Origin of the sequence: Methylobacter sp. (assembly GCF_023227905.1) — a bacterium.
Classification (GTDB): Bacteria; Pseudomonadota; Gammaproteobacteria; order Methylococcales; family Methylomonadaceae; genus Methylobacter_A.
Map to the genome: position 1 here is coordinate 1 of NZ_JALOCF010000035.1, position 48,861 is coordinate 48,861.

Annotated in this window: 47 protein-coding genes and 1 tRNA gene; 19 read left to right on the plus strand and 29 right to left on the minus strand. The window is 46.7% G+C overall.

Translation table 11 applies throughout. The features are described 5' to 3' along the window. Positions 1-62: 62 nt before the first annotated feature. From M0R47_RS13915 to M0R47_RS13930, 4 genes are all read right to left on the minus strand, one after another. Positions 63-263: a zf-HC2 domain-containing protein gene (locus M0R47_RS13915; protein ID WP_292555860.1), complete on the minus strand. Its 201-nt coding sequence runs from the start codon at positions 261-263 to the stop codon at positions 63-65. After that, a complete protein-coding gene (locus M0R47_RS13920; protein ID WP_292555862.1) occupies positions 256-837 on the minus strand; it encodes a sigma-70 family RNA polymerase sigma factor in 582 nt (193 codons plus the stop codon). Before M0R47_RS13920 ends, M0R47_RS13915 begins: the two co-directional genes overlap by 8 nt. A 29-nt stretch (positions 838-866) precedes the next feature. Next, complete coding sequence (locus M0R47_RS13925; protein ID WP_292555864.1) at positions 867-1,895, minus strand: methyltransferase domain-containing protein; 1,029 nt, start codon at positions 1,893-1,895, stop codon at positions 867-869. A gap of 233 nt (positions 1,896-2,128) precedes the next feature. Further along, positions 2,129-3,034, minus strand: coding sequence for a LysR family transcriptional regulator (locus M0R47_RS13930; protein WP_292555865.1), 906 nt, complete (start codon positions 3,032-3,034; stop codon positions 2,129-2,131). A 688-nt stretch (positions 3,035-3,722) separates the two neighbouring features. Between M0R47_RS13930 and M0R47_RS13935 the strand changes: the two genes are divergently transcribed. From M0R47_RS13935 to M0R47_RS13945, 3 genes are read left to right on the plus strand one after another with little or no spacing between them, the layout of a single operon-like run. Beyond that, positions 3,723-5,429: a multicopper oxidase domain-containing protein gene (locus M0R47_RS13935; protein WP_292555867.1), complete on the plus strand. Its 1,707-nt coding sequence runs from the start codon at positions 3,723-3,725 to the stop codon at positions 5,427-5,429. Between the two features lie 18 nt (positions 5,430-5,447). Continuing rightward, positions 5,448-6,092, plus strand: a complete 645-nt coding sequence (locus M0R47_RS13940) for an SCO family protein (RefSeq protein ID WP_292555869.1) — start codon at positions 5,448-5,450, stop codon at positions 6,090-6,092. Positions 6,093-6,111: 19 nt separating this feature from the next. Then, the gene (locus M0R47_RS13945; RefSeq protein WP_292555871.1) at positions 6,112-7,902 is read left to right on the plus strand and encodes a hypothetical protein; all 1,791 of its coding nucleotides are present in this window, start codon (positions 6,112-6,114) and stop codon (positions 7,900-7,902) included. A 141-nt stretch (positions 7,903-8,043) separates the two neighbouring features. Here M0R47_RS13945 and M0R47_RS13950 read toward each other — a convergent pair whose 3' ends face one another. The 5 genes from M0R47_RS13950 to lpdA form a co-directional block, all read right to left on the minus strand. Beyond that, the gene (locus M0R47_RS13950) at positions 8,044-8,901 is read right to left on the minus strand and encodes a phosphate ABC transporter ATP-binding protein (RefSeq protein ID WP_292555873.1); all 858 of its coding nucleotides are present in this window, start codon (positions 8,899-8,901) and stop codon (positions 8,044-8,046) included. Next, a complete protein-coding gene (gene pstA, locus M0R47_RS13955; protein WP_292555875.1) occupies positions 8,894-9,733 on the minus strand; it encodes a phosphate ABC transporter permease PstA in 840 nt (279 codons plus the stop codon). Before pstA ends, M0R47_RS13950 begins: the two co-directional genes overlap by 8 nt. Beyond that, complete coding sequence (gene pstC / locus M0R47_RS13960; protein WP_292555877.1) at positions 9,726-10,580, minus strand: phosphate ABC transporter permease subunit PstC; 855 nt, start codon at positions 10,578-10,580, stop codon at positions 9,726-9,728. The genes pstA and pstC overlap by 8 nt, the downstream gene beginning before the upstream one ends. Further along, entirely contained in the window at positions 10,561-11,391 is an 831-nt protein-coding gene (locus M0R47_RS13965) for a phosphate ABC transporter substrate-binding protein (RefSeq protein WP_292555879.1), read from the minus strand. Before M0R47_RS13965 ends, pstC begins: the two co-directional genes overlap by 20 nt. Positions 11,392-11,498: 107 nt before the next feature. Beyond that, positions 11,499-13,646 carry a dihydrolipoyl dehydrogenase gene (lpdA, locus tag M0R47_RS13970; RefSeq protein WP_292555881.1) on the minus strand — a complete coding sequence of 716 codons (2,148 nt, stop codon included), beginning with the start codon at positions 13,644-13,646 and terminating at the stop codon, positions 11,499-11,501. Positions 13,647-13,932: 286 nt separating this feature from the next. On the opposite strand from lpdA, the gene M0R47_RS13975 reads away from it, so the two are divergent. After that, on the plus strand, positions 13,933-14,694 hold the full coding sequence (locus M0R47_RS13975) for a DUF547 domain-containing protein (RefSeq protein ID WP_292555883.1): 762 nt from the start codon (positions 13,933-13,935) through the stop codon (positions 14,692-14,694). 14 nt (positions 14,695-14,708) lie between these two features. Here M0R47_RS13975 and M0R47_RS13980 read toward each other — a convergent pair whose 3' ends face one another. From M0R47_RS13980 to M0R47_RS13995, 4 genes are read right to left on the minus strand one after another with little or no spacing between them, the layout of a single operon-like run. Then, positions 14,709-14,930: an integrase core domain-containing protein gene (locus M0R47_RS13980; RefSeq protein WP_292555885.1), complete on the minus strand. Its 222-nt coding sequence runs from the start codon at positions 14,928-14,930 to the stop codon at positions 14,709-14,711. A 17-nt stretch (positions 14,931-14,947) separates the two neighbouring features. Continuing rightward, the gene (locus tag M0R47_RS13985) at positions 14,948-15,079 is read right to left on the minus strand and encodes a hypothetical protein (RefSeq protein WP_292555887.1); all 132 of its coding nucleotides are present in this window, start codon (positions 15,077-15,079) and stop codon (positions 14,948-14,950) included. Between the two features lie 43 nt (positions 15,080-15,122). Further along, positions 15,123-15,557 carry an IS3 family transposase gene (locus M0R47_RS13990; RefSeq protein ID WP_292555888.1) on the minus strand — a complete coding sequence of 145 codons (435 nt, stop codon included), beginning with the start codon at positions 15,555-15,557 and terminating at the stop codon, positions 15,123-15,125. A 22-nt stretch (positions 15,558-15,579) separates the two neighbouring features. Beyond that, a complete protein-coding gene (locus tag M0R47_RS13995) occupies positions 15,580-15,750 on the minus strand; it encodes a hypothetical protein (protein ID WP_292555890.1) in 171 nt (56 codons plus the stop codon). Between the two features lie 391 nt (positions 15,751-16,141). Here M0R47_RS13995 and M0R47_RS14000 point away from each other — a divergent pair, with 391 nt between their 5' ends. Then, entirely contained in the window at positions 16,142-16,585 is a 444-nt protein-coding gene (locus tag M0R47_RS14000; RefSeq protein WP_292555892.1) for a hypothetical protein, read from the plus strand. Between the two features lie 135 nt (positions 16,586-16,720). Here M0R47_RS14000 and M0R47_RS14005 read toward each other — a convergent pair. The 6 genes from M0R47_RS14005 to recA form a co-directional block, all read right to left on the minus strand. Beyond that, positions 16,721-16,812, minus strand: a tRNA-Ser gene (locus M0R47_RS14005). A 214-nt stretch (positions 16,813-17,026) separates the two neighbouring features. Then, positions 17,027-17,227, minus strand: a complete 201-nt coding sequence (gene csrA, locus M0R47_RS14010) for a carbon storage regulator CsrA (RefSeq protein WP_292555894.1) — start codon at positions 17,225-17,227, stop codon at positions 17,027-17,029. Between the two features lie 92 nt (positions 17,228-17,319). Continuing rightward, on the minus strand, positions 17,320-18,546 hold the full coding sequence (locus tag M0R47_RS14015; RefSeq protein WP_292555896.1) for an aspartate kinase: 1,227 nt from the start codon (positions 18,544-18,546) through the stop codon (positions 17,320-17,322). 13 nt (positions 18,547-18,559) lie between these two features. Continuing rightward, a complete protein-coding gene (alaS, locus tag M0R47_RS14020; RefSeq protein ID WP_292555898.1) occupies positions 18,560-21,172 on the minus strand; it encodes an alanine--tRNA ligase in 2,613 nt (870 codons plus the stop codon). A 47-nt stretch (positions 21,173-21,219) separates the two neighbouring features. Then, positions 21,220-21,705: a regulatory protein RecX gene (locus tag M0R47_RS14025; protein WP_292555900.1), complete on the minus strand. Its 486-nt coding sequence runs from the start codon at positions 21,703-21,705 to the stop codon at positions 21,220-21,222. A 6-nt stretch (positions 21,706-21,711) separates the two neighbouring features. Then, the gene (gene recA / locus M0R47_RS14030; protein WP_292555901.1) at positions 21,712-22,749 is read right to left on the minus strand and encodes a recombinase RecA; all 1,038 of its coding nucleotides are present in this window, start codon (positions 22,747-22,749) and stop codon (positions 21,712-21,714) included. A gap of 417 nt (positions 22,750-23,166) precedes the next feature. Between recA and cyoE the strand changes: the two genes are divergently transcribed. From cyoE to M0R47_RS14050, 4 genes are all read left to right on the plus strand, one after another. Further along, a complete protein-coding gene (gene cyoE / locus M0R47_RS14035) occupies positions 23,167-24,054 on the plus strand; it encodes a heme o synthase (RefSeq protein ID WP_292555903.1) in 888 nt (295 codons plus the stop codon). After that, positions 24,051-25,076 (plus strand): glycosyl transferase family protein, encoded by a 1,026-nt coding sequence (locus tag M0R47_RS14040; RefSeq protein ID WP_292555905.1) that lies wholly within the window; start codon positions 24,051-24,053, stop codon positions 25,074-25,076. The genes cyoE and M0R47_RS14040 overlap by 4 nt, the downstream gene beginning before the upstream one ends. A 75-nt stretch (positions 25,077-25,151) precedes the next feature. Next, positions 25,152-25,958: a methyltransferase domain-containing protein gene (locus M0R47_RS14045; RefSeq protein ID WP_292555907.1), complete on the plus strand. Its 807-nt coding sequence runs from the start codon at positions 25,152-25,154 to the stop codon at positions 25,956-25,958. A 145-nt stretch (positions 25,959-26,103) separates the two neighbouring features. Continuing rightward, positions 26,104-26,922 (plus strand): alpha/beta hydrolase, encoded by an 819-nt coding sequence (locus M0R47_RS14050; RefSeq protein ID WP_292555909.1) that lies wholly within the window; start codon positions 26,104-26,106, stop codon positions 26,920-26,922. Here the strand turns inward: M0R47_RS14050 and M0R47_RS14055 are convergent. Next, positions 26,894-27,505 (minus strand): PilZ domain-containing protein, encoded by a 612-nt coding sequence (locus M0R47_RS14055; RefSeq protein ID WP_292555911.1) that lies wholly within the window; start codon positions 27,503-27,505, stop codon positions 26,894-26,896. The genes M0R47_RS14050 and M0R47_RS14055 overlap by 29 nt on opposite strands. Positions 27,506-27,661: 156 nt before the next feature. Here M0R47_RS14055 and M0R47_RS14060 point away from each other — a divergent pair, with 156 nt between their 5' ends. From M0R47_RS14060 to M0R47_RS14075, 4 genes are all read left to right on the plus strand, one after another. Further along, positions 27,662-28,258 (plus strand): hypothetical protein, encoded by a 597-nt coding sequence (locus M0R47_RS14060; RefSeq protein ID WP_292555913.1) that lies wholly within the window; start codon positions 27,662-27,664, stop codon positions 28,256-28,258. A gap of 98 nt (positions 28,259-28,356) precedes the next feature. Beyond that, positions 28,357-28,779 carry an FKBP-type peptidyl-prolyl cis-trans isomerase gene (locus tag M0R47_RS14065; protein WP_366513224.1) on the plus strand — a complete coding sequence of 141 codons (423 nt, stop codon included), beginning with the start codon at positions 28,357-28,359 and terminating at the stop codon, positions 28,777-28,779. A gap of 176 nt (positions 28,780-28,955) precedes the next feature. Beyond that, a complete protein-coding gene (rlmKL, locus tag M0R47_RS14070) occupies positions 28,956-31,250 on the plus strand; it encodes a bifunctional 23S rRNA (guanine(2069)-N(7))-methyltransferase RlmK/23S rRNA (guanine(2445)-N(2))-methyltransferase RlmL (RefSeq protein WP_292555917.1) in 2,295 nt (764 codons plus the stop codon). After that, a complete protein-coding gene (locus tag M0R47_RS14075; RefSeq protein WP_292555949.1) occupies positions 31,250-31,519 on the plus strand; it encodes an acylphosphatase in 270 nt (89 codons plus the stop codon). The genes rlmKL and M0R47_RS14075 overlap by 1 nt, the downstream gene beginning before the upstream one ends. 46 nt (positions 31,520-31,565) lie before the next feature. On the opposite strand, the gene M0R47_RS14080 is transcribed toward M0R47_RS14075, so the two are convergent. Next, positions 31,566-32,177, minus strand: coding sequence for a protein-methionine-sulfoxide reductase heme-binding subunit MsrQ (locus M0R47_RS14080; protein ID WP_292555919.1), 612 nt, complete (start codon positions 32,175-32,177; stop codon positions 31,566-31,568). Beyond that, the gene (gene msrP / locus M0R47_RS14085) at positions 32,177-33,103 is read right to left on the minus strand and encodes a protein-methionine-sulfoxide reductase catalytic subunit MsrP (protein WP_292555921.1); all 927 of its coding nucleotides are present in this window, start codon (positions 33,101-33,103) and stop codon (positions 32,177-32,179) included. The genes M0R47_RS14080 and msrP overlap by 1 nt, the downstream gene beginning before the upstream one ends. Positions 33,104-33,417: 314 nt before the next feature. Between msrP and M0R47_RS14090 the strand changes: the two genes are divergently transcribed. From M0R47_RS14090 to M0R47_RS14100, 3 genes are all read left to right on the plus strand, one after another. Further along, positions 33,418-34,365, plus strand: coding sequence for an NAD-dependent epimerase/dehydratase family protein (locus M0R47_RS14090; protein ID WP_292555923.1), 948 nt, complete (start codon positions 33,418-33,420; stop codon positions 34,363-34,365). Positions 34,366-34,377: 12 nt separating this feature from the next. Beyond that, positions 34,378-35,601, plus strand: coding sequence for an aminotransferase class I/II-fold pyridoxal phosphate-dependent enzyme (locus M0R47_RS14095; protein ID WP_292555925.1), 1,224 nt, complete (start codon positions 34,378-34,380; stop codon positions 35,599-35,601). Between the two features lie 270 nt (positions 35,602-35,871). After that, a complete protein-coding gene (locus tag M0R47_RS14100) occupies positions 35,872-36,546 on the plus strand; it encodes a hemolysin III family protein (RefSeq protein WP_292555927.1) in 675 nt (224 codons plus the stop codon). A 159-nt stretch (positions 36,547-36,705) separates the two neighbouring features. Here M0R47_RS14100 and M0R47_RS14105 read toward each other — a convergent pair whose 3' ends face one another. After that, the gene (locus M0R47_RS14105) at positions 36,706-37,524 is read right to left on the minus strand and encodes a methyltransferase domain-containing protein (RefSeq protein WP_292555929.1); all 819 of its coding nucleotides are present in this window, start codon (positions 37,522-37,524) and stop codon (positions 36,706-36,708) included. Between the two features lie 493 nt (positions 37,525-38,017). Here M0R47_RS14105 and M0R47_RS14110 point away from each other — a divergent pair, with 493 nt between their 5' ends. Beyond that, positions 38,018-40,588 (plus strand): sulfatase-like hydrolase/transferase, encoded by a 2,571-nt coding sequence (locus M0R47_RS14110; protein WP_292555931.1) that lies wholly within the window; start codon positions 38,018-38,020, stop codon positions 40,586-40,588. Positions 40,589-40,707: 119 nt separating this feature from the next. Here M0R47_RS14110 and M0R47_RS14115 read toward each other — a convergent pair whose 3' ends face one another. Next, entirely contained in the window at positions 40,708-41,280 is a 573-nt protein-coding gene (locus M0R47_RS14115) for a CAP domain-containing protein (RefSeq protein WP_292555933.1), read from the minus strand. A gap of 410 nt (positions 41,281-41,690) precedes the next feature. Here M0R47_RS14115 and M0R47_RS14120 point away from each other — a divergent pair, with 410 nt between their 5' ends. Together M0R47_RS14120 and M0R47_RS14125 are read left to right on the plus strand one after the other, a co-directional pair. Further along, a complete protein-coding gene (locus M0R47_RS14120) occupies positions 41,691-41,891 on the plus strand; it encodes a CsbD family protein (protein WP_292555935.1) in 201 nt (66 codons plus the stop codon). Positions 41,892-42,630: 739 nt separating this feature from the next. Then, positions 42,631-43,017, plus strand: a complete 387-nt coding sequence (locus M0R47_RS14125; protein WP_292555937.1) for a hypothetical protein — start codon at positions 42,631-42,633, stop codon at positions 43,015-43,017. 687 nt (positions 43,018-43,704) lie between these two features. Here the strand turns inward: M0R47_RS14125 and M0R47_RS14130 are convergent. The 5 genes from M0R47_RS14130 to hrpA all read right to left on the minus strand — a co-directional run. Continuing rightward, the gene (locus M0R47_RS14130; protein WP_292555939.1) at positions 43,705-43,896 is read right to left on the minus strand and encodes a type II toxin-antitoxin system RelE/ParE family toxin; all 192 of its coding nucleotides are present in this window, start codon (positions 43,894-43,896) and stop codon (positions 43,705-43,707) included. A 92-nt stretch (positions 43,897-43,988) separates the two neighbouring features. Next, positions 43,989-44,279 (minus strand): hypothetical protein, encoded by a 291-nt coding sequence (locus M0R47_RS14135; RefSeq protein WP_292555941.1) that lies wholly within the window; start codon positions 44,277-44,279, stop codon positions 43,989-43,991. 169 nt (positions 44,280-44,448) lie between these two features. Further along, the gene (locus M0R47_RS14140) at positions 44,449-45,279 is read right to left on the minus strand and encodes a tetratricopeptide repeat protein (protein WP_292555943.1); all 831 of its coding nucleotides are present in this window, start codon (positions 45,277-45,279) and stop codon (positions 44,449-44,451) included. A 12-nt stretch (positions 45,280-45,291) separates the two neighbouring features. Next, positions 45,292-45,615 carry a hypothetical protein gene (locus M0R47_RS14145; RefSeq protein ID WP_292555945.1) on the minus strand — a complete coding sequence of 108 codons (324 nt, stop codon included), beginning with the start codon at positions 45,613-45,615 and terminating at the stop codon, positions 45,292-45,294. Positions 45,616-45,987: 372 nt separating this feature from the next. Beyond that, a partial coding sequence (gene hrpA / locus M0R47_RS14150; protein WP_292555947.1) for an ATP-dependent RNA helicase HrpA occupies positions 45,988-48,861 on the minus strand: 2,874 nt, incomplete at its 5' end.

Sequence of the window (48,861 nt, forward strand, 5' to 3'; positions counted from 1 at the left end):
AAGGGAGCTGGCTGCAACGCTTACAACGCTGATTGTGACGCATTGATAAATTGATCCCCGATTCAAGATTTCCTATCCAGTCTGCTTTGCAGATTGTCGGTGTAATGACGCGCCGCCTTGCGGATGAACTGAGACTGGGTTCTGAAATTGCGGCAACGGATACACATCATCACATGCAGCCACACAGCAAAACGCTCGCCTAAGCTCAATTTTTTATCCAGTCCCTGGGAGATCAGGGCGGAAATATCTCGACAGCTACGCATGGTGTTTCTCCTTTTTTGTAGTATTGAACCAGTGGATTTCCAGGCATTCGCGCAATCTGAGTCGCGCGCGGTGCATGATCACCCAGTAATTAGCTTCACTGAGCCCTGTTTCCCGACACACTTCGACAGCTTCCAGACCAACCAGTTCGCGCAGCATAAACACCTTGGCCATTTTTGGCGGCAGATTGGTTTGGCAGGTCTCGTATATTGTCCAGAATTCCTGCTGTTTAAGAGCCGCTTCCGGATCGGACCAAGCCTTTGGTCCGTGGTTCCAGTGACCGCTACTCATAAAAAAATCGTCTTGCTCCGTTTCTCCCTCGTCCTCATCAGTCAGAGTAAACTTCGAGACAGTGTTTTCACGGGCGCTACGGCGCCAGTGATCGGCAATTTTGTATTTAAGAATGCCGATTAGCCATGTACGCAACTCCGACTTGCCCTCGAAACTCGATGCTGATTGCAAGGCAGCCAACAGTGTCTCCTGCACAACATCGTCGGCCAAATCACTGTCACGTAATTGCAGCAGCGCGTAGCGAAATAATATCGGCCGTTGTGCAGACAGGTTTTTCTCGGTCAATAGTGTTCCTGTTATCACTGCTGTGTTGCTCAGCAACACAAACCGTTGCTAGTACCGGATTCGGTTTGCGATCCCGGTGTACAGTCGAATAATCCGAAGTGTCGGGATTTTTCACCCAGCACTTGGAAATGCTGGGCATAGCGACTTGCAGACAGCATATCGGCGGTATTGCCGCAGACCCGTAATGGCCGGCCGGTTTCAAAGTGATGATGGTCGTCCAGATCGAAAGCATGCAGATGCTCGGGGATGGTGCCGAGGTAGCAGGCCACCTGCCCATAATCCTCACAACGGTCTTCCAGCGGAAGCTTGAAAGCGCTGACGGTGACCATGCCGATTTTAGCGGCAACCTCAGGATCGTCGAGACTGATGGAATTTTGTTTGACGACGCGCACATCGGGGCATCCCAGCTCGTGCAAGATCCGCCGGAAGTCTTCCCAATACAAGGCGCCGCCCAGGCATTCACCCAGCAAAACGGGGTCTTGGCGCAAGGGAGCAGGAATACGGCGATCGGCGAAGACGTCGGAAAAATAGAGTTCGCCACCCGGTTTTAATACCCGGAATATTTCCGCCAGCACCCTGGGTTTTTCCGGTGACAGGTTGATCACGCAATTTGAAATCACCACGTCGATGCTGCTGTCTTCGATACCGATAGCGGCCAGATTTTCGATATGGCCGTGCAAAAACTCGACATTAGCATACCCAAAGCGCTCTGCATGCCAGTCGCGATGGCGAACGGCGACTTCTAACTGTTCCGGCGTCATATCGACGCCAATCACCCGACCCTCCGGGCCAACCAGTTTCGACAGCAAATAACAGTCGCGTCCTGAACCGCAGCCCAGATCCAATACAGTCTTGCCCCATAAAGCCGGAGGCAACGGGGAACCGCAGCCATAAAAGCGTTCCAGCACTTCGGGATGCAAGCCTTTCAGCAAAGCTTTTAAATAATCGGGCATCGCGTCAATGCTGCAACAGGCACTGGTTTTCAAATCATTGCTGGATTGCAAAACCTGACCATAATAATAGCGAACGGATTCGCTGATTTCGATGCTGGCAGTCATAGGGTTCCTCTCGTGTTTCAAATTAAAAGCCGGCCGCAAGCAATTGTTGCTTGCGCTCTGCAGACAGTGATGAATAAGTCATTTGCAATGACTGTAGTTAATCATTTTCGAATTATTAACCATAAGTCGTTATAACAATAAGAAACCTTACAGAAAAAATTCAGTGAGCCAAACAAAAAATCCGGGATTAGGACATCCGCGAGCGCAACATCAATTAATTCGCACAGCTGTTCTCAAGAATTATTAATAAATATGTTTTTAATCAATTCCCTAAGCCATTTATGACCAGAATCCTGTGTTTCAATATCTCGCCAATAAAGGTTTAGATCTATTTTTTCAACATCGGTAAGGGTATGAATTTTAATCGGCAGGTGTTTTTCAAGTGTTTTTGCATACAAAAGAGGGCTAACAGCCACTAATGTTGTAGTAGAAACAGTAAAGAACACACTCCACATAGTCGCTACAGTAAAGCGAGGAGCATGATAGTCGGGATGGTTATTAAATACAGAAAATAAAAAATCAAAATTAGTACATTCATTTTTAAAACTAATGAAATCGAGTTTTATGATGTCATTAATAGTTAAATTATCCGGCAATGGCGAATGCTGGGGACCGGTGATTAATACTAGGGAGTCACTAAATAAAAATTCTTTATGTATCCCTTTTTCGGCAGGACGATCAACAAATAAGCCTAAATCCAACTGACCATTTTGTAGAGATTGACTGAAATTATTAATTTCGAAAAACTCGCGAATGATCTTTATCTTAGGCGCATAACGCTCAAGATGAGAGACAAGTTTGGTAAACAAGGCAATTTCACCATAGTTGGTCGTTGCAATTCGAAAAGTCCGTTCGGACGTTGCAGGATCAAAGTGGCTTTGTTGTGACAGAATGAATGCTATTTTTTGAAGACAGCATTTGACTTCAACATATAAAGCGTCAGCTTGGCGAGTAGGTGCAATAAAGCGACTGTTTTTGACAAAAAGCGTCATGTTTAAAGTGCTATTTAATCGTGTAATAGCATTACTGACAGCCGGTTGTGAAAGATGAAGCTGTTTAGCGGCCAGGGTAATGCTTTTACAATCATATACAGTAACAAAGACATGTAATAGGTTGAGGTCTATGTTGCGAATATTCATGATCGACTAACCCACTGAAATTTTAATTTTCATAAATAGAACAATTGAATTGCCAATATTGTTCACTGAAATTGAAATCAGAATCTCTTCACCGAGACGCGCAACTTCAAACCGCTACTTTGTCTGTCATGACTCCTTTTATGAATTGATGTCTTGTTGTCGACTCGTATTGTGATTATGCTCACATTAATAATGCAGCGTCGTCAAAACACCCGACAGCTACGGCTGCACTGAGAATATCGCATAGAGCCCCCAACCCGCCTATTCTGTACTCCTTCAAGCTCCACTCATCCATTCATTAAATTGATGAATAGATGCTATTCATATCTAGGATTTTTTAATTATCGTTAAACATGTAATTATTGTACTACGTAAAATTACGTAGGGTTATGTTTACAAAAATTCTGGCTATTTACTCCACAACTTTTCTACAACGAGTATGCCTAAATGGGCTAATTAGTAGTTTTTATTAAGTTGAGCGAGGCATGCGCCATGTGTTGGTAATTCAGGATAGTCATTCTTGGCTCTGTTATTGAATTAATTTAGGTGACTATTACCCGTCTGTTTAAGATTTCTTCACTCGTTATAAGCTACATAAAAATCAATCAGGTATGTAGTTATTCTGAATGGTTACCATAATTTATCTATAGAAAGGCATTAACGTATGACTAATACATCAAGAAGGCACATGCTTAAACTAAGCTTGCTAACAGCAGGCGCTGGCGTGGCAACATCGCAACAAATTTTCGGTGCTGGAGCATTGGTCGGGGATTTGTGCACCTCAGGCGAGGTATCACTCGCCGAAGATGACCCCGGTTCGCACGACTTTAATCTGAGTCTTTTCGCAGACCCTCTGCCGATTATACCGGTTGCTGAGCCCATAAATTTCCCGTTAGACCCTCCGATTGATCCTGCAAGACATCAACGCTACAGTGAGTTTTTACCGCAGAAAACTTATATTCAAGTACTCCGGGAATTTGACCATCAATACCATAGTGGAATACCCTTCGCTACTAGAGTATGGGGATTCAATGGTAATGTTCCCGGTCAAACTTTTCATGCCCGCTATGGCGAGCCTGTCCTGATTCGTCGCTATAATGAGTTGCCGGCAGACCATGTTGGTTTTGCGCTGCCTTCTATTACGATCCATCTACACAATCTGCATCATGCTTCAGAAAGCGATGGCATGCCTTGGGATTGGGTTGAACCAGGTTATTTTTGGGATTATCACCATGTTAATGCGCCTGCGGGTGGCGATCCGCTGCAAAAACAGACGACTCAGTGGTATCACGACCACCGCATGGATTTTACGGCGACTAATGTGTATATGGGACTGACCGGGTTTTACTTGCTGTTCGACAATCAGGACACCGGTAATGAGAACGATACCAGCCCAAATGCATTCAGGCTGCCCAGCGGCAAGTACGATGTTCCGATGATTCTTCATGACATCAGCCTTGGCGCAGACGGCCAGCTCTATCTTAGCCAGGACACCAATGGCTTTCTGGGCAGGTACTATACGGTCAATCGCAAAATCACCCCCTTTCTGGAAGTCGAGCCACGCAAATACCGCTTCCGTTTCCTGAACGGTGGGCCATCACGTTTCTATGAGTTGGGTCTGCGTTCCGACCAGCTTTTTAAAGTGATTGCTAATGATGGCAATTTACTGCCTAAACCCGTAACAGCGGAAACGATTAAATTGTCAGTGGCTCAACGTTTCGATGTTATCGTCGATTTTTCTCAATATCAGCCCGGCGCCTCAATCGTACTTGAAAATCTGATGGAACAGATTCGAGGTGAAGGGCCGACTGGCCGCCAATTCCCCAAAGGCGAAGGTGATCCGGTGATGGAATTCAAGGTTGTACCACTGACCGGACCTGACAATAGCCGCATTCCCAGCAAACTGCGAGCGCTGCCAAAAATAAATCTGAGTGAGGTCAAGAAGGAACGCCTGTTCAAATTTGACTACTTTGGCGGCATGTGGACCGTTAATGGTCTTGGCTTTGATATGGATCGCATGGATGCATATATCGAACAGGGCAGTGCGGAAATCTGGACCATACGCAACGGCGGCACTCGCTGGGAGCATCCGGTTCATATCCATTTTGAAGAATTCCAGATTCTGGAATTCAATGGTAAGCCTTTGAAAGAAAATGATGTGAACAATTCACGCAAGGATGTTTTGACCTTGGGCCCAGGTGATGAAGTGAAGCTGTTCTTCCATTTCCGGGATTTCCTCGGCTGTCATGTCATGCATTGCCACAATGTCGTACATGAAGATCACACCATGATGATTCACTGGCACATTGAGCCGCCCAAGCATGGCCCAGCTCTAGGTGAAATAATTGAACCGCGCCCCGTGATGCGTTTAGGCACTCCGCCCGCCGGCTTTTAATTTGAACAGGAATCGATCATGAAGAGTAGAAGACAATTTTTAACCGCCAGTGCCGCCGTATTGCCAGCCTTGGCTTTATCCGCCTGTGCAAATACCGGCACCAGCAACCTGTCAGCCGCTTCAACAGAAAGTCAACGCTGTAAAAAACCCGGAGGGCCGTCAGAAAAATATTTCCCTAATATCGTTGTCATGACCCATACAGGCCGCAAGGCTTGGTTCTATGATGATTTGATTAAGGGCAAGATCGTTGGCATCAATTTCATGTCGGTAAAATCTGAAGAACAGTTCCCCGTCACCCAGAATCTTGCGAAAGTTCAAGAACTGGTCGGGGACAAGCTGGGGCGAGGAACCTTTATGGTGTCTATTACAACCGATCCCGAACACGATACCCCGGCCGTTCTGGAAGCGTTCGCTAAAAAGCATGGCGCAAAAGACGGCTGGATCTTTGTAACCGGCAAACCTTCCGATATGCAAGCACTTTACCAAAAATTAGGCGCTCACGGAGGTTACGAAGGAGCGGGCGTTAATCATCATATCTGGCGCTACGGTAACGAGCCTTATGCACGATGGGCGGCCTCACATGCCATGGCAAAACCGCATCAACTCGCCGAGCGGCTATCGTGGGTCGAAGTGAAAAAAGACCCGAATTGCAAAAAGGCCTAGTGTTCAACAGGAAAATATCATGAAAAAAACATTATTAAGCCAGACATTTTTCGGTACGCTGGCCTTACTGTCCGTCGCTAATGGCTCAGCACTTGCCGATCCTAGCCCGAATTTGCCGAATGGCCCAGGCCAGTGTGTTCCTACGCAGCAAATGTTACCCAATGGTTCATTCAGAACCATTTACGTAGGTCATCCCTGTCCAAATGCTCGCCCGGCCATGCCGAGTCAAACTACAGTGGGAGATACGACAACAGTGATTACCAGTCCGTCACTCTTTGCTGAAAAAGACCCCTTTGTCAATCCTGCTCAGGCCACCAATCTTCTACCCAACTTTGATGGCAACCTGTTCGACGGCAATGGCGTGGAAATGCCGAATACCTTGCCATCCAGCGCTGCACATCCTTACAACCTGCATGAAACACCTCAGGTTAGCAGCATTAACGAGGCCTCGCCTGAGACCGATTTAGTGCATATTTTTAAGTTACTTAAGCAAGATAAAGATGAAATAGGAGGCGGTAAGGTCAATGGCAAAGGCAGTCATATAACCGAGAAACGACTACCAGGAGAGAATGGATTAAACAGCCAACAGCTAGCTGAACGCGCTCTGGATATTCTGGAAGGTAATTCTATACCCGACCGAATTTATAGTGGCATATCAGTCTTGCATTACAAAGGCCCCGAGAAAGTGGCTAAAGTCGATAAGGACACTAAAAATGTAAACATTCATCAGATCTGGTACGGCAGCCATATCGAGGCTGATGCCGCGTTTATTGATGTCAGCGAAGTCAAAGAAGAGCCATTCACCATCACTTACACTGTAGATGTGCTTCATCGCGGCGAGGATGATTTTGCGCCCATGGTGATGTATTTTGACGATCCGGCGCTCAGTATGCCGGGAATGCCGCCTATGCCGCACACCAGCATGGATACGACATTTTTCCCAATGCTCGATGGCAAACGCTATATTTTCAAGATGAAGATGCCTCCCGGAAAATACTACAACTTGTCTTATACCTGGGGCTGGAGAGAGCATCCGCCACGGGTTCAAGTCACGGAAAATGCCGCCAAGAAACTGCCTAATGAGGCGGGCGTTCCAAGGACGTTAGTGCAGTGGGAACAGGACGTGTTCGGCATGGCGCCATCGGCGAGTGTAGAGAACAAGCTTGCGGCCATCGCTAAAATTGGCGAACTCGCACCCGAAAAAAGAATGTGGCAGGCTGCGCGCAAAGCTGCCGGATACGCTGATGACACCTCCACATTGCCGGGAGCGCCTCCTTCAGATGTTGAGATCAGAGCTCTGATGGATGAAGCGCTGGCCGCTTTTGATGACTGGGGTCATCGGACCCGTTTGCCACGCGGAGTGCAGCCTGATCCAGACGCCGATGCGACGTTGCTTTATGTCAACAATACCATTTATGGTCAAATGAAAGGAGGAGGCATTGCTGAGTTGAGCAAATGGCGACTGCGCGGAACTAACGTTAAAATCACTTTACTAAATGGCGATCATTTTTTACACAGCTATCTGAGTCCCGATTTTGGCGGCTCACGCGGCTGGGAAAATCAGTTTCAATCTACTAAAGATATCGGTGGTTCTGGCTGTTGGTTTACTTTCGGACGCTTCCAGTGGTGGATGAACGCTGGCGGGCCATTCGGCATGATTAACGTACCACCTGTTGATGGCGTTGGTCTGGATGGAATTCCTAGCGTGCACAAGCTTGATTTCACTATGAACTACGAACCGTCTACAAGGCTGAGAATGTATCAATTTGACCCAGTGCATCATGAGACTGCGATATTCTCTTTGCACTAAGTTCATCATACGGTTGCATTTAAGATCAGAACCGGCATAAAAAAGAATCCGCTACGTCCGATCATACGGGTAGCGGATTTTCTTTGTCCGCATGAAAGCAGCCAGATCGATTCATTAATGTTTGGTCATAAAGTTATGATCTCAACCGCGATTGCCATTGACATAAGCCGCTGTTAATTCATGCGCTGGGGCTTCAAAAATCTGCTTACATTGGCCAAATTCGATCAGGCATCCGGCTCGCTGATCTTTGATCCAAAAAAAACCTGCGTAATTGGCAATGCGCCTAGCTTGTGCCAAATTATGAGTCACGATCACGACGGTGTATTTTCCACGTAAACGCTGAACCAAATCTTCCACTACACCTGAAGAAATCGGGTCTAAGGCACTGCACGGTTCATCCATCAATAATACTTTCGGTTTCAATGCCAATGCCCTGGCGATACACAGACGTTGTTGCTGCCCTCCGGACAGAGCCAGCGCCGAGGATTCCAGCCGGTCTTTCACTTCATCCCATAAGCCTACATCCTGTAGAACCTGTTGCATCACCTCATTCAAATCAGCTTGTTTACTCATGCCGTGTTCGCGTAGCGGCAGTTCAATATTGCGCCGGATCGACAGCGGAAACGGTACCGGTTTTTGAAAAATCATGCCGATATCGCGGCGTAAGCCTTGTACGTCAAGGGCCGGATGACGTAAATCTCTACCCTCAAAATGCACATTGCCCGACACGCGGCAATCCGGAATCATATCGGTCATCCGGTTAAGCACTGACAGGAAACTGGTTTTACCGCAACCTGAAGGCCCGATCAACGCGGTAATACATCCTTTATAGACATCCAGTGAAACATTCTCCAACGCCGGTTTTTTTCCGTAATGCAGAGACAGGTTGTCAACCCGAATCAGCGCTTCAGGATCGCAGCACGGAGGGCCAGCCTGCAAAGGCCCCAAGGTATAAGCCGCATTCATCTGGGTTTTATCGCCCCGCTCAACTTCACTCATACGCTACAACGCTCCCGTGCAACCACTGCTTAGCCAAGCTCATGGCTACACTGTTGATGATTAATAAAAGCAAGATTAACACCAGCGCAGAGGAATAGGCATTAGTATCGCCGCCCGCCACATTCATGGACAGGTCATAAATATGTACCGATAAGGCCCTGCCGGAATCGAATAGAGAATCCGGCATGCGATCGACATAACCGCTGGTAAAAACGAGTGCGGCGGTTTCAGCAACAGCCCGCCCGATGCCTAGCATTAAACCGGCGATCAAAGCCGGGGCGGCGCTTGGCAACAGCAGATGAACCAGCGTCGCGCTACGCGACATTCCTAAAGCTGCTGCCGCTAACCGATAATCATTGGGCGCTGACTGCAAGCCTTGTTCCGCGGTACGAATCAAAATAGGTAAAACCATACAGGCCAGAGTTAGGCCGCCTGACAAGATGGAAAAGCCCAAGCCCAGATAAATACAGAAAAACGCATTGCCAAACAGCCCGAATACAATGGAGGGAACGCCCGCCAGCACATCCAGACTGCCTCGCACCAAGCGGCCAACCACACTGTCATGCTGGGTGAATTCACTCAACAAAACAGCGGTAGCCAAACTAAGAGGCGTCGCGGTTAGCATCGCAACCAGCAAAATCAATAGCGTCGATATGATAATCGGCCCTATACCGCCGGAACGCCCTGCATTTGTAGGCGCTTCAGCTAGAAACGCCCAGGATAAATGAGTCAGTCCTGGAATAAGGATGTCCGACAGTAGCCAGACGAAGACGCCACTGACCATCATCGCCGTTAACCAGATGAGCATCGTTGCCAACGCATTTTTAAACATATCGGCGCTTTCGGGATATTAATTCAGCCGTGCCCACTAAAAGCAATACCGTGAACATTAAGGCCAAGCCGGATACAAATAAAGCCGCGCGATGGTCGCCCGTTGCGTAAGCCATTTCCAAGGCAATATTCGCAGTGAGTGTACGGACCGAGTCAAACAAACTATGCGGTTGCTGCACCACATTGCCGGCTACCATCAACATCGCCATCGTTTCACCAATGGCTCTGCCTGCCGCCAGCATAACGCCAGCGGTTATGCCCGATCGAGCGGCGGGCAAAGTTATACCGCTGATCAAACCCCAACGCGATAGACCCAAGGCAGCCGCTCCGCGCAGATAAGCCGCCGGGACCGCAGCTAATGCCGAATCAGCAGTTAATGCCACGGTCGGCAAAATCATCAACGTTAATACCAGTATTCCGGTCAACAGACTGACACCGGGCGGATGCAGATGGCCGATTAACGGCGCTAACGTTGTTAATCCCCAAAAGCCGCAAACGACCGAGGGAATGCCTGCCAGTAATTCAATCAAACGACGATAACAACCTGCAAGCAATGACGGCGCATAATAACGGCTGAACAAGGCTGAAGCGATGCCCAGTGGTGTCGCCAGCAACACGGCACCCAATGTTGAATAACACGTAGCCGACAGCATCGGCGTCAGCTTATATAACCCCTCCACCGGATGCCAGGACGCATCGGTAACAAAACGTATCAAGGCGATATGCTGCAATACCGGCCAAGATTCCTTGAGCAAAAACAACAGAATCAACAGCACTAGCGCTGCCGCAAGCAGCGCACAGCCCCGTAACAGCACGGCCAGTTGCCTGTCAGCGCGCGACAGGGACAAAGTACTGCGCCTCGATCAGATCATTAATTTGTGTTGAACTGGCAAATTCGATGAAGTCTTTGACGATTCCGACAGGCTCGGTACGGGTCACCAGATTCAACGGTCTGGAAAGAGGAAAACTGCGGTTGCGCACATTTTTTACCGAAGCCGCTATGCCTTCCAAGGGTAGTAATTTAATTGCCACGCCTTGCCCTGCCCCATATTCGGCTGTCCCCACAGAAACGTAACCAATGGCATCCGGATTGCCAACCACCGTTTTAATGCCTTGCTGATTATCGCCAATAACCACATGGGGCTTGACATCGGTATTTTTCAAACCGAAATAATGCAGAAACAGTTCCAGTGTCGAACGGCCTTCTGCTTTATTGACCACGGTAATAGGGGCATCGTTGCCGCCAACCTCTTTCCAGTTGATGATTTTGCCGGTATAGATGTCGATGATTTGCTGTTTATTCAGCGATTGGACAGGATTAGCCTTATTTAAGATGACGCTGATCCCATCCAAGGCAACGGTAAAACCTAATAAATCTTTTTCATCATCCTTTAATGCTCGGGAAGCCATACCAATATCGGCAAGTCCGGCTCGGGCATCGCTGACCCCGCGAGAGGAACCGCCGGTCTGCACATCTACCCGCACATTACTGTGTAACGACTCAAAGCGTTTGCCGATTTCCGCAGCAAGCGGCGCTATGGTGCTGGAGCCGGTTAGCACCAGTTTTTCGATTTTTGCATCATTGGGTTTTGTTCTCCAAAATCCCCAGACTGCGCCTATAAGTACAATAAGCGCTACAACTATACCCAGTTTTTTCATGCTTAATTCCCTTGTTATCATCGAATAATATTGTGTATACAGTGAACCTGACAACCTTGCGATTAATATTGGTCGTCATTGCCCAACAATCCTTACCTATTATTTACTCAACCCCTGCGCCAGTCATGGAAACGTCCAACCCACCGCAACAAGCCTTCCGGCGCATGGTTGCGTTTCCAGACGCCGGCTACATATTTGTTCGCCTCGGCCATGGTTGGATAAATATGGATGGTGCCAAGCAACTTGTTCAAACCGATATTGTGTTTCATCGCCAGCACAAATTCAGCAAGCAGATCACCGGCATGTTCGCCGACGATCGTCACACCGAGTATCCGGTCTTTACCAGGTTGGGTCAGCACTTTGACAAAGCCATGCGCTTCACCGTCGGCAATGGCTCGATCCAGATCGTCAAGTTGATAAGTGCTGACTTCATAGGCAATGTTTTGCTCTTTGGCATCCTGCTCATTCAGGCCAACCCTGGCGACTTCAGGATCAATAAAGGTAGCCCAGGGAATGACTGAATAATCGGTTTTAAATTTCTTAAAACCGCCGAACAGCGCATTCACCGCCGCATACCAAGCTTGATGGGCTGCGGTATGGGTGAACTGGAACGGTCCGGATACGTCACCGCAGGCAAAAATATTCGGATAATTAGTCTGCTGGAAATCATTAACAGCAACGGTGCGTCGCGGCGATAGTTCAACGCCCAATTGTTCAAGACCATAACCTTGGGTATTGGCAATCCTGCCAATGGCTAATAATACTTGATCGAAGGGAATACGCACGTCTTGACCTTGATGCTCGGCAATCAGGATTTTTTCACCGTTTTCGATGATGAATTTTTTGGCGGTATGCTCAACAAGCACATCGATACCTTCCTGGCGGAACTTTGCCATGACTATTTCAGAAACATCACTATCTTCCCGGATCAGCAAACGCGGTGCCATTTCCACTTGGGTCACCTTGCTGCCGAAACGGGCAAAGCTTTGCGCCAGTTCGCAGCCGATAGGCCCACCACCCAGTACAACCAGACGTTTGGGCAATTCACGCAACGCCCAAATGTTATCGGAAGTTAAATAGCCGACCTCTTCTACACCTGGAATTGATGGAACAAACGGGCGCGCACCGGCGGCGATCACGACGGAACGGGTAGTAATGGTTCGGGTTTCACCGGCTGTTGTTACCTGAACTTCCCAAGGAGAAAGAATTTTAGCCTCACCTTCAACGACTTCAACGCCCAAGTCTGAATAACGCTGTACGGAATCGTGCGGTTCGACGGCTTTGATAATCGACTGCACCCGCTCCATGACATCGGCAAAATCAAATTCAGCGTCGGCTTTTTTGATGCCGAAATCTCCCGCTCTTTTAATATGGGACAGCAGTTTAGCGGAACGGATTAAGGCTTTTGACGGCACACAGCCGGTGTTCAGGCAATCACCGCCCATTTTATGTTTTTCAATCAAGGTGACTTTGGCTTTGACGGCGGCGGCAATGTAAGACGTAACCAAACCACCAGAGCCACCGCCAATGACGACGATATTATTATCAAAACGGGTAGGCTTAGGCCATTGGGCGTAGACTTTGTTCGCTTGAATAGCTTCAACAAATTTATTGGCAATCAACGGAAAAATGCCCAGTAATACAAACGAACCGATCAGACCAGGCGACAAAATACCCGACAAGGACTCCAGTTGCCCCAGCTGGGTTCCTGCGTTCACATAAACAAGGGTTCCGGCCAGCATACCTATTTGACTGACCCAATAAAAAGTCTGTGTTTTTAGATTGGTCAGGCCCATCATCAGGTTAATCACAAAAAACGGAAAAACCGGTACTAATCTCAACGTAAAGAGGTAAAGTGCGCCTTCTTTAGCCACACCTGCATCAATCGCTTGTAAGCGTTCGCCAAAGCGCGATTTAACTGCATCACGAAACAAAAAGCGCGCGGCCAAAAAGGCCAGTGTGGCGCCAATCGTAGAGGCAAACGAGACAATCAACGTCCCCCACAGTAAGCCGAACACGGCGCCACCGGCCAATGTAAGAATGGCGGCGCCTGGTAAAGATAAACCTGTCACGGCAATATAAGTCAGCGCATAAATAGCTATGGTCATAACGGGATGATTACTACGATAAGTCTCAATTGATTCTCGCTGCGTCTTCAGTGCTTCCAAGGTCAAGTAGCTTTGTAAATCGAAGATAAAAAAAGCAGCAATCAATACCGAGATAAAAGCCAATAGTGCCAAGCGAGAAGAAGTCATGTGGTTTTCCTTACATAGTGAATATCGGAAAAAAATAGCTATAAGCAGATATTGCCTATGGGAACACTGAAAAAGTGGAAGAGCCCAATGTAAATCTGCAAAAAGTAAAAATATACATAGTCAGTCGCATTCCCGAGGCAAACCTTACATGGAAATTCAATAATTGCTGAATTCAACGTTTGACATGAACTTGCCTGAAAAATAATGAAGCAGAAGATTCAAGTTTTGTAAGTTATCGTTGGTAAGAACGACTATTAGGTACGAATAATTTTTTAGGAGACAGGTAATGAAACACTTAATGATATTCACAACCCTGCTGATACTGAGCTTTAACTCGTTTGCCGCAGAACCGAACTGGAGCGCTTATGCCGAAGTGTTAAAAAGTGTCAGTCAGGCAACAAAGAACAATGTCAAACTGGCCTTGGTGGATTATCGGGCGCTTAAAGAAAACGGTAAGTTGGAAGCTGTCTACCGGCAATTATCGAATTTTCCTGTTAAAAGTCTCAGCAATAAAGAAGAAAAACTGGCCTTTTACATTAATGCTTACAATATCCTGGCGTTAAAAATGGTTCTTGACCACTGGCCAATTGACAGCATCAAGGATGTCGGTAGTCTAATCAATCCTGTGTGGGGCAAGTCCGCGGGTGATATTGATGGTAAAACTGTCTCGCTGGATGAAATAGAGAATAACATCCTGCGCCCAATGGGTGAGCCACGCATTCATTTCGCCATCGTTTGCGCCTCGGTGAGCTGCCCTGATCTTCGCAATTTGCCTTATACCGCGTCAGGCCTAAATACTCAGCTGAATGAACAGGTACAACAGTTTCTGGACAATGCCGACAAAGGCCTCAGAATTGATAATAATCGCATCCAGATTTCCAGAATATTTGACTGGTTTGAGAAGGATTTTAAATCTGTCGGCGGTGTTGAAGCATTCATTCGCCGTTACCGAGCCGATTTACCCAAGTTACCGCTCAAGGATGACATTAATTACGATTGGAACGTAAACGGCATCACTGAGACACAATCAAGTGTAATGGTCAACTAAAACAGGACACTTTTTTAAGCAGATTCCTTGTAGAATTCCCGCTCAAATTCCAGCGGGGATTGGTCGCCTAGTTTTGAGTGCGCGCGTTGACCATTATAAAAAGCCAAATAATCAAGAATGCTCAGCTTCGCTGCCTCTTTGGTTCTGAATTTTTCATAGTTCAGTTGTTTGTGTTTTAAGCTTCGGAAAAATCGCTCTGTCGGCGAATTATCCCAACAGTTGCCTTTCCGGCTCATACTTTGTTGCCTCTTCATTATCCCCAAGTGATCTCGGTATTCCTGGCTTGCGTATTGGCTGCCTCGATCAGAATGATGTGTAAGCCTAGCTCCGGTTTTCGCCGCCAAGATGCCATTTGCAAGGCATTGACGCACAGCGAAGTCCGCATGTGATCCTCAATCGACCAACCCACCACTTGCCTGGAAAATAAATCAATAACAACCGCAACATAGAACCAGTCTTCCAGCGGTCATATCAGTCGTCCAGACTTTGTTGGGCGCAGCCACATCAAATTGTCTATTCAAGTGGTTAGGAGCAATCGCGTCCTTATGATCGCTGTTTGTCGTCACTTTGAACCGTTTTGGGTAGCGTGGTTTCAAGCCCAATTTCGTCATCAATCGTCGCGCTTTAAAACGCCCGACCTGAATATCTTCTTTTGCGAAGGCTTCAGATAAACGGCGAGAACCATAAACCTGCTTATTCTCGGCAAATAGCTGAATAGCCTTCGCTTCCAGCTGTTTTTGCTGAGCTTTTTTGTCCGTCTCTTCAGGTGTTTTGGACCACGCATAAAAGGCGCTGGTACTAACCCGCATGACTTTACACAGCGCGGTAACCGGAAATGTCTTCTGTTGCTCTCGAATATCCACAGGGCACAAGTAAATCCGTATTTTATTGGAGCTCTTTCACAAAGAAGACTGCGGCCTTTTTTAAGATGTCGCGCGCCATCCGCAATTGCTCAACTTCTTTACGTAAACGCGATAATTCGTCTTGATCCGTCAAATTCAAAACCTTTTTCTTGGTCGCAGAGGACGGTGTCGTTGCCCCTTGTTCGGCTCGCACCCAACGTCCAATAGCGCTCAGAGAGATGCCTAAATTATCGGCGGCCTGCTGGTCGTATAGCCTTTTTCATTCACTGACTTGGCCGCATCTTGTTTGAATTCAAGCGTGTATTTGGGCCGTTTATGTTTATTTTGATTACTCATCTTCACCTCTGATGACATTATAATTCTGTCTTTAGAAGTGTCCTGTTTTATTAGACCATTTCACATCTACGCAGTAAGGATGCCTCTGTCTGGAAAGAACTGATTCCGATGTACAGAAGATCAGTCCTACCTTCAGAGGAAGCATTGAAAAGAGTTGGTATCCCGACCTTTAAGATGAGTAAGGATACGATCATCACTTACAGAGGTGTCACTATGTCACTTAAAGCCGCAGTTGAGGCAGGATTGTTATGACCATTGATCAATTACATCAATACTTACAGTCTGACTTGAGGTTTGTCTTGGAGAATCCGACAGACGAGTCCAAAGTTGGGCTTGTCTCGACTATAAAGGCTTATCTAAACGAAGCTGCGCTCAAATCTGAGCGTACCTCTCTGTGGTGGATGAATCAAATCATCAGCATTGTCCGGTCTTTCTCACGATTCCCAACAAAGGAAGAGTATCACCGGGTTAACAGGATGACCCGTCAGTATCACGAACTGGTAACTTCAGGAATCATTGAGCCTGTGGGCGTGACCAGAAAGAAGCAGTTCGATACTTTGACGGATTGGTTCAGCCAAGAACTTGAAGACAGAGCTAGTGCTGTGATCAATAATCCAACAGATAACTCAATGAGAACACTGAAGGAGCAACTTAAGAGATTCTGTGAGAGGTCTAGGGTAAGTCTGGATTAATAGACTTGGAGAAAATACGTGGAGATTATCGGCAGTCTTTGCGTGTTTTTTCACACAATGCCCTGTTAACAAATCTGTTAACATTTTTGAATAGCCTGAGCTATAACCACTCGAATTACAACTAAAATATCTATGTGGCGGAGAGTGAGGGATTCGAACCCTCGATGGGCGATAAAACCCATACTCCCTTAGCAGGGGAGCGCCTTCAGCCTCTCGGCCAACTCTCCAAATAGATTGTGCATATCTTTAAGCTACAGCCTTGTGCCCAAAAATAATTTTAAGAGGGAACCTCTTAAAAACTAAAATAATCCTTTTTTCCTAATGATGCCAAGATGCAAAGACTACCTTCTTCGCAAAGATATCTTTGCGAAATACTTCATTCCTTGTTCACATCGTTAGCTGGTGAGTGCCATAGGCACTCATAAAGTTCCTGCCGCGAATTTACTCTTCAGAACCAGTCAGTCCTGCCGGACCACTCTGTTCTTTTTTAATCCTTTCGTAAATTTCTTCCCTATGTACAGAAACTTCTTTGGGTGCGTTAACACCTATGCGAACCTGATTTCCTTTAACTCCGAGGACAGTGACGGTAACTTCATCACCAATCATCAAAGTCTCTCCTACCCGACGAGTCAAGATAAGCATGGCTACTCCCTATAAATGTTAAAAACGAACTGTTCTTAAACAGCATCCAACCAAGACGCGTAATTATAGCAGCTTTTTCTTATAAATAAAGCTTAAGATTCTATTTCTTGATCTAATTTAAATGCGGCATGCAATGCCCTGACTGCGAGCTCTAGATATTTTTCATCGACTACGACCGATATTTTGATCTCGGATGTTGAAATCATTCGGATATTAATACCCTCATCAGCCAATGCCTTAAACATAGTGCTGGCAATGCCTGCGTGGGAACGCATACCTACACCGACAATCGATACCTTGACGATGCTGTCATCGCCAGTGACATTTCTAGCACCCAATTCGGAGCAAGTTTTGTCCAACAAGGTTTTCGCCCGCTGATAATCATTGCGATGCACCGTAAAGGTAAAATCAGTGGTCGCATCGTCAGCGATATTCTGGATAATCATGTCAATTTCGATATTGGCATCGGCAATCGGTCCCAGAATTTTAAAGGCCACGCCCGGCAAATCAGGTACGCCGGTAATGGTTAATTTGGCCTCATCCCGATTAAACGCGATTCCTGAAACTAAAGCACTTTCCACTTGTGATTCCTCGTAGGTAATGAGCGTACCCTTACCTTCTTTAAATGATGATAATACGCGTAACGCAACGTTATATTTGCCGGCAAATTCTACCGATCTGATCTGCAATACTTTCGAGCCGAGGCTGGCCATTTCCAGCATTTCCTCAAAAGTGATTTTATCAAGCCTGCGGGCTTTCGGTTCCACTCTGGGATCGGTGGTGTAAACGCCGTCCACATCGGTATAGATATGGCATTCATCGGCCTTTAAAGCTGCCGCCAGCGCCACAGCCGTGGTATCGGAACCGCCGCGCCCCAACGTGGTGATATTGCCGTGTTCGTCGGCACCCTGAAAACCCGCAACCACCACCACTTTACCTTCATTAAGATGAGTCCGGATGCGTGCATCGTCTATATTGCGGATACGCGCCTTAGTGTGACTACTGTCGGTCAGGATTTTTACCTGACTGCCGGTATAAGAACAGGCGTCGCAGCCCAACTCATGCAAAGCCATGCTTAACAATGAAACGGTAACCTGCTCACCGGTTGACAGCAGCACGTCCATTTCCCGATCGTTTGGATGTTTTTGCATGTCTTTTGCCAATTCAACCAAGCGATTGGTCTCGCCGCTCATCGCGGAAACCACGACGACAATTTGATTGCCCTGATCGTGAGCTTTTTTAACTTTTTCGGCGACCGCTTTAATGCGCTCGACATTACCTACCGAGGTGCCGCCAAATTTGTACACATATAATGCCATTTAATAAAACCTTCTAAGCGCCAAGTTGCGTTTGGACCCAAGCCGGAACCCCAGCCAATGCGTCAGCCAAACCGGATGGGTTATTGCCTCCGGCCTGAGCCATATCGGGTCTGCCGCCGCCTTTTCCGCCGACTTGAGTGGCAACGAAATTCACCAGATCGCCGGCCTTTATATGCCCCATCTGGTCTTTAGTCACACCGGCTATCAAGCTGACCTTGTCGCCGTCAACGACTGCCAACACAATCGCGGCGCTGCCTAACTTGTTTTTTAACTGATCGACCATATCCTTTAGGGATTTAGGATCAACACCCTCCAACTTGGCCGCCAGCACTTTTACGCCGCCAACATCGACAGCCTGAGCGCCTAGTTCATTACCCGCAGAGCTGGCAAGCTTCGCATTTAAACGCTCTAACTGCTTTTCCAACAGCCGGGCTTTCTCTATCAGCTGCTCGACTTTCTCGGGCGCTTTTTCGGGTGCGCTTTTGACCAAACCGGCAATACTGGCAAGTGCCTGGTCGCGACTGAGTATCCAGTCAAAGCAAGCGCCACCGGTTACCGCTTCGATACGCCGAACGCCTGCCGCCACACCGGTTTCGTTAATGATTTTAAAGCAGCCTATGTCCCCTGCCCGCTCAACATGCGTACCGCCGCAAAGCTCGGTGGAAAATTCGCCGATTTTCAGCACCCTGACTTCATCGCCGTATTTCTCGCCGAATAGCGCCATGGCACCGGCCTTAACCGCCTCATCTTTTGCCATGATCTGCGCGTCAACAGGGTTGTTAGCCCGAATCTGCTCATTAACGATTCGCTCAACGGTGCTGATTTCAGCAGCCGTGACCGGCTCAAAATGAGAAAAGTCGAACCGCAGCCGCTCGGGGTTAACCAACGAACCTTTCTGCGCGACATGATCGCCCAAAACCTGCCTTAATGCAGCATGAAGCAAATGGGTTGCCGAATGGTTAAGCTCGGTTGCCTTTCTGTCCGCCGCGCTGACACGAGCATCGCACAACTGACCTTTAGTCAGGGTTCCGGTAAGCAATTTACCTTTATGCAGGAACAGGTTTCCGCCCTGTTTTTGGGTATCGGTGACTTCAAATACCGCGCCATCCGCTTCAATTTTGCCGCAATCGCCGACCTGGCCGCCGGACTCTGCATAGAACGGCGTTTTATCTAAAATAACAACGCCCTCTTCGCCATCTTCCAAGCTGTCTACCGGCTGGCCTTTTTTGTACAGACCGATGATATGCACTTGGTCATCAAGAAGGTTGTAACCGGTAAATTCGGTCTGTGCATCGAGCTTTATGTCCTGATCGTAATCGGCGCCAAAGCTACTGGCTGATCTCGCCCTGTCACGCTGCGCCGACATCGCCGTTTCAAATCCGGCATGATCGACAGTCAGGTTATTTTCACGGGCAAAATCGGCAGTCAAGTCGACAGGAAAACCATAGGTGTCGTAAAGCTGGAATACGGTTTCGCCGGGAATGACTGAGCCTTCCATTTTGGCGACGCAGGCTTCCAGAATTTTCATACCTTGATCCAAGGTTTCAGCAAAGCGCTCTTCTTCTTTTTTCAGCACCCGCTCAACTTGCTCTTGTGCAACTTTAAGCTCAGGGAACGCTTCGCCCATTTCCTCAACCAGCGGCGCGACCAACTTATAAAAGAACACATCACGGATACCCAAACGATAACCATGCCGGATCGCGCGGCGAATAATACGACGCACCACATAACCGCGACCCTCATTGGACGGCATCACGCCATCTGCTACCAAGAATGCACAAGAACGGATGTGATCGGCAACCACCCGTAGCGAGCTTTGCGTCAAGTCGTCGGTACCGGCAAGGGCCGCCGCCGCTTTCAACAGCTTCTGGAATAAATCGATTTCGTAGTTGCTATGCACGCCCTGCAATACTGCCGCAATGCGTTCAAGGCCCATACCGGTATCAACCGATGGCTTTGGCAACGGTGTTAACGAGCCATCAGCGGCACGGTCGTATTGCATGAATACCAGATTCCAGATTTCAATATACCTGTCACCATCTTCATCCGGCGATCCTGGAGGCCCACCGGCAATATCCGCGCCGTGATCATAGAATATTTCGGTACAAGGTCCGCAAGGCCCCACATCGCCCATCGACCAGAAGTTATCCTTGGCGCCGATTCTTGAAAACCGAGCAGCAGAAATGCCAACATCATCCAGCCAGATTTTTTCAGCTTCCGAATCTTCATCGAAAACGGTAACCCATAATTTTTCCGGCGGAATTTCCAGCTCTCGGGTTAAAAAGTCCCACGCGTAATGTATCGCTTCTTTTTTAAAATAATCGCCGAAACTAAAATTACCCAGCATTTCAAAAAAAGTATGATGCCTTGCGGTGTAGCCGACGTTTTCCAAATCGTTATGCTTGCCGCCTGCCCGGACGCAACGCTGACTGGTCGCGGCTCTATTGTAGTCGCGATGATCGCGGCCTAAAAACACATCTTTAAACTGCACCATGCCTGCATTGGTGAACAATAAGGTCGGATCATTGCCCGGAACCAGCGAGCTCGACGGCTGTATCGAATGTCCTCGCTCGCGAAAGAATTCCAGAAAGGCGGTGCGCAACTGGGCGCTAGTCATCTTTTTCATAATAAATAAATGCTTTTTAAAAAATCGGTCGCTAACTCTATGACAACTTAGAGAAATCTAATATTCAACTCATCAAATAACGCATTGATCATTGCGCCGGAGAAACCGCGATGCAATAAAAAACGGCTGCGTTTTGCCCACTCACTACGATCCAGCACAGTGTCATGGGGATATTTTTTACTGTAAACCTGTTCCAGCAGCGCTATCCAGCTACCGGCCTCTTCCCGCACGATGCTTTCAAGATCAACCGCCGCTATACCGTTTTGTTTAAGCTCCTGCTTCACGCGTATCGGTCCGTAGCCTTTCCGGATACGGAATCGGGCATAGTTTTCAGCGTACCTTAAATCATCTTGCCAGCCTTGCTCGGCCAGCTCGTCAATAACAGGCAGGGCGTCATCCTTGCTAAAACCTCTTAAAGCCAATTTGTTCAGCAATTCCTTCTGACTATGCTCTCTTCGTGCCAGTAGCCGAAGACAAATCTCTTCGACTTCTTTGGCAACGGGAGACTCATCGTCTTTGTTTGCCTCACTCAAAGCAAACTACTCGTCCTCATCAACCCCAAGCGTTTCAATGAGAGGAACGACTTTTTTGCCGAAAGCCTCAGCCGTTATTGTTGCTTCAAGTTCCTTGGCTTTTTCAGGGTGGTCTTTCAAGAATGCCTTTGCATTATCCTTGCCCTGGCCGATCTTTTCATCGCCGTAGCTGTACCAGGAACCTGACTTCTGAATAAAACCGTAGTTCACGCCAAGATCAACCAACTCGCCCAGAAAAGAAATACCTTCTCCGTATAAAATCTCAAACTCGGCCTGTCTGAACGGCGGCGCAACCTTATTCTTGACGACTTTCACGCGGGTTTCATTGCCGATAACTTCTTCGCCCTTTTTAATGGAGCCGATACGACGAATATCCAGACGCACCGAGGCATAAAACTTAAGCGCATTACCGCCGGTGGTGGTTTCCGGACTACCGAACATGACGCCGATTTTCATCCTGATCTGGTTAATAAAAATAACCAGTGTATTGGAACGCTTGATATTGCCGGTCAATTTACGTAAAGCCTGCGACATCAAACGCGCCTGCAAGCCCATATGGGAGTCACCCATGTCACCTTCAATCTCCGCTTTAGGCGTTAACGCCGCCACCGAATCGACCACAACTACATCAACCGCACCGGAACGTACCAGCATGTCGGTAATTTCCAACGCCTGTTCGCCGGTATCCGGTTGGGAAACCAGCAAGTCATCGACATTAACGCCGATTTTTTCGGCATAACTCGGATCTAAAGCATGTTCCGCATCAACAAACGCCGCAGTGCCGCCAAGTTTTTGCATTTCAGCAATTACTTGCAGCGTCAAAGTCGTTTTACCGGATGATTCAGGACCATAGATTTCAACAACACGACCGCGAGGCAAACCGCCGCAGCCCAGCGCAATATCCAAGCCTAAAGAACCTGTAGATACCACATCGATGTCACGTGAAGCGGCAACATCGCCCATGCGCATGACAGAACCCTTGCCAAACTGCTTTTCTATCTGCATCAGCGCTGCGCCTAGCGCTTTCTTTTTATTCTCATCCATTATGTAGTCCTCTTTATGCCCTGCGGCTATGTCGGTTAAAAAGAAATATCGCCAAAATCAAATCATCTATTATCACATACAGACAGGGCTTCGGATAGTGTTGTTTTTCCGCAAAAACTCAAGCGCATCAACCATTACATCGCCAGAAATAAACCCCGGGCAAAAATTTGTCTTATTTTTAAGCCGCATAGCCGCACAATCGATTGCTCATAACCCACTCTTTATGAAAACCTGTAATAAAGCCGCCAAGCTGAACTATTTCAATAATCAATAGATCACTGTATTCTATATAGTAACTAATGTTATGCAATCATCGTTCCTAATGCTCAGATAGTGCTGAGCGGATCGTCTACAACGCCATTCCCACGGTTTCCATGGGAGCCGCACCCTAAACTAAAAGTTGGAATCTATTAAATAATGACTAGCGAATCCCTCCGCCCTTCCTGGAAAAGTTATCTTGAGTTATGCAAACCCAAAGTGGTTGCCCTGATCGTTTTTACGGCTATTGCGGGAATGTTGCTGTCCGTTCCGGGAATGCCGCCCATCGACCTGTTTATCTACAGCAGCTTGGGCATTGCGCTAGCCGCTGCCTCGGCCGCCGCGATTAACCATTATATCGATCGTGAAGCCGATGCGCTGATGGATCGCAATAAGCACCGCCCTTTACCTAAAGGCGAATTAAGCTCTGCTAACGTCATCACTTTTGCGGCGGTTTTAGGCGTTGTTTCGATGGCGTTACTGATCGTCATGGTTAATGCTCTAACCGCATTGCTGACCTTTTTGTCGGCGCTGGGTTACGCGATTATTTATACGGTCTATCTTAAGCGCATGACCCCGCAAAATATCGTTATTGCCGGCGCGTTCGGAGCCACACCGCCGATGCTGGGCTGGTGCGCGATGACCGGCGAACTGCATCCTTACTCACTGCTATTATTCTTGATTATTTTCGCGTGGACGCCGCCGCATTTCTGGCCATTGTCTATCGCCAAGCGCAAAGAATTCGCCAAAGTCGGCATACCGATGCTGCCGGTCACGCACGGCGTAGAATATACCCGGCTGCACATTCTGCTGTATTCCTTTCTGCTGTTCATTGTTACCTTGTTACCCTATCTGACCGGCATGAGCGGTTTAATTTATTTATCGGCCGTGGTGCCGTTAGGCCTCGGTTTTATTTACTTCGCCGTTTTGATGATGCGCAATAAAGACGATAAAACCGCGATGCGAACTTTCTTTTATTCGCTGATGTACTTGACCGTCCTGTTTACCGCCTTGTTAGTCGACCATTATTTTAAATTTACCTTATGACATTCACTCATCACGAACAAACACCGTACCCGGAACATCCGTTCGCGGAATACATCCGTATCCTGGGCAAGGGCAAAAAAGGTTCAAGGCCATTAACTCAGGATGAAGCCTACCGCGCGATGCACATGATCCTGACCGATCAAGTGCAGCCGATCCAGCTGGGCGCTTTCCTGATGTTGATGCGCGTCAAGGAAGAAACCCCGGAAGAATTGGCCGGTTTCGCACAAGCGGCGCGGGAGTCGTTTCATATTGCCGACAATACCGTAAAAGTCGACCTGGACTGGTCGTCTTACGCCGGAAAACGTCGACATTTGCCGTGGTTTTTGCTGTCGGCTTTGTTGTTGGCTGAAAACGGCATCACCGTTTTTATGCACGGCGCCAGCGGTCATACCTCAGGTAGGCTGTATACTGAAAACATGCTGGGTTATTTAGATCTTAAATGCGCAAACTCTATTGAAGAGGCCAAACAGCAACTTGAACAGCAGCATTTTAGTTATCTGTCGCTGGAGCATTTTTGCCCCAAACTGCATGACATTATCGAACTGCGCCCGATACTGGGCTTGCGTTCGCCGGTGCACACATTGGTGCGTTTGTTAAACCCGTTTAATGCGGAGTACAGCATTCAGGGTATTTTCCATCCCGGTTACCGTCCGGTGCATCAGCAAGCAGCGGCCCTATTAAACCAGCCGCATATGGCGGTATTAAAAGGCGAAGGCGGCGAAACCGAACGCAACCCCGATATGGAATGCCTGGTGCAAAGCGTGCACAACGGCGTATTATCCGACGAAAACTGGCCTGCTTTATTTGAACGCCGCCACGTCAAACCTGAGCTGCTTGAACCGGAGCAACTGGCGTTAATCTGGCAGGGAAAGGTGGAGGACGAGTTTGCCCAAGCTTCTATTATCGGCACGGCGGCGATTGCGCTTAACTTGTTGGGCAAGGCTGATACTCAGGAGCAGGCGCAGCAATTGGCGACGGATTATTGGTTAAGCAGAAACCCACAAAAATTTGCCGCCGCCTAACACCGAGCATTTGATATTTGAGCGTAAACAGCAGGCTGTCAGTAAAAAATAAACCATAATCAGGGAAATTAATAAATGACAGAGCAGAACGAAGCAGCTCAACAATTGCGCCAGATTACATCAACGTCTCCTTTACAAGCTGCGCGCAGTTGGGATCTATCAGTTTTTGATGCGCAACGATGGCTAAAAAACACCTTTGCCAAACCACGTGCCACGCGTTACCCCATCAAGATGCTGCGTTATTGGTTTATGTACAATTTGATTCGAGAAGAGCAGATTCGACTTGGCCGGCCATTGCGCGTATGTGAGATTGGCGTTGACCAAGGACAGATGCTGCGCTTTATGCGCGATGCTGGCTTTACCGATATTGCTTGCTGGATTGCAGTGGATTGTAAATTACAGCCGGAATTAGCCGAGTCTGGTTATACCAGACAGATTGAAGCCAATGTTGACTCCCCGGACTTTTGGCTGGACGAACAGTACGATGTGATCATCGTGCTTCATTTGCTTGAACATTTATTTGAACCGGAAATGTTGGTTCATCGGTTAACAACGGCACTAATGCCAGATGGCGTTGTGCTAGGCGGTTTTCCAGCGACGCCAGAATGGCTTGAATCGTATTGGCAGAAGCGAATTCGGCTTACCGCGTTGAAATTTGGTCACGTTAGCGTATTTTCACCGCAACGCGTAAGGAATATGGCGAAAACCTGCGGACTATATCTGAATTTTATTTCAGGTGCCTTTCTCCTTCGCAAAAGCGGATCATTCCTTGAGAATCTAAAAGGTTGGTTACGATTTAATTTGTTATGGGGTGCTTTTTTTCCTGCACTAAGCGGCGAGATCTACTGGAGTATGCGTAAATCAATCGCCATAAAGAATTAAATGGTTGCATGGGCAAGCTTAGGTTTGTTAAATGAACAAAATGTATTTGTCCCGTTTTTATTGGCGCACTTAACAGACGGCTCAATCGGGAGCACGGAATGAGAAGGCTGGTCAACACAATCAAAAATACACAGGCATTTAACCTTTGACTTCCAAAACGATGCTTTCAATACTGCTGACCTATTTGCTGTTCCTGCTGATCGTTTTTCTATTTCAGCAAAAACTGATCTATTTCCCCGACACCTATTCGCTTGCAGAACAACAGCAGTTGGCCGAGCAAGCCAACCTAAAACCCTGGCCGTCAACGGACGATTACCGGGGGTTGATTTCCAAAACATCCCAATCGATCAACAAAGGCACAGTCATCGTTTTTCACGGCAATGCTGGCTCGGCAACCGACCGGACTTATTATCTGGATGCTTTGGAAAGGCTGGGTTATCGGGTGATTCTGGCCGAATATCCGGGCTATGCGGCTAGAAGCGGTGCGCTATCGGAACAGACGTTGGTTGCCGATGGTATTCAAACCGCAAAACAGGCCTTGAACGATTTTGGCGAACCTATTTATCTGTGGGGCGAGTCGCTCGGTGGAGGCGTGGTCTCTGGCATTATAGAGAATGGGCAGGTTCCGGTTAAAGGCATCGTTCTGGTCACGCCGTTTACCAGCATGGTCGATGTTGCCCAACACCATTACTGGTATTTCTTCGCTAAATGGCTGATCCGCGATAAATTCGACAACGTCAGCAATCTGCAAAATTACCGAGGGAGCACTGCGATTCTGGTCGCGCAAAAAGATGAAATCATTCCCGCCAAATACAGCTTGAAGCTCTTTGAATCACTGCGTCATCCCAAGAAACTTTGGACATTTAAAGGTGCGGGCCATAACACCCTGCCACTGGCTGAGGGTCAGCCCTGGTGGCAGGAAGTTATGCAGTTTGTCAGCGGGCGAAGCGAGGTATCCCCTTAATCTCCGTTTTTTCCATATGTACATATTGAAGACCCATCAATGTACCGGCATTGGCGGGGTGCTCAACCCATACCACTTTAATCTCGCCATCCAGGCCCAGCCTTTCAAATTCAAACACGGTTATTTCACCGGGCTTGATGTCTATGAATTCGTCCAGCTTAACCATTAACCCGTCCACCGAAACGTTAACGGTAGTAAAATCGCGATATTCGCCATTCAGCAGGATTTTACCCGGCGCCACCATGTTTTTTCTGTACACTTTTCTCTTGTACAGCTGATTATCGACATCATAGGAAACATTCCTGAATTCCAGCGCAATCGCTATATGATCTTCATGCATATCAACCCTGACCACCTCGACTTCACCGGCCAGGCGCATTTCCGGAAGATATAAATCGATTAAAGTCGATGCTGACAGTATGTTAAAAATATCTTTGGCATTTTTACCATGCGACTTTAATTCTGCAAGCACGCCGGTTAATGACAGATCTTTAATGGTGATTTCTTGCTCTTCCTCCCCCATATAAATCAGACCTTTCGACATTAATTTTTTTCGATAGGGCCGGTTTAAATCTAAATTCATCTGACTTTCCTCTTTGATTATCCATTTATCTTAGTGTTCAAATACTGTATAAGATTACCGGCCCAAGTATAGTGCCTGTGTTATATTTTGCTCTTTTACTATTGCAATTAATTTTATCGACCACATTTTAGTAGTCCCAAACCACAACATCGCATTATGAGAAAGTATTTAATCCTGCTCATGCTAATGACCCTGACGGACTGCACCGCCCTCCCGCCGAAAAACAGTGAAAATATATGCTCTACCTTCAGGGAAAAAGATGACTGGTATGACGAGGCTAAAAACTCATTCAAGAAATGGGGCGTACCTATCTATATTCAAATGGCGATCATGCATCAGGAATCGCACTTTGTCGCCGACGCCGAGCCGCCGCGCCCTTGGCTGCTGGGGTTCATCCCCCTACCCCGGGAAAGCAGCGCTTACGGCTATGCCCAAGCCAAGGATGAGACTTGGGATGATTATCTGACCAAGGCCGGCGGCTGGGGAGCGGATCGCGATGAATTCGCCGACGCCACCGATTTTATCGGCTGGTACTGTAATGTCAGCCACAACCGGCTAGGCATATCGAAACTGGACGCCAAGAATTTATACCTTGCCTACCACGAAGGACATGGCGGCTATCAACACAAAAGCTATTTACAAAAAGCAGGGCTCGTACAGATTGCCAACAAAGTAGCCAAACGGGCAAAACTGTTTCAACGCCAATTAGGCGAGTGCCAAAGCGATTTAGAAAACAAAGGCTGGTTTTTTTGATAAACTACCGGTTCTACGTTAACAATAAAGGATAAGTCGTGAGAAATATTCAAACTAAAGTTCTTTTAATCGTCACCGCTCTACTTATAGGATTTACTATGTTCTCAATGGCCAACGCCACCACCCCTGAAGAAAATAAAGCCGCAGGTACAGCCTTCCTTGCTGAAAACGCTAAAAAACCCAATATCATCACCACTGCCAGCGGCTTGCAATACGAAGTTTTAACTCCAGGAACCGGTACTGTCTCTCCTAAAGCCACAGATAACGTGACTGTGCATTACAAAGGCACAACCATTGACGGTACAGAGTTCGACAGTTCTTACAGCCGAGGCGAGCCCGCTACATTCCCGTTGAACAGAGTCATCGCCGGCTGGACCGAAGGCGTTCAACTGATGAAAGAAGGCGCCAAATACCGCTTTTTCATTCCATCAGAACTCGCGTATGGCGAACAAGGCGCAGGCCGTGCAATCGGCCCGAATGCCGCATTGATCTTTGATGTCGAGCTGATCAAGATTCAGTAGGAAAGCAGACTAAAGGCGCAAGGCGAAGGGCAAAAAACCGTTGCTTTGCGTTTTCTGCTTAGCCTTAACAGTACCCGCTCATCCGTCAAAGCCAGCTTGGATTTCCAGCGCTAAAGGAGTCCAAAGCTGGCTTTGGACATTTTGCCCTTAGCCTTTTGCCTTTTGCCTAAGCTCTTATGCCCACCTATCAACTATTTGCTACTACTCCCAAAGCGATGGAAACCATCCTGACCGATGAACTCCAGGCGCTCGGTGTAAAAAACATCAAAGCCACTATGGCTGGAGTGGCTTTTCAGGGCGATTTGGCAACGGCATATCGAGCCTGTCTGTGGTCGAGAACCGCAAACCGGATTTTACTGGTGCTGAGCTCTTTTGAAGTAAAATCCCAGGACGATCTTTATAAGGGCGTACAAAAAATCAACTGGTTCGAGCATATCAATCCTGACGACAGCTTTGCCGTGTCGTTCAGCGCGAAAAACTCGGCGGCGATTAACAATACCCATTTTGGCGCGTTAAAAGTCAAGGATGCCATCGTCGACCAGATGCGGGCAAAGTTTCAAAAACGCCCCAATATCGATACCGAACAGCCCAATATCCGCATCAATGTTTATTTGAACGGCGAAAATGCCCAGCTCAGCCTCGACCTTTCCGGCGAAAGCCTGCACCGGCGCGGTTATCGGGATGTCAGCATCAAAGCCCCGATGAAAGAAAATCTGGCGGCAGCAATGTTGCTGCGCAGCGGCTGGCCCCAAATCGCCAAGCAACAAGGCTCATTAATAGACCCGATGTGCGGTTCAGGCACTTTATTATTAGAAGGCGCAATGATTGCCGCCGATTATGCGCCGGGCTTATTACGCGATTATTTCGGCTTTACCGGCTGGAAAAAACACGATGCCGAATGCTGGAAAGCATTACGCGCGGAAGCCGAGCAACGCAAGAAAATCGGCCTGGAAAAACTGCCGGTTATCGTTGGTTTCGATCAAAATCGCCATACCGTCAACACAGCTTTAGCCCATATCGCCAATGCCGGCCTGCAAAATAAAATCCATGTCGAGCGCCGCGATATTGAAGACGCGGAACCCGCAGAAAGCTGGAAGCCCGGCCTGTTGATCTGCAACCCGCCTTACGGCGAACGCTTGGGCGATGAGCAGGAAACGGCCGAGTTGTACAAAAAGTTCGGAGAAACGCTCAAGGCGCACTTTATCGGCTGGAAGGCTGCAATGATTATCAGCAACCCGGAGCTAGGCTTTCGTTTGGGCATACGCTCGCAGAAACCGATCACCCTGTTTAACGGCGCACTGGAATGCAAGCTGTTACGAATGGATATTGAGGAAAACAATTTCTTCATCTCGAAAGCCAAAACGCAGGAAGAGCGTATTGCCCAAGTCACTGAGATCAGCAAGGCGCAGGAACAACGGATCGCCAAGGCAACCGCCACGACACCGCAGCCCGAAACGACCGGCGCCGAGTCAGTCGGGGCGGAAATGTTAGCCTACAAGGATGTAGGCGAGGGGCGTGAGCTGGGCGCGGAAATGTTCGCCAACCGGCTCAAAAAGAACCTGAAAAAACTGTCCAGCTGGGCCAAGCAAAACCGCATCACTTGCTATCGCGCCTATGACGCCGATTTGCCGGAATACGCGGTCGCCGTTGATATTTACCAAGCGGAGCAAACTTGGGTCGTGGTACAGGAATACGAACCACCCAAAAGCATCGATCAACACAAAGCCGATCAGCGGCTGGCCGGGTTATTGGCCGAAATACCGCGCGTACTCGGCATCAGTCGCGACCAGGTTTTCCTGAAAATACGTCGCAAGCAAAAAAGCACCGACCAGTACGAAAAACACGGCGATCAGGGGCGCTTTCATATCATCGAAGAAGGCGACTGCAAGTTATTGGTCAACTTTGAAGATTATCTGGACACCGGCTTGTTTCTTGACCATCGACCGATCCGGATGCTGATTCAAAAGCAGGCAAAAGATAAGCGCTTTTTAAACCTGTTTGCCTACACCGGCAGCGCGACGGTGCACGCGGCAGTGGGCGGGGCCAAGTCGACAACGACAGTCGACATGTCCAATACCTATATCAATTGGGCAAAAAAGAATATGGCATTGAACGCCAATGAAGGGACGCATGAGTTTATACAAGCCGACTGCCTGGAATGGCTAGCCACTGAAGCGCAACTGGCTAACAGGCACTACGATTTGATTTTTCTTGATCCGCCGACTTTTTCCAATTCGAAACGGATGGACGAGGTATTCGATATACAAAACGACCATGTGCAGCTGATCAATAATGCGGTTTCCTTGCTGTCGCCCGGAGGCGTCCTATACTTTTCCACTAATTTCAGGCGTTTTAAGATCGACAAGCAAGCCTTATCCAATTTAACTATAGAAGACATCAGCGCGGCAACGATTCCGGAAGATTTTGCCCGCAACCCAAAAATCCATTATTGCTGGAGAATTCAAGAATGATGCGTAAAGTTAAAATCCTGGTTTCAGGCCGAGTTCAAGGCGTTTACTTTCGACTTTTTACCCAAAATAAGGCCAAACACTTTAACATCAAAGGCAGCGCCACAAACCTCCCTGACGGCCGGGTTGAAATTATCGCCGAGTCTGACAACATGACTATTGAAAAATTCATCAAATGGTGTCACAAAGGCCCTATCACCGCCCGGGTCGATCATGTGGAAATCACCGAACTTCAACATGATGAAGCGTTAACGTCGTTTGAAATAAAGTAAAAGGCTAAAGGCTAAAGGCTAAAGGCTAAAGGCTAAAGGCTAAAGGCTAAAGGCTAAAAAGTTTAGCGGCTTTCCGGAAATAAACAACAATACGTACTGCCAATAAAATACTGACCACCCCTGCATAAATCAACGGCTCGGTATAATCCTTTTTTACCAGCCAAAAGTAATGCACCACAGCCGTCAGCCCCGCCACATAGACTAAGCGGTGCAGCTTTAACCAGCTTCGCCCCAACCATTTCTGCATCTTTTTTGTTGAAGTTACAGCCAGGGGAATTAACAGCAAATACGTCAGCAAGCCCATCAGTATATAAGGGCTTTTAGGCACCTCGTCTTTAAACGCCTCCCAGGATAACGACAAATCAAGAACGATAAAAACCAGCAAATGCAGGCTGGCGTAAAAAAAAGCATACAAGCCCATCATGCGCTTAAAGCGCAACAGCATGTTTTGTCCGGTTATGATTTTAATCGGCGTCAGCGCCAAGGTTATGCACAAAAAACGCATAGCCCAGTCGCCAAAACCGAAATGCAGCGCTTCTATTGGGTTAGCGCCAAGCCGGTCGTTGACGGCAGCATTGGTCAGCAACAAAAAAGGCAGTAAGCTCAATAAAAAAACAATAACTTTTATGGCCGGCCAGCCTTTTTTGCCGAGTGCCATCAAAAATACTTGGTTAAATCCATACCGGAATAAAGGGCTGCAACTTCCTCGCCATAACCGTTAAACTTTTCAGTATTACGTTTTGCGGTAAAAATACTGCCCCCCAGCACCCGCTCACGGCTTTGACTCCATCGGGGATGAGGCACTTCAGGGTTAACATTGGCATAAAAGCCGTATTCACGAGGAGCGACTTTATGCCATGCGGTTTCCGGCATGTTTTCTCTAAAACGTATTTTGACTATCGCTTTGATACTCTTGAAGCCGTATTTCCACGGTACAATCAAGCGTAACGGAGCGCCATTTTGATTGGGCAGCTCATCACCATACATCCCGGTGACCATCATTGTCAGCGGATGCATGGCTTCATCCATGCGCAAAGCTTCCACATAAGGCCAGTCTAAAACGCTGGAACGCTGACCGACCATGACTTCCGGGTTATAAAGCGTGGTAAATTCAACAAATTTTGCTTTTGAGGTCGGCTTAAACCGCTTCAGCATATCGCCTAACGGAAACCCAAGCCACGGCACCACCATAGACCAGGCTTCCACGCAGCGGAACCGATAAATGCGCTCCTGCACAGGATTGTCTTTTAAAATATCTTCCAGATCGTAAACGCCTGGCTTTTCCGCCTCGCCTACCACTTCTACACTCCAAGGCTTGGTTTTTAAGGCCTTGGCTAAAATAGTGGAATCATGTTTATTCGTGGAAAACTCATAGTAATTGGTATAGTTGATAACATCGGTACGATCACTGACTTGCAAGTTTGCTGAATAAGAATCGACAGGCGTCTGAGCATGTGCAGAACCCGGCAACATCACCCCCGCCGAAAGCATGGTGACCGCTTTAATGAACTCTCTTCGGGATTCAAAAACCGCCCGGTCGGTGATTTCGCCGCTTAAGATGTTAGATTTGGTTTTAATTAACATACTTAACTCCTTTGTACCCGACATTTTGTCCTAAGGAATTCAGATAATACATCAAACCTTTTTAACATCAATAATATTAACAAGCGGAAAATCGATTTTAATCAATACCCTTTAAAAAGTAGTTATCGCTATAAATCAGCCACCGTTTTAAACTGCCGGAAAAGCCTTGTTTCCGGGATAACCTTGTCTTTTTTGCTTTCATCTCCGCTTTCTTGCAGTAACATATCCTATAAGAGCCGGCTTGCCTGGTTCTATTGCATTTCATTTTTAAAGCCCAATCCGAGCATTAGTCGGCAAAAACAGCGAAGGCACAAATGAAAAAAATATTGGTGACAGGTGCAACCGGGCAAATCGGCTCGGAGTTAATCATGACCTTGCGCAATAGATATGGCGCCGGAAATGTGCTTGCTGCCGATATAAAACCAGCCTTGAACGATGAACTAACGCAACCAGGGCCATATTACCGCCTGGATGTGCGCGATCTATCGACACTCAAGCAAATCGTGACAGCCAACAACATTGACACGATTTTTCATCTTGCCTCACTGCTTTCCGCTGTTGCGGAACAAAAACCTCAGCAGGCCTGGGATGTCAACATGAACGGTTTAATGAATGTACTGGAAATTTGCAGAGAATACCGATGCGCACTGTTCTTTCCCAGTTCCATCGCTGCGTTCGGCACTGAAACGCCCTCTATGGATACGCCGCAGGACACTATCCAAAGGCCAACGACTATTTACGGCATTACCAAGGTTTCAGGAGAACTGCTTTGCGATTATTATTTTCATCGCTTTGGCGTCGATGCCCGCGGTTTAAGATATCCGGGATTAATTTCCAGCAAAACCCTGCCTGGCGGAGGCACTACCGATTATGCGGTGGATATTTTCTATGCGGCGATTAAATCGCAACATTACGCGTGTTTCCTCCGGGCCGACACGCAGCTGGATATGATGTATATGCCTGACGCTCTTGATGCCGCCATTACGCTAATGACAGCGGATAGTACGCAGCTAAAACACAGAAACGCGTTTAATGTGACCGCGATGAGTTTTACACCACAGCAGTTAGCCGCGGAAATACAAAAACACATTCCTGAATTCACCATTACTTATAGCGTCGATCCGTTACGGCAGGCGATTGCCGACTCTTGGCCCCGACACATGAACGATAGCGCAGCCAGAACCGAGTGGGGCTGGCAAGCTCAATTTGACTTGCCGGCAATGGTCAAGGATATGCTGTTGAATATGCGCTTACTTAACTAACCGGAGGTGTTTATGTCACTGACAAAATTAGAAGCACTGTTCGCCGATAAACTAACCGAATTACAGCAACAAGGCCTATCCAAAGGTCATGAAAAAATCATTACCGGCATGAGAAGCGCCGCTAATGGTTTCGGCCCCCGCTATTTTCTTGAAGGGTTCGGGAATAGAGCGTTCTTGCGCATGAACTCCAACTCTTACCTCGGGCTTGCCACGCATCCGCAGGTGATCAAAGCCGAAGCTGACGCCGCTGAAAAATTCGGCACCGGTCCCGGAGCGGTTCGTTTTATCAGCGGCACTTATCAGCCGCATGTTGAACTGGAACAAAAGCTTGCCGCATTTCATGGCCGCGAATCGGCCATGCTGTTCAGTTCCGCTTATACGACCATGACCGGCGTCTTGCCCCAGTTTATTTCCGACGATACCTTAGTCGTCAGCGATGCGCTGAACCATAATTGCATTATCAATGCGATACGCTTATCCCATCCCGCTAGCAAAGAAATTTATGCCCATGCAGACATTAATGCCCTGGACAAAATCCTTGAAGCGTACAAAGGCCGGGTCAAGCGGGTTTGTCTGGTTACCGACGGGATTTTCAGTATGCGCGGCAATTATGCCCACCTCAATAAATTAAACGCCTGTTGCAAACGGCATGAAGATGCGTACGAAGAAGGGATTATTACCATTGTCGACGACTCTCACGGCGTCGGCGCCTTTGGCCGGACCGGCCGGGGTACAGAGGAATATAGCCAAGGCCGGGCTGATGTATTAATTGCTACGCTCGGCAAAGCCTTTGGCGTGAATGGCGGCTATGTCGTTGCCGATTCGGCGGTGGTCGCTTATTTACGGGAAACCTCGCCGTTTTATATTTATTCAAATCCGATTACACCGGCTGAAGCAAGTGCGGCAAGCGCTGCATTAGACATAGTAAATAGCGATGAAGGCTTGAATTTATTGGAAAAACTGCGGGTATATAGCGCTTATCTTAGAGTGGGACTTAAAGAATTCGGGTTTAAAACCTTGCAGGGAGAACACCCCATCGTACCCATCATGACCAGAAACACAGAAAAAACAAGCGCGTTGGTCGCGCATTTATTAGACAACAATATTCTGGTTACCGGCCTGAATTATCCGGTTGTCCCTCAAGGCGACCAGGAAATCAGGTTGCAGGTTTCGGCAGAGCATACCAAAAAGGATTTGGATTATTTGCTGGCAAAACTGGCTGAGTTTGAGCAATAGTCTTGACTCCTCAGCCTATCTGCTCATCCGTGGCCAGATCAAGTCCATAGCACGGGATGGCTTTGAGCTGCTGGTAAGGCGTGTTGCGGAACTGCCTGACGGTCTTAGATAATAGTCGCCTGCAACATATACGGTTTATAGGCATTGGCAAGAGCAGTTGCTGGCTGGCGACCATCCCGTGCCCTTTTCAAGCCTCATGAGCTTGCAAACTTGCCATACCTCAGAATATTATTTTTTTGATTGCTAAAAAAGTAAGTTGGAGGCATTTCTATGTCAGGTATTTATCCCATACTGGGTTTTACCCATCCTTTGAGTTCAATAATTCACCTTTTAGGCGCAGTATTCTTTACTTATCAGGCTAAACACATGCTTCGCCGGGTAAAGGGATCAAGCATCCGCACCATCTCATTGGCTGTATTTTCCGGCTCTTGTATTTTCTTATTGCTGGTCAGTGGGGTTTATCATTTATTGGCGACAACCGGAGTCGCACATACGGTTTTTCAACGGCTAGACCATGCGGCAATTTTCCTTGTCATTGCGGGCACCTTTACGCCAATAAACTGTATCCTTTTTACCGGCTTATTACGATGGGGGTTTCTCGTTACCGTTTGGGTTCTGGCTATCAGCGGGCTTATCGTAAAAACAATATTTTTTACAACAATTCCGGAATGGTTAGGTCTGTCTTTCTACCTGGGCCTTGGATGGATGGGGCTGTTCATGGGCTTTCATCTTTGGCGAGATTACGGTTTTGCGTTTATCCAGCCGTTGGTACTGGGCGGCATTTTCTACACAGTAGGGGCAATTATTGAATATCACCAGAAATTGACAATAGTTCCCGGCATAATCGGCCCCCATGAGATTTTGCACATAGCCGTGCTTTTGGGAATAGGGTTTCAGTGGTGGTTTATTGTCAAGGCACTGGAACAAACTCCAAGTTTTGATTAATACGCATCAATCATGGAACTCTAGCGGCGCGGCGGGACGCTCCCCACCGCGCCCTGCCCTGTTAACTATATTGGGTGAAGCGGCAACAAAAGGACAGTAATTAGGTGTTCAGTGGAGAACAAAAGTAGATAACCTCAAACAACGCGAACTTAAAGACTATCAAAACTTTTCGGCAACCGCATAAAGCACGTTTGCCTGCACCTCTTGTATCTGGGCATTTGAAATGAACGAATGATTCGCTAGCCGGACATACTCGACCAGTTCCGGTTCCATTTGCTCGATAGTACCTCGATAACCCGAACCGAGAAGCGTCGTCCACCAGTCTTCCGACGATGCTATCGGATGAGTCCCTTGCTCAGCCACAATCAATGGCTCGGGCACCCCAGCTTCAATAAATATGGCGCTGAGGGTGGATGGTTCGGATATTCGATCCCAAGGGTTGAAGCCCTTGTATAGTTCGGGTTTAACATCGCGCACCGCATTCCAGAACACCGAGTTGGCCGGTTCAAAAAAATCCGGTCCCCATGTGGTAATCGCAAGTTTTCCGCCCGGACGCAACACGCGCCACAGCTCACGGATAGCTGCCGGAATATCGGGTACGAAAAATATTCCGAACACGCAAACCACCGCATCGAAGCTGGCATCCGCAAAGCCGGTATCGAGCATATCGCCAAGCCGAAACTCAACATTATCCAGGTTTTGGCTTGTCGCTTTGGCGCCGGCAAGGCCAAGCAATTTTTCTGCAACATCGATTCCAATAACCTGACCGGTGGGTCCAACCTGCTCAGCAGCGGGCAATGCAGATGCCCCGCTGCCGCAGCATACATCAAGTACCGATGCGCCGGGTTTCAGATCAAGACGGTTAATAGTGTTGCGACCGAACCGGTCCCAAAAGGTATTGGCCGGATGGTCGAATAAGTCGGAAGCGGCATTATAAGCCGCGGCTGCTTTGGTCTTAGCTTCATTCAAATCGGTCATAATTTTCTCTGTTGCTTAAAAATCCGGCATCAATCGTTTCATAAAAATCCTGGTTTGTCTCATGTTTTTTCATGAATTAATCAAGTGATTGTTTTATTAGGCCAAGCTAAAGATATGAACCGCATTCTACGGCCTTGGTTTGGCTTGGGTCAGTATGTGTGCGTATTGCCCACCCGTATCATCTTTTATACAGTCTATCCACGGCTTGAACTCATTGAGTTGTCGCGGGTTCATTTTGGTTATTCATTAACGATAATTCAGTTCGGCGCAGGCTCATAACTGGCAGTGGTTCATTGGACACATTCGCAATCGGAAGAGTAGTTAATGTGGCGGATAGACACTGTGCCCATAAAAACTCATCATTCGCATTCCTTAAATTTTGCGATAAGCCAGTCAGAATTGCACTCTAACGAAATTAACGCAATATATCTTTCACTTTTTAGAAAGGCAGAGTCATAGCGCTACTCACTGCATAATTACTTAGGCAAACAGTATGACAATAAATCCTCAGAAGCTTTTCAAGAAGAGGAGCCAGTCCATCTTAAGCAATAAGGAATTTAACTTTCACAATACTTACATAAGTTTTTTTGATTCATTAAATAATCAATATAAAAATAGAATATACGTAAAATTATCTATTATTTTATTGTTATCGGTTTCAGGGTTTATTCTATTTTTTAAAAAAGCACCCTTATTAGATTATCGTATGCAGCTGATACTTGAAAAAGTTATCGGCATTATTGTAATCAGGCAAAGCGAATATCTTTTTTTTATTGGATCGCTTATTATTTCGCTATTGCTTCTAAGCAATAAGAAATGGATCTTAGCAAATATTACCATTAGTACAGGGTGTGTCTGGGTGGCTTTTCATGATTCCATAACAACTTGGCTTTATTCGCTCGGTATTGATTCCTTTAGTGAGGCGCATAATTTCGATTGGGATGAAGCATTATTCTACATTAAAACAATGCAGAATATAATACATCCAAATCTTACCTATAAGCACTTCATTCTTTTTATTGTATATATTGTCATTGGAATAACTATTTTTTGGCTATTAACATTTATAAGAAACCGCTATGGGTTTTCAAAGCATAGATTCCCGTATATTACTTTTTTTGTTGGGTTTCTGTTTATTACTGCGTCGTTAAATCTTGTTTTTAAAACAACAATAAAAAAGTTCAATGATAGCGTTAACACATTCAACATCACTGCCGCTAATTTTCAGAACCTGCCCCCAGCACTCAACTTTAGCAATAATGGAATAAAAGTTGTTGTTTACATCGGAGAGTCAACATCCGCAATGAATATGGGATTATATGGTTATCCTAGGCAGACAACCCCCCATCTTGATAATTTACTTAACAATGACAATAATTTCCTGCTGTTCAAAAATGTTTTTTCAACTCACACCCATACTTCACAGTCGCTGCTTGAAGCGCTAAGTGTTAATGCCAATAACGATAAGGAATTGCGTACAATCTATTCCCAGAAACGCATTTCCCTGATTGATATTCTTAGTAGCGGAAAAATCGCTACGTTTCTGTATAGCAATCAAGGCACGTCTGGCACTTGGAACCTCGCGTCATCAATTATCTTTAAAAAAGCCTATAAAAAATTCAGTACAAACTCTGCAATTGCCGGAAGTGCGGACGACCTGATAAAAAAGCCAAGCGATGATGTGTTTTTCGAGCAAAACCTGGAACCCAGTCTCCAGTCATTACCGGCCAATGAAAGTGCCGTAGTGTTCTTACACTCCTACGCCGGTCATGGAAAATATTTAGACAACATTCCGGAAAGCTTTAGGCATCCGGTAGATTCCTCTATGAGTTTACAGCCAACTAGCGCAATCCTTGGTTCAAATATTGATGTAGCGGAAAGTGTTGACGCCTATGACTCGGCAATTAGATATGTAGATTTTAGTGTTTCAAAAACCATTGAGCAAATTAAAACATATAAACAGCCTATCGTATTTTTATATTTCTCTGATCACGGAGATTCCGCTTACACCGGCAGAGCGCACGATTCGTCAAGGTTCATTCATGAAATGGCAAGAGTTCCATTTATCATGTATTTTAATGGCGCTGCACGAGAAACATATCCGCAGCTATTTGAAAAGTATAAGTCCATTTCAAGAGAAAATAATATTTCCACCCTTGCCCAATTACCATCGACGATTATCGACATACTTGGTGGCAATATTAATAACTCATCACTAAATTTATTAAATACTCTTGGTACTTCTAATGATGAAGGTATTCAGCCTGTGATTATCAGGGAAACTTCTTTAGGCCTGACCTATATAGATTTAAATAAAACTAATCCGAAGAACGATAAAACCAAATACATCAACGTTAACGATAACGCAACAGATATTTTCGTCGCATCATTTAGCAATAAAAATAAATCAACAAAAGTTTGTTACGATAATGCCGATACTCTTGGTAAAGCTTTGCGTGGCACATTAATTACTGATTGCCTTGAGCTGAATATTTCTGTTGATAACAGTGAGCATCAACCTGAAGACCCGCTAATAGGCGCAAAAATAGGAGACATTATCGCTATTACCGAGAAAAATAACTTGGCTATTTGGATCGACTCAAAAAGCATAGATAACCCCAATAAATGCGCCGAATTAGCTGATATTTTTATCAAATCGAATTTAACCAATAAAAATATATTAATTGATCTTCCTGAAAATATAGACCTAAAGAGCCCCGACTGGCTGGAATGCGCGCATTCAATTAATCAACTCGGGTTTCACGCATCGTACAATGTGCCATCCCATAAACTTATGGCCTGTGCCCAAGCCATAAAATCTGGCTCAACAGCTGACGGTAGTTGTCAATCATTAGAAAATGACCTGCAAGATGCTGAAGTTAGCGGGTTATTTACCGATTTTTCTTTTGATTACGATGGCATTACCGCCATGGAAAAGAGTTCTGTAGCGAATAAATTAAGCTGGAATACAAGGAACGTGGAAGCCAACATGTTTAGCCAAATTAAACCGGAGCGATTCGGAAGGGTAGCCCTCAATAACAATGATCCCAATAGTCTTAATTGAAGTATTAGGTCGTAGGACTGCTTGAGGATGCCCTGCGTTCTTTCATTCAAAACCTTGTCTCGTTGCTTCCAAAAATGCAAGCTATCAAGCCCTTGCATTTAGAGGCTCCAGCGATAAAGTTAAAATAAATCCTCGGTGACATAAATTTCGTGTCCTGAAATAACGACCCCAATGCCTTGTTGGGCGTAATTCAGCGACAGGATGTTTTTTCGATGCGGCGGACTGTCCATCCAACCCTGCACGGTCGATTGAACGATTTCTTCCGGGGTATTCCAGAGGTATTCTTTTTTTACTGCGACACCGTTTTCCTTAATCGTAACAACCTTATCGTACAGATTATTCATAAATATATTTTCACCTGGACCCACGGCCCAGGTATTAACGTCGCGCTGTTTCTTCTTGTTCCATCCCAGTTTTTTAGCTCGCTCGACGGGGCCTTCCCCCTGCAAATTCATGTGACTGAAAAAACGATAGTGCGCCATGTCGGCGCTATGCTGACGGGCAATGGTACCGAGCTGCTCATCCCTATCCAATTGGGGCAATCCGTAATTTTGCCGCACCCGGTTTACCTGTTGATGAATTCGACGCTCAAGTTCAGCGGCGGTTACTTTCGGCTGCGCGCCAGCACCGGCCGCTAAGGGATAACAAGCAAAGCCGACGCAAAAAATGAGCATGAATAAAGTTCGTTTCATAATCTTGATACAAAAAACCGGTAAAAATAAATAAAAACGTGGAGGTGAATTTAATGTTCGGGAAAAGCAAAAAACGCCATATCTTACATGATCAAGTTTATTTTGAAGAAATATACCATGCAAAACCTGGAAGCATTTTGCTCACAGCGTACCTATTGCACCCTGGATTGCCGGCGCTGGATAATGTGCAGAAGGGGTAAGACTGCAAGGAAATCCATCACAACCATTAAATCCGTGTCGCTCTACCCATCTATCCTACTGCTGCCTATGTGTGGCATCGTACAGACCGCTTCCGATATTGAGGTTACATTACTGCTAAGTTTACGGAAAGCCTATGTTGAGGCTCATCTCTAAACTGGGTTCCCGGCAACGGGAGGTTTTATTCTTTACACCGCGTAAGGAGAATAGTCATGGCTTGGGATCAAATAGAAGGCAATTGGAAACAATTTAAAGGTAAGATAAAAGAAACTTGGGGCGATCTGACTGATGACGAAATTGATCAAATCGCAGGCAAGCGGGATGTGCTGCTGGGCAAACTCCAGGAACGCTATGGAATGGAAAAAGACGAAGCGGATCGACGGCTCAGAGATTTTGAAGATCGAATTCATTGACCGTTGAGTATGCTTAATAAGACAAAAAGAGAGATCGACCTTCAGGGATGAACCGCTTATTGTCAATGGTAATGCTGATACATATTCAGCGTCGGTATTCGAAAAAAGCAAAAAATGTCAGGTCTTGCATAATCAGTTTATGTTTAGGATTGTCAATGCAAGACCTGGAACTTTTTGCTAATGATGTAATACGGCTAACGCCTGCCTCACTCCACGGATTGAGCCTTACTCTATAAGGTATCATCAAGATACCGAGTTAAATACGGCGAATGCATCGAGTCGGGAACCGGAACGTCCCAAACGTTCAGGATTGGTGAGAGTCCTCACCGCACCCTACGGCCCTGTGAATAACGGCCATCAAAAACAACCTTTAACCGCAATACATAATAAACCGCTGTTGGTTCGGCTATTTCCGGCGCATACTGGACCTTGATACGAAAGTATCGAACAGCGCTTGCAAGTTGGGCGCATCTCCCAGAAGCGATGGGATCGTTTGATACGCGATATCAAAGCTTTAGTTTTCCATAACGCGTAAACCAGTCCCTTATTTCTCAAAAAATCATTTGGCATTAAAGAATACTTGGAGCTTTGGAATGTAAGGCATTCAGCTCAATAGCGGATTCACCCGATATCGGTAATAGCGCTTATTGATCAAAGAAATAAACTTCCTATCTTATAGATACTCGTACAACACCAACCGATTTTTTAGGGTTATTTAAATCAAAATAGGAAAGTGAACATGAAAAGAATAAATCTGGCAGTAATATTATTAGTTTTATCCGTATTTACCAGCGCTGTTTATGCCGATATTACCCTGCAATCCAAAGAAGAAGTCGAGGGCACCTGGAAGCTGCAATCCACCAAAAACTCTTTAACCGATAAAGAAGCCATCCCAAGGGAAGATACCTGGGTGTTTAAAGACGGCAAAGTAACGATCTTACATATTCCGCGTGACGGCAAATTCTATGATCAACCGCCGGTAAATTACGAAATAGAGGATGGCAAATTAAAAGTTGCCTTGGTGGGCAATAACCGGTTTGACGTATTTACTTTAGTGGAAAAAGACGACAAGAGCATGACCTTAAAAGGAAAATTCGGCGGCTATTATTACTTTGTAAAAAAGTAGCCTTAACGGATTTAAGTCCATAGGGTGCGGTGAAGTACCAACCGCGCCTTACGTTATTCATCAACTGAAATATCTTAGAGCCGGAGGTGGCATGTTGCCCCGTTCGAAACGTAAGGCGGCAATTAAATGTAGTCGCTTAACTCAGGCATTACAAAAACGTTAGGAACAGGGTTGCAAACCCCGTCCCGCTTGGGAATATTCAGAAAGTCCCATCAATTATTTGGAGAAAGTACCATGAGCAAAGAACAAAAAAGCAATAAAGAAACCAAGAAAAAACCAGCTTTAAGCCCGAAAGAAAAGAAAGCTGTGAAGAAATCCAAGAAAGATTCTAAGGATTAATAAAATTATCGAGAATTTAATGTAACCCAATGGCTTCCAATATGAAGATGCGCTGGTTCCCAAGCTCCAGAGGCTGTGAAAGAATTATCCAAATTAGGCTAAAAACATTTTTCACCACGAAGCCAAAAGTAGGCGCCTCTAGGCGACACTAAGGACACGAAGAAAAACAATCGTTTTAATTCAATGCATTGAAAACTTCGTGTTCTTCGTACCTTCGTGGTGAATTCTTTAATTTTTTCTAAAAAAGAATATTTTCACAGCCTCTCCAGTTTGAGAACCAGCGAAAATACAACATGCGGTGCAATACGACTAAAGCCTATTACACGCTAAGGATTGCCCTTACCGCATTCAAGGTAAATCCTCCGGTGCAAAATCCCGCCGTTTATGAATCACCGCCAGAATCTCAACATGGTCGGTTTTTATTTCATAAATAATCCGGTACGAATACAAACCTAATTCACGGATATACTCTTCATTCAGTTCCGGCACCTTGCGACCCTGATAAGGAAGTTCGTCAAGTCCAACTGTTTTACGCACCATCGCTTCGCTGACTCACTTGACGTAAAGCGGTGAATCATGGGCGATATAATTGTGAATATGGCGAAGCTGCGCCAAGGCATGATCCGTCCATTTCACCATATTTGAATATCTCTGAGCACCTCTTCAGCGGATTGGGTTTTGCCTTGAATTGCGTCCTGCTGTCCGCGCCGGATATTTTCCAGCACATAGAACCGGTACATGATCTCTTCCATGTCGGCGTCTTCCGGGAGCCGGGCGATAGTGTCCAGAGCTTCTTGTTTAACCGCTTGCATAATGATGCCCTCATTGCGTTTGAGAAATGGAGTCGCCTGCTGGAGACTAGGGAAATGGTACTCTATGGTACCTTGCTTGGCTAGTTGACCGAGCTGGACGGGATGGGGCATGTTGGCATTTGCAAAACGCAACATGCAGCGCAATACAGTGGACAAGGGTTGCATTGGACGCGATAGCGGCTTCTAGGCATGATTGCCCCCTTTGTGTGGCGATGGTGGACGGGGAAGCTGGAGCTTCCACGACTGGGTTCCCAAACTGGAGCTTGGGAACCCGCGAAAATCAAAGCGCATTCGAATGTTGTTTACGCCATTCTTCAACCAGTTCGTTGGCTTTTTTTGTATCAGATTCCGAAAGTTTACCTTTTAGAGGATATTTATGATGAGTGTCAGGATCGAATCCGCCGATTTTAAACCACTTGTATGCAAGTATTAAATCTTGTTTAACTCCGCTTCCAGATGCATACATTTCACCAAGTTTTAAGGCGGCATTATATAATCCATATTGGGTAACACTGATTCCAAATTGTTTCGTGGATTTGTGTTCAATTGCTCGTGAAAGATATTCAAAGGCTTTTTTATAGTCTTGTGGGATTTCTATTTCAATTTCATTGTCATATTTATAAAAATACAATTCTCCAAGAGCAAGAAGTGCATAAAAGTCGCCATTTTCTACGGCTCGACTGTACCATTTAATTGCTTCTTTTATGTTAGTTTTGACAAGACTATCTTCCAAGCCAAAATGATACATTTGACCTAGTTGAAATTGAGCGTGTGACGATCCTTCTTCAGCCGCTTTAATTTTCCACCAAAGTGCTTTTTCTCTATTTTTGGGAAAAAGGTTATCACGATCTAACGTAATGTTACCTGATTCATAAAACCCACCTATTGCCCAAGCTGCATTAGGGTCACCATTCTCTACTTTAGTAAGGATTTCTTTAAACATTATTATTGCTGGATGCGAATCATCTAATATTGAAATTTGACCGGCAGCATTCTTATATCTTCTATTGGTTAATTTTAAATTTTTAATTTCATCAATAGGGGAAATTACCTTATTTTTCTTAGACAAAACAATAAGTACAATTATGACAACTATAATAGTCACAGCCATGAATAATCCATTTTAACGGTTTGTTGAATGATCACCACCTTGGTAGCCAAGGTTTGATATTTTAACGGTATCAGAGTGGTTGCAGTTTTCGCAATAAATCTGAAACTGCAAGGTAAAGCCCTTAGCGGATTTTGATTTTATATTTTCTTCCTCATCATAGGGATTTATTTCTTTTTCTTCATAAATCCTATAGTCTAACAATCTTAAAATCTTGTCGCCTTCACATTTTGGACAGAAGAAATAAAAATAGTCAGTAAGGGCGGTTGCACCGTGCAACTTACCGTTTTGAACTGCTTCACTGCCATGCTTAAAATTCATTTTCATCTTTTTGCTCATAAAATAGATCCCATAATGCCACCTAAAAATAAAGACAATAGCGACCGCTAACCAAGAGTTAAACACCACCAATTGCTAAAGAAATATAAAGCAAAGATGAAAAGCTAGAATTTATACCGCCCTGATAGTTAAAAATAAATTGTTGAAATCCTGCAAGAAAAAAATAATTAAATACCCTAACATATTCATTTTCCCCTGATCATCATTTCGTTAAAAATCCACATGTATCTGTAAAACCCTGTATAAGCCCGGTAGGGTAAGCTGCGCCTTACTAAAGTCTAACATATCATGATCTCGAAAATCCGGTTGGCCTAGCTAAAATCAATTTCGTCCAATATGCGGTACGCGCGGCGTACCCTACATTGAGCAATATCACCCTCTCTCATCCCAAGCCTTATCCATCCGCTTAACAGATACCGGATAAGCCGTTTTAAGCTGTTGCGCAAACAGGGACACCCTGAATTCCTCCAACATCCAACGAAAAGAGTCTTGTTCCGGGACAACCTTATCTTTCTTGGCCTTCTTCTGCACGTCCTGCCAGAACCGTGTCGCATAGCGGCTGGCTTCCTGGACTTTTTGCAGGGTGTTGTCCCGCTTATCCAGCCGGTATTGCACGGCTTTCAAATAACGCGGAATGGCTTTGAGCTGCTGAGACGGCGTGTTGCGGATGAACCCGGCATAGATCATCAAATCCAGTTGTTCGTTAATGTCTTTCGCCAGCGGGTCATTGGCATTGAAGCGGCTCAGCTGAGCTTTGATCGCGCCATACAGCTCCATGATTTCCAACGCGATTTTCCCGGCTTCATTGGCGGCGCTGATCAGCCCGGATTTATTTTGCTGCAAAGTTTGCTCAAACGCCTGCTGGGTGCGGATGGTCCGGCCTTCAACAAATACGCCGTACAGGGCTACATAAAGTATGTCGTCTTTATACGAAACCTCCGCGTCGTTGCCGATAATCGGATGTTTCGGCAAGCGGTTATAGGTTAATTCGGCTGTCGCTGACTTCGGCATGTTTTTCAGCACATAAGTACATTCCTTGCGCAGTTGCAGTTGGAACAAGCGCATTAACCCGGCCTGATGCTGGAGCGCGGCTTTTTGCTCGGTATCGAAAATACGCACGCCGACCGCATCGCCTTCATCGATGATTGCGGGGTAGCCGACAAAGGCTTGTCCTTTCTGGATAAACTGGTAAGTCTCCGGCAGGTCATCGAATGCCCAGCCGATGCAGCCGGTGTAGTTCAGCTCGTCGGCGGCAATCTGATCGAAGCTGTCCCCGGCTTTGGCGGTATGCTTGAGCTGCAATTTTTTCAGGTCGCGGCCGTAATCCAGCAACTGCCCTTGATCGTCTGCAACCCTGAAATTCATTTTCAAGTGATCGGTTAACGCGTCCATATTCCAGGCATTGAGCGGAATCGCTTCCCCGGTCAGTTTTTTCAAACGATTGCCCAACCATTCCTGCAACGCGCCTTTAAAATCCGGTTCGATTTCAAGACATTGCTTGACGGTTTCCGGCACAGGGACAAAGTGTTTCCTGATGTTCTTGGGCAGGGCTTTAATCAGCGCGATACATTTTTCTTCCAGCAAGCCCGGCACCAGCCAGTCGAATGCCGTTTGCGAGACTTGGTTCAATTGATGCACTGGGATGATCGCGGTCACGCCGTCTTCATCATGACCCGGCTCGAAGCGGTATTGCAGCGGGATGGTCAGGTTGCCGATCTTCTTGCTGTCCGGAAAATCCCACTCGTTAACATAATCTTGCTCCTGCTCCCGCGTTAAATCCTCCTTGGTTAAAAACAGGATCTTCGGGTTCTCGCGTTCGGCTGTTTTTCGCCACGTATCCAACGTAACGCCGCTGACAACCTCGGGCGGCAGCTTGCTATCGTAGAACTCATAAAGCCATTGTTCATCTTCGACCAAATCGACCCGGCGGCCTTTATGCTGGATCATACCCACTTCTTCGAGCAGTTTCTGGTTGGCAACATAAAACCGTGCATTGCTGTGATAATCATGATCGACCAGCGCCGAGCGGATAAAAATCTCCCGAGCGGCTTTGGGATCGACATGGTCATAAGGAATTTTGCGCCCGGCTTGTAGGGTCAAGCCGTACAACAAGGTGCGCGAGGACACCATGCAGCGAGCACCTTTCTTTTCCCAATGCGGATCGTAATAGTTGTGTTTGACCAGATGCTCGGCGCACTGCTCTATCCATTCCGGTTCGATCCGGGCAACATTGCGCGCATAAACCTTGCTGGTTTCGACCTGCTCGGCGGCCATGATCCATTTTGGCTTGAGCTTATGCAGGCCGGAACCGGGGAAGATGAAGAACTTCAGGCCGCGTGCGCCGAGATATTCGTATTGTTCATGGCGAAAACCGATATTCGACAGCAGCCCCGGCAATAACGCGCGATGAATTTTTTCATAGCTCGCCTCATCGGTGTTCGGGTGCATTTTTAGATCGCCCTTAACCACCTGCATGATTTGCGCGTGGATGTCGAACCACTCGCGCATCCGCATATAAGACAGGAAATTGTCGGTGCAGTATTTGCGCAGCTTGCTGTTGGACAGCTGTTTTTTCTTCTCCTCGTAGGTATTCCAGACATTTAACAGCGTTAAAAAATCGGACTCGGGATGACGAAACGCAGCGTGTTTTTGATCGGCCTGCGCCATTTTGTCGGCCGGTTTTTCGCGCGGGTCTTGCACGCTCAACGCGGAAACGATGATCGCAACTTCGGTCAGACAATGCTCATGCGCGGCGGCAATCAGCATCCGGGCAAGCTTCGGGTCGGTCGGGAATTTGGCTAACTGTTTGCCCACTTCGGTCAGCTTACCCGATTTATCCAGCGCGTTGACTTCATGCAGCACAGTTTTGCCGTCCCGGATCATCTTGTCTTCGGGCGGCTCAATGAACGGGAAGTCTTCAATGTCGCCTAGATTCAACGAGATCATCTGCAAAATAACCGCAGACAAGTTGGTGCGCATGATTTCCGGCTCGGTAAACTCCGGCCGGGCCAGATAATCGTCGTGCGAATACAGCCGGATGCAGATGCCTTCGGCGACACGACCGCAACGCCCTGCCCTTTGATTGGCGGAAGATTGCGAGATGCGCTCAATCGGCAGACGCTGGATTTTGCTGCGATGGCTGTAGCGGCTGATCCGCGCATGGCCGGTGTCGATCACGCAGCGAATGCCCGGCACAGTCAACGAGGTTTCCGCGACGTTGGTCGCCAGCACGATGCGCAGCTTGCC

Coding starts and splice junctions, on each gene's coding strand:
- M0R47_RS14040 (WP_292555905.1), top strand. CDS start 24,051: ATGACATTCACTCATCACGAACAAACACCGTACCCGGAACATCCGTTC.
- M0R47_RS13980 (WP_292555885.1), bottom strand. CDS start 14,930: ATGAGCCGGAAAGGCAACTGTTGGGATAATTCGCCGACAGAGCGATTT.
- pstA (WP_292555875.1), bottom strand. CDS start 9,733: ATGTTTAAAAATGCGTTGGCAACGATGCTCATCTGGTTAACGGCGATG.
- M0R47_RS14065 (WP_366513224.1), top strand. CDS start 28,357: ATGTTCTCAATGGCCAACGCCACCACCCCTGAAGAAAATAAAGCCGCA.
- M0R47_RS13965 (WP_292555879.1), bottom strand. CDS start 11,391: ATGAAAAAACTGGGTATAGTTGTAGCGCTTATTGTACTTATAGGCGCA.
- M0R47_RS13925 (WP_292555864.1), bottom strand. CDS start 1,895: ATGACTGCCAGCATCGAAATCAGCGAATCCGTTCGCTATTATTATGGT.
- M0R47_RS14090 (WP_292555923.1), top strand. CDS start 33,418: ATGAAAAAAATATTGGTGACAGGTGCAACCGGGCAAATCGGCTCGGAG.
- M0R47_RS14110 (WP_292555931.1), top strand. CDS start 38,018: ATGACAATAAATCCTCAGAAGCTTTTCAAGAAGAGGAGCCAGTCCATC.
- M0R47_RS13975 (WP_292555883.1), top strand. CDS start 13,933: ATGAAACACTTAATGATATTCACAACCCTGCTGATACTGAGCTTTAAC.
- M0R47_RS14075 (WP_292555949.1), top strand. CDS start 31,250: ATGCGTAAAGTTAAAATCCTGGTTTCAGGCCGAGTTCAAGGCGTTTAC.
- M0R47_RS14135 (WP_292555941.1), bottom strand. CDS start 44,279: ATGCCCCATCCCGTCCAGCTCGGTCAACTAGCCAAGCAAGGTACCATA.
- lpdA (WP_292555881.1), bottom strand. CDS start 13,646: ATGACTTCTTCTCGCTTGGCACTATTGGCTTTTATCTCGGTATTGATT.
- M0R47_RS13940 (WP_292555869.1), top strand. CDS start 5,448: ATGAAGAGTAGAAGACAATTTTTAACCGCCAGTGCCGCCGTATTGCCA.
- M0R47_RS13985 (WP_292555887.1), bottom strand. CDS start 15,079: ATGCGGACTTCGCTGTGCGTCAATGCCTTGCAAATGGCATCTTGGCGG.
- M0R47_RS14080 (WP_292555919.1), bottom strand. CDS start 32,177: ATGGCACTCGGCAAAAAAGGCTGGCCGGCCATAAAAGTTATTGTTTTT.
- recA (WP_292555901.1), bottom strand. CDS start 22,749: ATGGATGAGAATAAAAAGAAAGCGCTAGGCGCAGCGCTGATGCAGATA.
- M0R47_RS14055 (WP_292555911.1), bottom strand. CDS start 27,505: ATGAATTTAGATTTAAACCGGCCCTATCGAAAAAAATTAATGTCGAAA.
- cyoE (WP_292555903.1), top strand. CDS start 23,167: ATGACTAGCGAATCCCTCCGCCCTTCCTGGAAAAGTTATCTTGAGTTA.
- M0R47_RS14015 (WP_292555896.1), bottom strand. CDS start 18,546: ATGGCATTATATGTGTACAAATTTGGCGGCACCTCGGTAGGTAATGTC.
- msrP (WP_292555921.1), bottom strand. CDS start 33,103: ATGTTAATTAAAACCAAATCTAACATCTTAAGCGGCGAAATCACCGAC.
- M0R47_RS14120 (WP_292555935.1), top strand. CDS start 41,691: ATGGCTTGGGATCAAATAGAAGGCAATTGGAAACAATTTAAAGGTAAG.
- M0R47_RS14140 (WP_292555943.1), bottom strand. CDS start 45,279: ATGGCTGTGACTATTATAGTTGTCATAATTGTACTTATTGTTTTGTCT.
- M0R47_RS13950 (WP_292555873.1), bottom strand. CDS start 8,901: ATGAGTGAAGTTGAGCGGGGCGATAAAACCCAGATGAATGCGGCTTAT.
- alaS (WP_292555898.1), bottom strand. CDS start 21,172: ATGAAAAAGATGACTAGCGCCCAGTTGCGCACCGCCTTTCTGGAATTC.
- M0R47_RS14000 (WP_292555892.1), top strand. CDS start 16,142: ATGACCATTGATCAATTACATCAATACTTACAGTCTGACTTGAGGTTT.
- M0R47_RS14095 (WP_292555925.1), top strand. CDS start 34,378: ATGTCACTGACAAAATTAGAAGCACTGTTCGCCGATAAACTAACCGAA.
- M0R47_RS14115 (WP_292555933.1), bottom strand. CDS start 41,280: ATGAAACGAACTTTATTCATGCTCATTTTTTGCGTCGGCTTTGCTTGT.
- M0R47_RS14060 (WP_292555913.1), top strand. CDS start 27,662: ATGAGAAAGTATTTAATCCTGCTCATGCTAATGACCCTGACGGACTGC.
- M0R47_RS14100 (WP_292555927.1), top strand. CDS start 35,872: ATGTCAGGTATTTATCCCATACTGGGTTTTACCCATCCTTTGAGTTCA.
- M0R47_RS13930 (WP_292555865.1), bottom strand. CDS start 3,034: ATGAATATTCGCAACATAGACCTCAACCTATTACATGTCTTTGTTACT.
- M0R47_RS13915 (WP_292555860.1), bottom strand. CDS start 263: ATGCGTAGCTGTCGAGATATTTCCGCCCTGATCTCCCAGGGACTGGAT.
- rlmKL (WP_292555917.1), top strand. CDS start 28,956: ATGCCCACCTATCAACTATTTGCTACTACTCCCAAAGCGATGGAAACC.
- M0R47_RS14145 (WP_292555945.1), bottom strand. CDS start 45,615: ATGAGCAAAAAGATGAAAATGAATTTTAAGCATGGCAGTGAAGCAGTT.
- M0R47_RS14130 (WP_292555939.1), bottom strand. CDS start 43,896: ATGGTGCGTAAAACAGTTGGACTTGACGAACTTCCTTATCAGGGTCGC.
- M0R47_RS14125 (WP_292555937.1), top strand. CDS start 42,631: ATGAAAAGAATAAATCTGGCAGTAATATTATTAGTTTTATCCGTATTT.
- M0R47_RS13945 (WP_292555871.1), top strand. CDS start 6,112: ATGAAAAAAACATTATTAAGCCAGACATTTTTCGGTACGCTGGCCTTA.
- M0R47_RS14105 (WP_292555929.1), bottom strand. CDS start 37,524: ATGACCGATTTGAATGAAGCTAAGACCAAAGCAGCCGCGGCTTATAAT.
- M0R47_RS13935 (WP_292555867.1), top strand. CDS start 3,723: ATGCTTAAACTAAGCTTGCTAACAGCAGGCGCTGGCGTGGCAACATCG.
- M0R47_RS14045 (WP_292555907.1), top strand. CDS start 25,152: ATGACAGAGCAGAACGAAGCAGCTCAACAATTGCGCCAGATTACATCA.
- csrA (WP_292555894.1), bottom strand. CDS start 17,227: ATGCTTATCTTGACTCGTCGGGTAGGAGAGACTTTGATGATTGGTGAT.